The sequence below is a fragment of the Enterobacter sp. KBR-315C3_2022 genome, from assembly GCF_041399425.1.
Classification (GTDB): domain Bacteria; phylum Pseudomonadota; class Gammaproteobacteria; order Enterobacterales; family Enterobacteriaceae; genus Enterobacter.
In genome coordinates, this window is the sequence record NZ_JBGKEB010000021.1 from 1 (window position 1) to 55319 (window position 55319).

The 55319-nt window shown below is 51.5% G+C and carries 68 protein-coding genes and 2 pseudogenes (1 of these 70 running past the window's edge); 60 read left to right on the forward strand and 10 right to left on the reverse strand.

Features of this window, described 5'->3' with window-relative positions; all coding sequences use genetic code 11:
- The 33 genes and pseudogenes from AB8804_RS18500 to AB8804_RS18660 all read left to right on the forward strand — a co-directional run.
- Positions 1 to 158, forward strand: a pseudogene (locus AB8804_RS18500) (IS6 family transposase); the annotation flags it as partial.
- Between the two features lie 51 nt (positions 159 to 209).
- Positions 210 to 2780: pseudogene (locus AB8804_RS18505) on the forward strand (Tn3 family transposase); the annotation flags it as partial.
- A 157-nt stretch (positions 2781 to 2937) separates the two neighbouring features.
- On the forward strand, positions 2938 to 3399 hold the full coding sequence (locus AB8804_RS18510; RefSeq protein ID WP_011091042.1) for a hypothetical protein: 462 nt from the start codon (positions 2938 to 2940) through the stop codon (positions 3397 to 3399).
- Complete coding sequence (locus AB8804_RS18515; RefSeq protein WP_004187394.1) at positions 3396 to 3644, forward strand: helix-turn-helix transcriptional regulator; 249 nt, start codon at positions 3396 to 3398, stop codon at positions 3642 to 3644. Before AB8804_RS18510 ends, AB8804_RS18515 begins: the two co-directional genes overlap by 4 nt.
- A gap of 115 nt (positions 3645 to 3759) precedes the next feature.
- Positions 3760 to 4224 (forward strand): restriction endonuclease, encoded by a 465-nt coding sequence (locus AB8804_RS18520; RefSeq protein ID WP_371188780.1) that lies wholly within the window; start codon positions 3760 to 3762, stop codon positions 4222 to 4224.
- Entirely contained in the window at positions 4221 to 4706 is a 486-nt protein-coding gene (locus AB8804_RS18525; protein WP_011091044.1) for a hypothetical protein, read from the forward strand. The genes AB8804_RS18520 and AB8804_RS18525 overlap by 4 nt, the downstream gene beginning before the upstream one ends.
- Positions 4703 to 4951, forward strand: coding sequence for a hypothetical protein (locus AB8804_RS18530; protein WP_011091045.1), 249 nt, complete (start codon positions 4703 to 4705; stop codon positions 4949 to 4951). Before AB8804_RS18525 ends, AB8804_RS18530 begins: the two co-directional genes overlap by 4 nt.
- Positions 4952 to 4969: 18 nt before the next feature.
- Positions 4970 to 5698 (forward strand): tyrosine-type recombinase/integrase, encoded by a 729-nt coding sequence (locus AB8804_RS18535; RefSeq protein ID WP_011091046.1) that lies wholly within the window; start codon positions 4970 to 4972, stop codon positions 5696 to 5698.
- 240 nt (positions 5699 to 5938) lie between these two features.
- Positions 5939 to 6913 carry a plasmid segregation protein ParM gene (locus tag AB8804_RS18540; RefSeq protein ID WP_011091047.1) on the forward strand — a complete coding sequence of 325 codons (975 nt, stop codon included), beginning with the start codon at positions 5939 to 5941 and terminating at the stop codon, positions 6911 to 6913.
- A 2-nt stretch (positions 6914 to 6915) separates the two neighbouring features.
- On the forward strand, positions 6916 to 7359 hold the full coding sequence (locus AB8804_RS18545; RefSeq protein ID WP_011091048.1) for a plasmid partitioning/stability family protein: 444 nt from the start codon (positions 6916 to 6918) through the stop codon (positions 7357 to 7359).
- A gap of 9 nt (positions 7360 to 7368) precedes the next feature.
- Positions 7369 to 7920 (forward strand): phospholipase D family protein, encoded by a 552-nt coding sequence (locus AB8804_RS18550; RefSeq protein ID WP_011091049.1) that lies wholly within the window; start codon positions 7369 to 7371, stop codon positions 7918 to 7920.
- A 378-nt stretch (positions 7921 to 8298) separates the two neighbouring features.
- The gene (locus AB8804_RS18555; protein WP_019725064.1) at positions 8299 to 8544 is read left to right on the forward strand and encodes a hypothetical protein; all 246 of its coding nucleotides are present in this window, start codon (positions 8299 to 8301) and stop codon (positions 8542 to 8544) included.
- A complete protein-coding gene (locus AB8804_RS18560) occupies positions 8537 to 9016 on the forward strand; it encodes a hypothetical protein (RefSeq protein WP_011091051.1) in 480 nt (159 codons plus the stop codon). The genes AB8804_RS18555 and AB8804_RS18560 overlap by 8 nt, the downstream gene beginning before the upstream one ends.
- A gap of 28 nt (positions 9017 to 9044) precedes the next feature.
- Positions 9045 to 9455 (forward strand): hypothetical protein, encoded by a 411-nt coding sequence (locus tag AB8804_RS18565; protein WP_063107137.1) that lies wholly within the window; start codon positions 9045 to 9047, stop codon positions 9453 to 9455.
- 117 nt (positions 9456 to 9572) lie between these two features.
- Positions 9573 to 9836 carry a hypothetical protein gene (locus AB8804_RS18570; RefSeq protein ID WP_004206908.1) on the forward strand — a complete coding sequence of 88 codons (264 nt, stop codon included), beginning with the start codon at positions 9573 to 9575 and terminating at the stop codon, positions 9834 to 9836.
- A gap of 21 nt (positions 9837 to 9857) precedes the next feature.
- Entirely contained in the window at positions 9858 to 10220 is a 363-nt protein-coding gene (locus AB8804_RS18575; protein WP_004206909.1) for a DUF3085 domain-containing protein, read from the forward strand.
- A gap of 121 nt (positions 10221 to 10341) precedes the next feature.
- Positions 10342 to 10791, forward strand: coding sequence for a RadC family protein (locus tag AB8804_RS18580; RefSeq protein WP_011091053.1), 450 nt, complete (start codon positions 10342 to 10344; stop codon positions 10789 to 10791).
- A 44-nt stretch (positions 10792 to 10835) separates the two neighbouring features.
- Complete coding sequence (locus AB8804_RS18585; protein ID WP_004187367.1) at positions 10836 to 11102, forward strand: DNA-binding transcriptional regulator; 267 nt, start codon at positions 10836 to 10838, stop codon at positions 11100 to 11102.
- Positions 11103 to 11165: 63 nt separating this feature from the next.
- Positions 11166 to 12449: a DGQHR domain-containing protein gene (locus AB8804_RS18590; protein WP_011091054.1), complete on the forward strand. Its 1284-nt coding sequence runs from the start codon at positions 11166 to 11168 to the stop codon at positions 12447 to 12449.
- Between the two features lie 606 nt (positions 12450 to 13055).
- Positions 13056 to 13235: a hypothetical protein gene (locus AB8804_RS18595; RefSeq protein WP_015063360.1), complete on the forward strand. Its 180-nt coding sequence runs from the start codon at positions 13056 to 13058 to the stop codon at positions 13233 to 13235.
- A 72-nt stretch (positions 13236 to 13307) separates the two neighbouring features.
- Entirely contained in the window at positions 13308 to 14168 is an 861-nt protein-coding gene (locus AB8804_RS18600) for a DUF4942 domain-containing protein (RefSeq protein ID WP_011091055.1), read from the forward strand.
- Between the two features lie 189 nt (positions 14169 to 14357).
- Entirely contained in the window at positions 14358 to 14696 is a 339-nt protein-coding gene (locus tag AB8804_RS18605) for a hypothetical protein (protein ID WP_011091056.1), read from the forward strand.
- Positions 14697 to 14793: 97 nt separating this feature from the next.
- Positions 14794 to 15024 carry an Hha/YmoA family nucleoid-associated regulatory protein gene (locus tag AB8804_RS18610; RefSeq protein WP_011091057.1) on the forward strand — a complete coding sequence of 77 codons (231 nt, stop codon included), beginning with the start codon at positions 14794 to 14796 and terminating at the stop codon, positions 15022 to 15024.
- 297 nt (positions 15025 to 15321) lie between these two features.
- Positions 15322 to 15558 (forward strand): hypothetical protein, encoded by a 237-nt coding sequence (locus AB8804_RS18615; RefSeq protein ID WP_011091058.1) that lies wholly within the window; start codon positions 15322 to 15324, stop codon positions 15556 to 15558.
- An 84-nt stretch (positions 15559 to 15642) separates the two neighbouring features.
- Entirely contained in the window at positions 15643 to 16053 is a 411-nt protein-coding gene (locus AB8804_RS18620; protein WP_011154458.1) for a DUF1380 family protein, read from the forward strand.
- A gap of 61 nt (positions 16054 to 16114) precedes the next feature.
- Positions 16115 to 16420, forward strand: coding sequence for a hypothetical protein (locus AB8804_RS18625; RefSeq protein ID WP_065519305.1), 306 nt, complete (start codon positions 16115 to 16117; stop codon positions 16418 to 16420).
- A gap of 200 nt (positions 16421 to 16620) precedes the next feature.
- Positions 16621 to 17061: an antirestriction protein gene (locus tag AB8804_RS18630; RefSeq protein ID WP_040027871.1), complete on the forward strand. Its 441-nt coding sequence runs from the start codon at positions 16621 to 16623 to the stop codon at positions 17059 to 17061.
- 43 nt (positions 17062 to 17104) lie between these two features.
- Positions 17105 to 17389, forward strand: coding sequence for a hypothetical protein (locus AB8804_RS18635; RefSeq protein WP_011091062.1), 285 nt, complete (start codon positions 17105 to 17107; stop codon positions 17387 to 17389).
- A 153-nt stretch (positions 17390 to 17542) separates the two neighbouring features.
- Positions 17543 to 17764, forward strand: coding sequence for a hypothetical protein (locus tag AB8804_RS18640; RefSeq protein ID WP_011091063.1), 222 nt, complete (start codon positions 17543 to 17545; stop codon positions 17762 to 17764).
- Between the two features lie 71 nt (positions 17765 to 17835).
- Positions 17836 to 18270 (forward strand): single-stranded DNA-binding protein, encoded by a 435-nt coding sequence (locus AB8804_RS18645; protein ID WP_011091064.1) that lies wholly within the window; start codon positions 17836 to 17838, stop codon positions 18268 to 18270.
- A gap of 57 nt (positions 18271 to 18327) precedes the next feature.
- Entirely contained in the window at positions 18328 to 18639 is a 312-nt protein-coding gene (locus tag AB8804_RS18650; RefSeq protein ID WP_011091065.1) for a hypothetical protein, read from the forward strand.
- Positions 18640 to 18771: 132 nt separating this feature from the next.
- Entirely contained in the window at positions 18772 to 19029 is a 258-nt protein-coding gene (locus tag AB8804_RS18655) for a hypothetical protein (protein ID WP_371188796.1), read from the forward strand.
- A gap of 123 nt (positions 19030 to 19152) precedes the next feature.
- Entirely contained in the window at positions 19153 to 19308 is a 156-nt protein-coding gene (locus AB8804_RS18660) for a hypothetical protein (protein WP_227520852.1), read from the forward strand.
- Between the two features lie 500 nt (positions 19309 to 19808).
- Here the strand turns inward: AB8804_RS18660 and AB8804_RS18665 are convergent, their stop codons facing one another.
- A complete protein-coding gene (locus AB8804_RS18665; protein WP_039592107.1) occupies positions 19809 to 20174 on the reverse strand; it encodes a hypothetical protein in 366 nt (121 codons plus the stop codon).
- 65 nt (positions 20175 to 20239) lie between these two features.
- On the opposite strand from AB8804_RS18665, the gene mobA reads away from it, so the two are divergent.
- Genes mobA through AB8804_RS18705 form a run of 8 tightly spaced genes read left to right on the forward strand, consistent with a single transcriptional unit; the run spans position 20240 to position 29117 of the window.
- Positions 20240 to 20767, forward strand: a complete 528-nt coding sequence (mobA, locus tag AB8804_RS18670) for a plasmid mobilization protein MobA (protein ID WP_225986328.1) — start codon at positions 20240 to 20242, stop codon at positions 20765 to 20767.
- A complete protein-coding gene (traI, locus tag AB8804_RS18675) occupies positions 20754 to 22733 on the forward strand; it encodes a TraI/MobA(P) family conjugative relaxase (protein ID WP_004187323.1) in 1980 nt (659 codons plus the stop codon). The genes mobA and traI overlap by 14 nt, the downstream gene beginning before the upstream one ends.
- Positions 22734 to 22746: 13 nt before the next feature.
- Positions 22747 to 23247, forward strand: coding sequence for a DotD/TraH family lipoprotein (locus AB8804_RS18680; RefSeq protein WP_004187320.1), 501 nt, complete (start codon positions 22747 to 22749; stop codon positions 23245 to 23247).
- The gene (locus AB8804_RS18685) at positions 23244 to 24023 is read left to right on the forward strand and encodes a type IV secretory system conjugative DNA transfer family protein (RefSeq protein ID WP_004187315.1); all 780 of its coding nucleotides are present in this window, start codon (positions 23244 to 23246) and stop codon (positions 24021 to 24023) included. The genes AB8804_RS18680 and AB8804_RS18685 overlap by 4 nt, the downstream gene beginning before the upstream one ends.
- 10 nt (positions 24024 to 24033) lie before the next feature.
- Positions 24034 to 25197: a plasmid transfer ATPase TraJ gene (gene traJ / locus AB8804_RS18690; protein WP_004187313.1), complete on the forward strand. Its 1164-nt coding sequence runs from the start codon at positions 24034 to 24036 to the stop codon at positions 25195 to 25197.
- Complete coding sequence (gene icmT, locus AB8804_RS18695; protein WP_004187310.1) at positions 25187 to 25447, forward strand: IcmT/TraK family protein; 261 nt, start codon at positions 25187 to 25189, stop codon at positions 25445 to 25447. Before traJ ends, icmT begins: the two co-directional genes overlap by 11 nt.
- Before the next feature lie 24 nt (positions 25448 to 25471).
- Entirely contained in the window at positions 25472 to 28639 is a 3168-nt protein-coding gene (locus tag AB8804_RS18700) for an LPD7 domain-containing protein (protein ID WP_233145097.1), read from the forward strand.
- A complete protein-coding gene (locus AB8804_RS18705; RefSeq protein WP_011091071.1) occupies positions 28605 to 29117 on the forward strand; it encodes a hypothetical protein in 513 nt (170 codons plus the stop codon). The genes AB8804_RS18700 and AB8804_RS18705 overlap by 35 nt, the downstream gene beginning before the upstream one ends.
- Here the strand turns inward: AB8804_RS18705 and AB8804_RS18710 are convergent, their stop codons facing one another.
- A complete protein-coding gene (locus AB8804_RS18710; protein WP_305953721.1) occupies positions 29118 to 29330 on the reverse strand; it encodes an Hha/YmoA family nucleoid-associated regulatory protein in 213 nt (70 codons plus the stop codon). It abuts the gene before it with no gap.
- Positions 29302 to 29712 carry an H-NS family nucleoid-associated regulatory protein gene (locus AB8804_RS18715; RefSeq protein ID WP_004187465.1) on the reverse strand — a complete coding sequence of 137 codons (411 nt, stop codon included), beginning with the start codon at positions 29710 to 29712 and terminating at the stop codon, positions 29302 to 29304. The genes AB8804_RS18710 and AB8804_RS18715 overlap by 29 nt, the downstream gene beginning before the upstream one ends.
- A gap of 67 nt (positions 29713 to 29779) precedes the next feature.
- Between AB8804_RS18715 and AB8804_RS18720 the strand changes: the two genes are divergently transcribed.
- From AB8804_RS18720 to dqlB, 16 genes are all read left to right on the forward strand, one after another.
- Complete coding sequence (locus tag AB8804_RS18720; protein WP_004187467.1) at positions 29780 to 30493, forward strand: DotI/IcmL family type IV secretion protein; 714 nt, start codon at positions 29780 to 29782, stop codon at positions 30491 to 30493.
- Positions 30494 to 30501: 8 nt separating this feature from the next.
- Positions 30502 to 31653 (forward strand): DotH/IcmK family type IV secretion protein, encoded by a 1152-nt coding sequence (locus AB8804_RS18725; RefSeq protein WP_004187471.1) that lies wholly within the window; start codon positions 30502 to 30504, stop codon positions 31651 to 31653.
- An 11-nt stretch (positions 31654 to 31664) separates the two neighbouring features.
- Positions 31665 to 33014: a conjugal transfer protein TraO gene (gene traO / locus AB8804_RS18730; protein WP_004187474.1), complete on the forward strand. Its 1350-nt coding sequence runs from the start codon at positions 31665 to 31667 to the stop codon at positions 33012 to 33014.
- An 11-nt stretch (positions 33015 to 33025) separates the two neighbouring features.
- Positions 33026 to 33730, forward strand: coding sequence for a conjugal transfer protein TraP (gene traP, locus AB8804_RS18735; protein WP_015060002.1), 705 nt, complete (start codon positions 33026 to 33028; stop codon positions 33728 to 33730).
- Between the two features lie 23 nt (positions 33731 to 33753).
- Positions 33754 to 34284: a conjugal transfer protein TraQ gene (traQ, locus tag AB8804_RS18740; protein ID WP_004187478.1), complete on the forward strand. Its 531-nt coding sequence runs from the start codon at positions 33754 to 33756 to the stop codon at positions 34282 to 34284.
- A gap of 16 nt (positions 34285 to 34300) precedes the next feature.
- Positions 34301 to 34690 (forward strand): DUF6750 family protein, encoded by a 390-nt coding sequence (locus tag AB8804_RS18745; RefSeq protein WP_004187479.1) that lies wholly within the window; start codon positions 34301 to 34303, stop codon positions 34688 to 34690.
- Positions 34691 to 34735: 45 nt separating this feature from the next.
- Positions 34736 to 35230, forward strand: coding sequence for a hypothetical protein (locus tag AB8804_RS18750; protein WP_065519304.1), 495 nt, complete (start codon positions 34736 to 34738; stop codon positions 35228 to 35230).
- Complete coding sequence (locus tag AB8804_RS18755; RefSeq protein ID WP_004187482.1) at positions 35227 to 38277, forward strand: hypothetical protein; 3051 nt, start codon at positions 35227 to 35229, stop codon at positions 38275 to 38277. Before AB8804_RS18750 ends, AB8804_RS18755 begins: the two co-directional genes overlap by 4 nt.
- Positions 38274 to 39482 (forward strand): conjugal transfer protein TraW, encoded by a 1209-nt coding sequence (gene traW, locus AB8804_RS18760; RefSeq protein WP_011091082.1) that lies wholly within the window; start codon positions 38274 to 38276, stop codon positions 39480 to 39482. The genes AB8804_RS18755 and traW overlap by 4 nt, the downstream gene beginning before the upstream one ends.
- Complete coding sequence (locus AB8804_RS18765; protein ID WP_015060003.1) at positions 39479 to 40075, forward strand: hypothetical protein; 597 nt, start codon at positions 39479 to 39481, stop codon at positions 40073 to 40075. The genes traW and AB8804_RS18765 overlap by 4 nt, the downstream gene beginning before the upstream one ends.
- Positions 40068 to 42263 carry a DotA/TraY family protein gene (locus AB8804_RS18770; protein WP_015062834.1) on the forward strand — a complete coding sequence of 732 codons (2196 nt, stop codon included), beginning with the start codon at positions 40068 to 40070 and terminating at the stop codon, positions 42261 to 42263. Before AB8804_RS18765 ends, AB8804_RS18770 begins: the two co-directional genes overlap by 8 nt.
- A 1-nt stretch (position 42264) precedes the next feature.
- A complete protein-coding gene (locus tag AB8804_RS18775; RefSeq protein ID WP_065519303.1) occupies positions 42265 to 42918 on the forward strand; it encodes a hypothetical protein in 654 nt (217 codons plus the stop codon).
- Between the two features lie 68 nt (positions 42919 to 42986).
- Complete coding sequence (gene repC, locus AB8804_RS18780) at positions 42987 to 43229, forward strand: IncL/M type plasmid replication protein RepC (RefSeq protein WP_023893611.1); 243 nt, start codon at positions 42987 to 42989, stop codon at positions 43227 to 43229.
- 248 nt (positions 43230 to 43477) lie between these two features.
- A complete protein-coding gene (gene repB / locus AB8804_RS18785) occupies positions 43478 to 43528 on the forward strand; it encodes an IncL/M-type plasmid replication leader peptide RepB (RefSeq protein WP_011154478.1) in 51 nt (16 codons plus the stop codon).
- Positions 43525 to 44580: a plasmid replication initiator RepA gene (repA, locus tag AB8804_RS18790; protein ID WP_015060006.1), complete on the forward strand. Its 1056-nt coding sequence runs from the start codon at positions 43525 to 43527 to the stop codon at positions 44578 to 44580. The genes repB and repA overlap by 4 nt, the downstream gene beginning before the upstream one ends.
- Positions 44581 to 45803: 1223 nt before the next feature.
- Positions 45804 to 45899 carry a DinQ-like type I toxin DqlB gene (gene dqlB / locus AB8804_RS18795; RefSeq protein ID WP_004206884.1) on the forward strand — a complete coding sequence of 32 codons (96 nt, stop codon included), beginning with the start codon at positions 45804 to 45806 and terminating at the stop codon, positions 45897 to 45899.
- Between the two features lie 50 nt (positions 45900 to 45949).
- Here the strand turns inward: dqlB and AB8804_RS18800 are convergent, their stop codons facing one another.
- From AB8804_RS18800 to AB8804_RS18820, 5 genes are all read right to left on the reverse strand, one after another.
- Positions 45950 to 48037 carry a hypothetical protein gene (locus AB8804_RS18800; protein WP_004187443.1) on the reverse strand — a complete coding sequence of 696 codons (2088 nt, stop codon included), beginning with the start codon at positions 48035 to 48037 and terminating at the stop codon, positions 45950 to 45952.
- Positions 48038 to 48049: 12 nt separating this feature from the next.
- Positions 48050 to 49000, reverse strand: coding sequence for a DsbC family protein (locus tag AB8804_RS18805; protein WP_004187441.1), 951 nt, complete (start codon positions 48998 to 49000; stop codon positions 48050 to 48052).
- Between the two features lie 10 nt (positions 49001 to 49010).
- Entirely contained in the window at positions 49011 to 50249 is a 1239-nt protein-coding gene (locus AB8804_RS18810) for a conjugal transfer protein TrbA (protein WP_371188820.1), read from the reverse strand.
- Between the two features lie 68 nt (positions 50250 to 50317).
- Positions 50318 to 50674, reverse strand: coding sequence for a lytic transglycosylase domain-containing protein (locus tag AB8804_RS18815; protein WP_015586032.1), 357 nt, complete (start codon positions 50672 to 50674; stop codon positions 50318 to 50320).
- 143 nt (positions 50675 to 50817) lie between these two features.
- A complete protein-coding gene (locus AB8804_RS18820) occupies positions 50818 to 51213 on the reverse strand; it encodes a DUF1496 domain-containing protein (RefSeq protein ID WP_015062797.1) in 396 nt (131 codons plus the stop codon).
- Positions 51214 to 51280: 67 nt separating this feature from the next.
- On the opposite strand from AB8804_RS18820, the gene AB8804_RS18825 reads away from it, so the two are divergent.
- Positions 51281 to 51934: a CPBP family intramembrane glutamic endopeptidase gene (locus AB8804_RS18825; RefSeq protein WP_039592068.1), complete on the forward strand. Its 654-nt coding sequence runs from the start codon at positions 51281 to 51283 to the stop codon at positions 51932 to 51934.
- A gap of 159 nt (positions 51935 to 52093) precedes the next feature.
- On the opposite strand, the gene AB8804_RS18830 is transcribed toward AB8804_RS18825, so the two are convergent.
- Positions 52094 to 53314 (reverse strand): ISL3-like element ISKox3 family transposase, encoded by a 1221-nt coding sequence (locus tag AB8804_RS18830; protein WP_000343760.1) that lies wholly within the window; start codon positions 53312 to 53314, stop codon positions 52094 to 52096.
- A 96-nt stretch (positions 53315 to 53410) separates the two neighbouring features.
- Here AB8804_RS18830 and AB8804_RS18835 point away from each other — a divergent pair, with 96 nt between their 5' ends.
- Together AB8804_RS18835 and umuC are read left to right on the forward strand one after the other, a co-directional pair.
- The gene (locus AB8804_RS18835) at positions 53411 to 53845 is read left to right on the forward strand and encodes a LexA family transcriptional regulator (protein ID WP_015062799.1); all 435 of its coding nucleotides are present in this window, start codon (positions 53411 to 53413) and stop codon (positions 53843 to 53845) included.
- Positions 53833 to 55098 (forward strand): translesion error-prone DNA polymerase V subunit UmuC, encoded by a 1266-nt coding sequence (gene umuC, locus AB8804_RS18840; RefSeq protein ID WP_040224115.1) that lies wholly within the window; start codon positions 53833 to 53835, stop codon positions 55096 to 55098. Before AB8804_RS18835 ends, umuC begins: the two co-directional genes overlap by 13 nt.
- Before the next feature lie 22 nt (positions 55099 to 55120).
- On the opposite strand, the gene AB8804_RS18845 is transcribed toward umuC, so the two are convergent.
- Positions 55121 to 55319, reverse strand: the end of a protein-coding gene (locus tag AB8804_RS18845; RefSeq protein ID WP_021561452.1) for a 3'-5' exonuclease. It continues 650 nt past the right edge of the window; the window shows 199 of its 849 coding nt (coding positions 651–849); the start codon falls outside the window, past its right edge; it ends in the stop codon at positions 55121 to 55123.

The following is a 55319-nucleotide window of genomic DNA, read 5'->3' on the forward strand; positions in this document are numbered from 1 at the left end:
TCGGCGCCACGCTGGGATTTAAATCCATGAAGACGGCTTACGCCACCATCAAAGGTATTGAGGTGATGCGTGCACTACGCAAAGGCCAGGCCTCAGCATTTTATTATGGTGATCCCCTGGGCGAAATGCGCCTGGTAAGCAGAGTTTTTGAAATGTAAGGCCTTTGAATAAGACAAAAGGCTGCCTCATCGCTAACTTTGCAACAGTGCCAGTTACGGGGGCTCTACGGCTTCCGCACCTTCTCCGGACGTGGTGCGAGCGAGCTGAAGGAATGGTTGTTCCGAGAAGCCGAGATGGCGGTGTCGAACGAGGATATCGCCCGTCGCTTCGTAGCCGAGTGCCGACGCACCCGCACTGTCCTTCCCGCGACATCCACGATCGAGCGGCTTTGTGCCGCGGCTCTCGTCGATGCCGAGCGACGCATCGAGACGAGGATCGCCAGTCGGCTGCCTATGTCGATCCGAGAACAGTTGCTGGCATTGCTCGAGGAGACGGCTGATGATCGGGTGACCCGTTTTGTGTGGCTGCGCCAGTTCGAGCCTGGCTCGAACTCTTCGTCGGCCAACCGGCTGCTCGACCGGCTCGAATATCTGCAACGCATCGATCTCCCCGAGGATCTGCTTGCCGGCGTTCCTGCCCATCGGGTGACTCGTCTGCGCAGGCAGGGTGAACGGTATTATGCCGACGGCATGCGCGATCTCCCGGAGGACAGGCGGCTTGCGATCTTGGCTGTTTGCGTCTCGGAATGGCAGGCGATGTTGGCCGACGCAGTGGTCGAAACCCACGACCGGATCGTCGGCCGTCTCTACCGTGCTTCGGAGCGTATTTGCCATGCAAAGGTCGCAGACGAAGCGGGGGTGGTGCGTGACACCCTGAAATCCTTCGCCGAGATCGGGGGCGCCCTGGTCGATGCACAGGATGATGGCCAGCCGCTGGGCGATGTCATCGCGAGTGGGTCAGGGTGGGACGGCTTAAAAACCCTTGTTGCAATGGCAACCAGGCTGACCGCCACCATGGCCGACGATCCGCTCAATCATGTGCTCGACGGTTATCACCGCTTCCGCCGATACGCTCCACGCATGTTGCGCCTGCTCGATCTGCGAGCTGCGCCCGTTGCACTGCCGCTTCTGGAAGCGGTGACGGCCCTTCGTACCGGTTTGAACGATGCCGCGATGACCAGCTTCTTGCGGCCCAGCTCGAAATGGCATCGCCACCTTCGGGCCCAGAGGGCTGGCGACGCTCGCCTATGGGAGATCGCGGTGCTGTTCCATCTGCGCGATGCGTTCCGCTCCGGAGATGTCTGGCTTACTAGGTCCCGGCGCTATGGCGATCTGAAACACGCACTCGTTCCGGCACAATCCATCGCGGAAGGCGGTCGTCTCGCTGTGCCATTGCGGCCGGAGGAATGGCTGGCAGACCGGCAAGCTCGCCTCGACATGCGGTTGCGCGAGCTTGGCCGTGCCGCTCGCGCAGGCACGATCCCGGGCGGGTCGATTGAAAACGGCGTTCTGCATATCGAGAAACTCGAAGCCGCCGCGCCGACAGGCGCCGAAGATCTGGTGCTCGATCTCTACAAGCAGATCCCGCCCACGCGCATCACCGATCTCCTGCTGGAGGTGGATGCGGCGACCGGCTTCACCGAAGCGTTCACCCATCTGCGCACAGGAGCACCCTGCGCTGACCGGATCGGGCTAATGAACGTTATCTTGGCGGAAGGGATCAACCTCGGCTTGCGCAAAATGGCGGATGCGACAAACACCCACACCTTCTGGGAATTGATCCGCATTGGACGGTGGCATGTCGAGGGCGAAGCCTATGACCGGGCGCTGGCCATGGTGGTCGAGGCACAGGCAGCGTTACCCATGGCCCGGTTCTGGGGCATGGGCACGTCGGCTTCGAGCGACGGACAGTTCTTCGTCGCTACAGAGCAAGGTGAGGCCATGAACCTGGTCAACGCGAAATATGGCAATACCCCGGGCCTGAAAGCCTATAGCCACGTCTCCGACCAATATGCGCCGTTCGCAACCCAGGTGATTCCTGCAACGGCAAGCGAAGCGCCTTACATCCTCGATGGCCTGCTGATGAACGATGCTGGACGCCATATCCGCGAGCAGTTCACCGACACGGGCGGCTTCACCGATCACGTCTTTGCCGCATGTGCCATTCTCGGCTACCGGTTCGCTCCGCGCATCCGCGACCTGCCATCCAAACGGCTCTACGCGTTCAATCCGTCGGCCGCCCCGGCGCACCTGCGAGCGTTGATCGGCGGAAAGGTCAACCAAGCCATGATCGAGCGCAATTGGCCCGACATCCTGCGCATCGCCGCCACCATTGCTGCCGGGACCGTCGCGCCAAGCCAGATTCTGCGGAAACTCGCCTCCTATCCGCGGCAGAACGAGCTCGCGACAGCCCTGCGGGAAGTCGGTCGCGTCGAGCGCACCCTGTTCATGATCGACTGGATTCTGGATGCCGAACTCCAACGGCGTGCCCAGATCGGGCTCAACAAAGGCGAAGCTCATCATGCGCTGAAGCGGGCAATCAGCTTCCACCGCCGCGGTGAAATCCGCGACCGTTCCGCCGAAGGCCAGCATTACCGCATCGCCGGCATGAATCTGCTCGCCGCCATCATCATCTTCTGGAACACCATGAAGCTCGGCGAGGTCGTTGCAAACCAGAAACGCGATGGAAAGCTGCTATCGCCCGATCTCTTGGCCCATGTTTCGCCGCTCGGATGGGAACACATCAATCTCACCGGAGAATATCGCTGGCCAAAGCCTTAGCGTAGGATTCCGCCCCCTCCCGCAAACGACCCCTTTATGGCGAATTTGCGGAATTAATATACATAAAAAATGTTCAAATATGAACATTTTCAGGCTATAAATACAGGCAGATTATAACAGGCCAGTCCACCAGGATTCGGCCAGGAGCTGAGTAGGCATGATAAAGAAACCACTTATTGCCGGCATCATGCTGGCTGTGGCGCACACCGCCGGCGCTGCGCAGGGTGATGATACCGATCTGCAGCAGATTTATACCGAGGCGGGCATTCAGGGGATATGCAGCGCCGGGATGCTGGCTGTGCCGGAAGGGGCCAGGGATGAAGCTGTCCCGCAGAACGTCAGACACCTCCTGGTTCAGTGTGCCTATTTCGACGAGCAGCAGTTGCGCCGGCGTGCCGGCCTGCCGGCTCAGACATTTAGCCACTGGCGTGACCGCAATGCGGTCCTTAATCTGTCGTCTGACCAGGCATCTGATGCGCTCTGGCTGTCAGCGTGGCGTGATTTCCGGGCACAACTGGCCTCGGCCTACCCGGCCCCGGCGGAAAAAAAGGCACAGGGGAAAGAGGCCGTACCCGCCGGCACGAAGCCCGGCACTGAGCATGGGAGTGCGGCGGATTGACCGGTTTTGACTTGATCCTGTGGCGACGGGGCCTGAACTGGACCCAGGAGCGCGCCGCGGCTGAGCTCGGTATCAGCCGTACCAGCCTGGTAAAATATGAGGACGGTGAGACAGTACCCCGGACCATACAACTTGCCACCGTCGCGCTGACGCTGAAAGCGGAATGGCCCACCCTGAAAACCATGAGCAAAGACAGGCTGCTGCGGCAGCTGAAGTATGAAGTGCTGAGGATCGATAATGAATGAGTTTATCCATGTTGTCGGCTCATTTATCCTTGCGGGTATCCTGCTGTATGGCCTCTGGCAGGGTACACGGCGACGCCGGCGCCGGCATGAACGGAAACAGGCCAGTGCGGTGCGTGTGATCGATAAAATTAATACGTTCCCGCATTTCGGGCAGAAAATTGCCTATCTGCGCAAGATTGACCCGTTTGTGTTCGAAGAGCTGCTGCTTGAAGGCTTTGAACGCCGGGGCTTTGAAGTGATCCGTAACCGCCGGTATACCGGTGACGGCGGGATTGATGGCCGCGTGAAGATTGATGGCCAGACCTGGCTTATCCAGGCCAAACGCTATACCAGCTATATTGCCGTTGGCCACGTCCGTGACTTCAGCGACCTGCTGAACGCCACCGGTGCCCGCGGTTTTTTCTGCCATACCGGCAAAACGCGCGAAGGCACCAAATCGCTCATTCGCGGAGACAGCCGCATGATCCTGGTCAGTGGCCAGAAGCTGCTAGACCTTATTGCCACCGATGCGCCGTTTATCCCGTATCCGGGATACCGGCCACCGGCCGAAATGGTTCATCCTGAACAGGAGACAACATGAAACTGAAAGGATACGTCGCCGCCCTGCCGGCACTGCTGCTGACAGGGTGCGCCATGCTCCCCGGACAGCCCACCGATTATGACCGCTTCTGTAACGTCTCAGGCATCGCCAGCCACGGCGAAACCTACCGTGTCAGTGACAGTCAGGATTTCTGGTTAACCCCGAACGGCCGCTATCTCAGCCAGGCTGAGTACAGCAGTCCGGCAGATACGCTTCAGAAACTGACGGGCGTGGTCAGTGGTGAAGATCCTGACCAGGTGCGGAAGAACGCCGTCAGGGTAAGGGTGTTCCGTGTTGAAAGTGAGAGCGCCAGTAAAGGGGCGTGCCTGCCCGTGCGTTATGACGATAAAAACGCGCGGCGGAAAATGGATTCGCTGACTAACGGCCGCCGTATGATGGTGTACAGTGAAGATGAAGGCCAGTCTGGCCAGCAGATTTACAATAACAGCCGCGGTGCCGGCTTCAGTTACAGGTTGCTATGAGTGGATTGAAAGGCCGCCGTATCAGTGCGGATATGTTTGCCATAATGCTGAAGATATCTGCCGGGCAGCTGGTTTTTGCAGCACGGCATGACAAGCCGTTACGCGGACTGACCCTACCCCCTTACAGAATCGAAGGCGGAAAAAGCTGGAGCTCGACCACCTCCACCCGCAGTATGACGTTTGATATGCAGGATGCGGTCGATTTCAGCGAGAAATTTCATAAAATTCAGTCGCCTGACGGCTGATTAGCGGATTTTAAAAAATTGAACACTTTCCCCCTGCAAATTTCTCAGAATTCACGTAGCGACGCCATCGGGACATATGCCTACTTCGATTATGCCGATGCGCTGGCGCTGCGGGAGATGGCCAGCCAGGCTGATTTACCCAAATACCTGCTGGCCCCGGAGGTGTCGGTGTTTCTGCGGTATGTGCCAGACCTGCGCCAGCAGGTCCTTTTCGATACCCTCTGGAACACGGGCGCGCGTATTAATGAGGCGCTGGCGCTGACCGGCGCCAGCTTTCAGCTTGACGGTTCCCGGCCGTTTGTCCGGCTGAAGACGCTTAAACAGCGTCAGCGTGGCCGCGGCAGGCCGGGCAAGGATGAAGAGGTGTTCCGTCTTGTTCCTCTGACCGATCCTCAATATGTCAGGAAGGTGCGTGAATTTCTGACCACCCTGCGTATTGGTAAACAGCAGCTGCTCTGGCCGGTGCAGAGTGATAACACGCCGCGTAACTGGATCAGGAAGGCACTGGACCTCGCAAAACGTGACTCTGTCACTTTTAGTATCCCTGTTACCTGCCACACGTTCCGGCACAGCTTCTGTATGCACCTGATCCAGCATGGGGTTCCGCTGAAAGTTGTACAGGCTTATGCCGGGCATTCCCGGCTGGAAACCACAGAAACCTACACGCGCGTGTTTGCGCTCGATGTTGGTCGTCAGTATGGCGTCCGGTTCAGCCTGCCAGACAGTCATTTAACGCTCCCGGAATAATCTGTATCCCTCCCTGATATTTCCATATAAATCTAAATAAATCCATTTTCTTTCTAGGTCAGACCGTTTTCAGGGCGGCCTGGCCGTCTTTTGTTGGTTTTTATTCTCTATTTTTCTGTATTTTTCTATATTGGTGCGTCTTTTTGTCTTTACACGTCAGCAGGGATGCGTAATAATCCATTTGAAAGCTGTATTTTTCCTGATTTCTACGGTTTTTTTCTAAATAATGTGAGGTTCAAAATGCGTATTTTTGTTGACGACGGTTCCACCAACATCAAACTGGCATGGATGGAAGACGGTGCGGTCAAAACGTTGATCAGTCCGAACAGCTTCAAGCCCGAATGGTCCATGACGTTGCTGACAGATTCATCAGTGCCGGCTTCCGCCAACTATGAAATTGACGGGGAAAAGTACAGCTTTGACCAGCTGAGCCCGGATGCCGTGCGCACCACGGAAACCCGCTATCAGTACAGTGATGTGAATGTCGTCGCTATCCACCATGCCCTGATGCAGTCCGGCATTGAACCGCAGCCGGTTGATGTTGTGGTGACGCTGCCGCTGGGCGAGTACCTGGATGAAAACGATCAGCCTAATATGGCCAACATCGAGCGGAAAAAAGCGAACGTGAAGCGCGCGGTGGCCGTTCAGGGGCGTGAGAGCTTTACCGTGCGTAAAGTCAGCGTACTGCCAGAGTCGGTCCCTGCAGGCTTCAGTGTGCTGAAGGATCTGGACGATCTGGACTCCCTGCTGATTGTGGATATCGGTGGAACCACGCTGGATATCGCGCACGTTCGCAGCAAAATGTCCGGCTTCACCAAGACACATTGCGATCCTAAAACCGGCGTATCCATCATCACCGAAGCCGTAAAACATGCACTGGATACCAGCGTGAGCACCCGTACCAGTTCGTATTTTGCCGACCGTCTGATCCAGGCGCGAAATGACGAAACGTTTCTTTCCCGTTACCTCCAGAACGCTGACCAGCGGGCCCAGGTGATGAAGGTACTGCATGAGCGTGAAAAAGCCCTGACGCACCGTGTCACCGATTCAGTTGGCCGCTTTGCCGGCTTCACGCACGTCATGGTGGTCGGTGGCGGTGCCAGCCTGGTCGCCGGCGCAGTGAAGCAGGCAACGGGGGTGAGTGACGATCGTTTCTTCGTCAGTGATAACCCGCAATTCGATCTGGTTCTGGGTATGGTGGCAATGAAGGGCTGAGTATGACTGATAACCGTAAGTGCTCGTTTTATATCTACCCGGAGCGCAATGCGGCGGACCGGGTAGCCGACGGCTTTCTTGAGAAACTGCCTCAGAAAGAGCGTGGCCGCGCGATGCGCGCCATGATGCTCTGTGGTGCCGCGTTGATGAAGCAGGACGAACGCCTGCCGTTCCTGATCGCTGAATTCCTGACGGAGAGCACCTCGATGCAGGATATTCAGCGGATCATCAGCAGTACGCTGCCGCAGCAGGATACAGGAGAAATGGCGCGTCTGGTTGAGGCGTTTCTGCAGGCCACCGGCGGTGGCAGCAATACGGTGTCGCCGGCAGGCGGCGCTGCGCCGGAAAACAGTCCCGCCGTGACTCCCGAACCGGCCGCACCGGAGGATAAGAATCTGGAAGAAACCCGTAAGAACGTCCAGCATCTGTTCCCGGATGATGATTAAGGGGGCAGCGTGAAAAAATATGTGCTGTTAACCCTGACCCTCATCGCCGGCGCCGTGGCAGCAAACCCGGTAACAGCGGCCGGCAATGTTCAGGCGCAAACTGCGACTGAAGTGAAAACCGGGTTTTCACCCGGCGGGACCGCATTAAATCTGGTTCTGGATTCAATCGACCACGCGCAGCATGAGATTCTGGTTGCCGCGTACAGCCTGACCAGTCGTCCTGTTGCCGGCGCGTTGCGTGCCGCAAAAAAACGGGGCGTATCGGTGGTGGTGGTGGCCGATCGCAAAGCGAACGACAACCGGTACACCGAAGTGAACTTTCTGGCCAATAACCGCGTGGCGGTGCGGATCAACGATAACTACGAGGCCATGCATGATAAATTCATGGTCTTTGACCGCCGCGCCGTCTTGACCGGATCGTTTAACTTCAGCGCCAGTGCAGACAGTCGTAATGCGGAAAATGTGGTGCTGATCAGCGGCGCGCCTGCAGTAACTGAAGCCTACGTGAACGAGTTTTCCCGTTTATGGGGCGAAGGAAAGGACGTGGCCCCACGGTACTGACCTACAGCAGCGGCAGAAACTCTGCCGCCTGATTTTTAACTTGATTTATATGGCTCATTCGTCGTATTATCAAGGCTCATTTTTCGGTAGCGCCCCGACTGGCGAAGGAGTAAAACCATGCAATCATTCCCCCTGTTCGTTTCCCGTGTCGTACCTGTGATCACCCTGAGCCATTGCCTTCGGCAGCGGCGCTGGTCCCTGCACAACACGTCATGCCAGATTGACCTGAGATCAGGTTGTCACCTGCGCTCACAGCCTTTCGGCACGCTATCCAGACGGGAAATAAGCGACCGGCCACCGGCTATGCCCCGCGGTTACTGGTTCAGGCAATGCAGCCGGGATGTCATGTTTACGGGGCGCATCGATCAGGCAGATCCTATGAAACAGGTCTATTACAACGAAGGCTGGAGCGGTCCGAACAAGTATACGTTTGAAGTTTATCAGCTGGAGAACGGGAGTTACCGGGCGCTGGCCCGCAAATGGAATGGCAAAATCAACAAGGTGCAGCAGGAAACGCAGTACCTGTCTGACACGCGGGAGGGGCTGAAGCACCAGGACTATCCCCGCACGCGCCAGGTGAAAATTTTTCTGAATTCAGACTTCTGGGAGAAAGGTAATGATTAAGATGGTTAGCGTCGTTCCGCAGCCGGAAACAGTGAAGACGCTCCGGGAAAAAATGGGCATGACTGAAACCGCATTAGGGGCTGTCATGGGGTACGAACTGCGCGCCTGGCAGCGTAAGGAAGCTATCAGCGACGATCTCAGCCAGTACAACAAGACCAGTCTTCGCCCAGGCGAATATAACATGCTGATGCTGATCGCCGGCGTGCATCCTGATTACCGCCTGAACAGGGCATTCAGTCCGGATGATATGGTCAAAGATCCCGCCACGGCCGAAGACGTTCGCCGCCTGCGTCTGGCGCTGGGGCTGAAGCACGCTGAAATTGCAGCGCTGTTTGGCTATAAACCGGCGTCATGGCAGACCAAAGAAAAGGCTGCTCAGCGCGGCGTAAAGCTCAAAACCGGGGAATTCAATTTCCTGTTACTTCTGGCCGGTGAGCATCCTTCACTGCAGCTGGTTGAGAAGGTGAAATAAGGCCCGCGGCGACCAGAGAGGACCCTTTATGATCACCACACGCCGAATGTTAATGCTGTATGCCTGCCTTGTGCCCGTAGCCCTGACAGGGTGTGATCTGGCTGATTATTTCCCGAATGTGCCACAGCCCGTGCCCGTGATTTCGCCCGGCTATCAGGTTGATATCGATGGCCACCCGGTCCGAATATCAGGATTTGATGACTGCCCGCGGGATAAAGATGAAGCCCGGCACGCAGCTGCACAAGATGAGAAAGGCTGCATTGTGCTGTCTGCAGAGCGTTCCGAGGTGAAGGTCAGACTGTATCAGCCAGCCGGCGCCGTCACCGAAACCTGGCGGATCATCCGGGAAAAAGACGCTCGCCAGAACGATATTATTCGCATGCAGCGCCCGAACGGTGCGCTTGTGATGCAAAATTTACAGGGGAAAGAGTCTCCTTAAACCAGGAAAATAACAAAATTAACTTGATTTATATGGCTCATTAGACGTATAATAATTACATCGAAAGGCAATCCGGTCTTTCGACGGTAGCGCCCCGACCGGCGCAGGAGTCACCTTATGACTGCTCTCAATTCTCAGCAACAGGCTGATGTTGCCCGCTATATCCGGGAACATGGCAATAAAACCGTTATTTCCCCTGAATGGTCACTTATTTATTTCTCGCTGTGTCAGTGTGAATTACATCAATCGCATGAAGCCATTATTTTTCATAATGGCCGACCTGCAGGGCTATTTCTTCTGAATGAAACAGGCGAGCTCACCGAATTATATCTGCTGGGGTCGCTTTCTGACATTCTCACCGCCGCTGCGGTCAACAAATAGCTTTCAGGGAGTAAATACACTATGACCATGCAATCAGAACTTGTTTTTACTGATCCTATGCTCAACGTCGTTATTGCTGAAGTTAAGCGTTTTAATTGCCCGCTTCTTTTTGTCAAAGATCATGGCGTGTATGTGATGGCGGCGAAAGGTGAGAAAAACAGTAATGGGATGCACAATGTCTGTTACGCCAATGGTTTCAATCCGGATACAACGGATTTTGACGAGCTCTGGGACCGGATGCGTGATGCCTGTGGCGGGGATGATTTTTGCGAATCCCTGGACCTCGATCCGAGGTCGATTGAGCTTCTCAGCCGTACCAAACCCTGCCTGAAAATTATGCTTTCAGAGACGGAACTGGAAGTTATTGCAGGGGGACAGAAATAAACCATAAAAGCCCGTTAAATCGGGCTTTTTTATATTTAACTGTATTTGCATCTAGGACAAATTGACCTAATATATATTTGTGGCCGGGCATGGTGCTCAGGTCCCCTAACGAGGGAAATATATGAAATTTTCAGCAGAAGAACTCAACATTATCCGCCAGGCGGACGCCATTATTGCCGGTAAAATTACCACAACGGATTTTATCACCGGCGCCGATGCCGCGCGTTCCTTACTGCGGTTTCGTCTTGTTGCAGAACCACGCGAATCATTCTGCGCGTTCTTTCTTAACTGCCACAACGGCGTGATTGCGTTTGAAGAACTGTTTAAGGGCACTATCAGCAGCGTCACCGTTCATCCGCGTATCGTCCTGCAACGCGCCCTGCATCATAATGCCGCCGCCGTGGTACTGGCGCATAACCATCCTTCCGCTAACACTGCACCCAGCCAGGCTGACAAGCTGATCACCGAGCGTCTGGCGCAGGTGCTGGGGATGGTTGATGTCAAAGTCCTCGATCACCTGATTGTGGGCGGCAGCGATATTTACTCTTTTGCTGAACATGGTCTGATTTGACAACTGCGGCCGCACAGTGGTGCGGCCGGCTCTGGAGGCTTGCTATGGGCAATAAATATACCGTGCCGCTTAACGTGGGCGCGATCCGCGAAAGTTGTTTCCGTCCCGCTGATAAATGGACCCCGCCGACGGGGGATGAACTCCGCTATCTGCTGGAAAATGTGCTCAACCTCAGTCAGGAGGGGCTGGCGCGACATGTTGGCGTGAACGGCAGAACGGTGCGCCGCTGGGTGAACGGAGAAAGTGACATCGCGTATTCCGTCTGGTGTGTCCTTTGCATCGATGCCGGCTTACCGCCGATCTGGAAATAGCCGCGCAAAACACCGACGCGCAAACGTGCTTCCTGAACGTATCGGATATACGAAGGAAATATTATGAATACTGATAACTATTTTTTCAGAGTCCCGGCCACACGCGGAATACAGGGCGGCATAGAACAATACATGCTGACGGTTCCTATGGTCGTGTTACGTCGTATTCTTGCAATGGACAATGATGGCGATGTTATGGATCGCAGCCAGCGAGAAGCGAACAAAACGCGGGCCAAAAAAATACGGAATTATGTTGCCGGCGCAACATCAAAACGAGCTCCCTATATTTTGCCGTCAATTACCGGAAATATTGATAGTCATGTTGAATTCCTTCCCAGCGAACTCTCGCCGGCAGTCGGTATTCTTAAAATTCCGATGGACGCTGATTTAAAATTATTCGATGGCCAGCACCGTGCGCTGGGTATTTTTGAATTTGTACGCGATTATTCCAACACGGAAGATACGATCAGCTTATTGCTTACCGTTGGCCTGCCACTTGAGTTACGCCAGCAGTTTTTCGCTGATATTAATAACAACGCGAGCAAACCGGCAGCGGCGATCAGTATGGCATATAACAACAATGATCCGGTCAACCAGCTGGCAATGCATCTGGCCCGAACCGTCACCGGGCTGGCGGGCACAGTGGATTTTGAACACAACGTGGTCCCGGCAAAAAGCTCACGGCTTATCAGCTTTAAAGCGCTGAACGATGCGACGAAAAAAATGCTCAACCTGCGGGCCAACAGCATTCCCTCGCCGCAACAGCGTGACATGGCAGAAAGACTCTGGACTGCCTGGGCGCAGGCGATGCGCTGGAATGATATTGCCCAGGATGATATCGCCGCGGAGTACCGTCAGGAGGCGCTGGGACTGCATGGCATCATGATTAATGCGATCGGTATGGCAACGGCCAGGATGTTACGGCACAGAACCCCTGAAAGCATCGAGAACCTACTGGCCTGTGCTGAAAACGGTGACAACGGTTTTCATTACCGGGAGTCGTTTGTACCTGAGTGCTGGGAAGGGAAGTGTGTTGATCCGGAAACAGGCACCATCAAAACCGACAGGCGGTCGCTCGAAGCAACGGCTGAAGCGTTGCAAAAGCTGATAGATCCGTTCGCAGATGCGCTATGGTTGCGTGATTACCTGCCAGCTGAGGAGGCGACTGATATGGCATTACTGAAATATGCAGCCGACATCGAGAATTATAAGCAGCGTACTGCCGCGCCGATGATCAATATCGTGGAGAAGCTGAAGGCGCTGGGTGACGGCGAACCGCAGTTCAGAGCGTCGGTGCTGGCTTCCAGTGAAGGACTGAGCCACTATCTGGCCGGGGCTGAAGGCTGACCAGGTGTCCGCCGCCTGCAGGGCAATACGGGCATCGAACCCGTATTGCCCTGAAACGCGCTGAGCAGCTCTCTGAGCGCTTGTTTCAAAAACCTGTACCCCACATCGCCTCTATTGATTTGACGTGTCCAGCCGGCCATTCTGGCCTTATCTGATGTTATTCCGACATGGCATCTGCCAGTTAACCAACTTCTGACATCCGTACCGTGTGTCTTCCCTGTTCATTTCTGCTCAGTTGCCGGCGTTTTCTGGCAGGCCTGTCGTACTAAAACACCTCTGGGCCCCTTCGGCTCCTGCCCGTCGGGCAGTCGTCAGCCACACTCCGCTAGCCAGGCAAAGCCTGGCAGCTCCGCCGAACCCCCTGCGGGGTTTCGGGCTATCGCTAGTGTCTGATGCCTGAACCCCTGCACCATGCCGGTAAAGTGCTGCCAGCTGGCTGATGGGGATCTGAAAGCAAAATTTACAGGGAAAGGAGTCCGGGAAAAAACAAAGGAAATTAATCAGATAACGCTTGATTGTTATGGCTCATTAGACGTATAATGATCACATCGAAAGGCAATGAGGCTTTTCGCGGTAGCGCCCCGACTGGCGCAGGAGTTACAAATTATGAGTAAAGCACTGACCCCTTCCCAGCTTAAAGCTGAACTGGACACGCAGAAAGATGCGCTGCTGAAGGCGTGCCTGTATGCCCTCAACGAAATCCCTAACCGCCGTTTAAGTGGTCCGTATTCGTCCACGTATGCGCTGGCCGCGCAGATTAGTAAACTGCTTCAGAGCTGCAAATAATCATTGATGGGCTGGCATTGCCAGCCCTGTTCAACGCTAACGGTAGCGCCCCGCATGGCGCAGGAGTCTGAAATGTCATCTAAAAATACTCTCCCGTCGGTCGATCTGATGTCCTGCCAGCATGGCGGTGACGTGATCCCGTCCATTGCTATTGAGCGCATTATCTCGTTGCGGGATGAAGGTATCCGCGTCTATCTCGACGGCATAGACAAGCTGCGAAAAGCGCGCGATCTGATGCAGCAGGCCGGAGGCTGTCAGTACCTGTATGACTACGACAAAGCAGTAGAGAGCGCCATCAAATGGAGCGACACCACGCCAGACCAGGCCGAAACGGCTATTTCCCGCGTTATCGACGGAAAAATCTGGGATCGGCTGATGACGGAAACCGGCATGTATACGCTGATGAGCAACAAGCAACGTCAGGAATGGGATCGGCAGGTGGCAGGCAAAGAAATGCCGCCGATAACGCTGGATAACGTTATGAGCACGTTCCGGCACCTGAACGCAAGCAAGGCGGATACTTTCACGCAAGGGCTGATAGATATCTTTAAATCCCTGTCGTGGGATTATAAAACCAATAACCCCTGCATGTTTGGCAAGCGTATCATCATCGCGCCGTTGCTCGATGTCTGGCGCAGTGGCTGGGTGCGCTTCAGCTCAGACGGGCACACCAAAATTGACGATCTGGCGCGTCCGTTCTACGTGCTGGACGGGCGTAACGTGCCTGATTACCGTGTTTCTGACGGCGCCAAACTGGATGCTTTTTTCAGTGAAAACCAGTTCAACGGTAAGGTGTTCGAGTGTGATTACTTCAGCGTGCGATATTACAAAAAGGGCAGCGCGCACATTACGTTTAAACGCCCGGATCTGGTTGAGAAGATCAATAATCTGGTCGCCAGTCACTATCCTGGGATGTTACCCCCTCGCGTGTAATCCAGACGGCAGGCCGCATTTGCGGCCTGAAATATAAACAGGGAAAGGAAGTATTCCCCGGCCTGAGAAAATCATGCCGGGCATGTATTTATTGCTTGAATAGTGTGGCTCATTAGACGTATAATAATCACATCGAAAGGCAATGATGCTTTTCGCGGTAGCGCCCCGACTGGCGCAGGAGTAATAAACATGGCTATTCAATCCCTTCAGTTCCGTAACGGCTCCGTTTCTCTTGGTGATGTTTTTGTTTCCAGCTGGGGTTATGAGCAGACAAATACCTGTTTCTATCAGGTTATCGCCCTGCGCGGTAAGAAAACCGCCGTACTGCGCCGCATCGCTGCGCAGCAGGTGAAAGCAGACAGTGCGATGTCAGGCGAGTTAAAGCCGGTTTTGAACGAGTTTAAAGGCGAACCCGTGACCCGTCGCATTCGTGAAAACCATGAGCATCCCTCTGTCAGCATTGACGAGTACGAACAGGCTTATAAGACCGATCCTAACGAAAGCCATTTTTACAGCACCTGGGGCTGACCGCCTGCTACGCCCCGCAAGGGGCGTATAGTCAAAGACTTATTCAACCAAAACGTGAATACTATGCGAAATAACAAGGCGCTCAGGACGCAGATACATGGCGGAAACAGTTTATCAGGCGCGGAGGCGTTTTTACCTTCTCCGTTTTCGGCGCAGCCGTAACCCGGACACACTGGAAAAAATGTACGAATCCATGCGGGATCGTGGACAGGTGCCGCCGGAGGACTCCGAGGCTTTTGAGGCTGCCGCCGACCATCGCCGCGCAGAGCTGGCATCGGGACGCATCTGGGATAAGATCCCGCCGCATGTCTGGCAGTATGTAAAATAATCACAGCGCCCCCACGAGGGGCGTTTTTTTGCTTGCATGTATGGCTCATTAGACGTATAATGTTTTTACTGATTCAAATCAGTACCTTCCTAAACAGCCTTACAGGTGCATTATGACCTCTTCTGAAATCCTCCATAACCTCCCTCAGATTATCACGGCCGTGGCCGCCCTCATTACAGCCATTACCGGGCTGATTAAAGTCATGAAGGATAAGGGTAAGGACTGAACCGCCGCAGGGGGCGACAGCCCCCTGCATCGCTAACCGGCAGCGCCCCGATTGGCGCAGGAGTAAAAAAAGTGACAACGCTGCATATTCGAGAAATTCCCACTGATGGCGCACCGCCTATCTGTGCAGGCCGCTCAATCTCAGATGATGACCTTTGCGCCTCATGCCAGCATCTCGACTATCGCCCTGGGCACCTCAGCGCCTGCCTGCTGTCAGGTTGCGGGCGTGACGACTGGCCTTCAGAACTGGATGAAAACGGCTACAGCGTTGCCTGTAGCCGCTATGAGCGTGAAAAATTGCTTGATTAATATGGCTCATTAGACGTATAATAATCTCATCGAAAGGCATCCGGTCTTTCGCGGCAGCGCCCCGACTGGCGCAGGAGTTTTACAATGCACGGTAACGTAAATGAAATTTGCGCAAGGCTTCTCGATAGTTTTGAACCACAGCAGCGGATCAGCCTTCTGATCTGGACTGCTGAAGATGTCCATGACTGCACCAGTGATATGAACCTCACTGACGATGAGGCCGAAGCCGTTCTGGCAGAAATCGCGGAATGCAGTTCACACAGCCGTTATGGCGTCGGAAAAGATACCGTCTGGAGCCTGGCAAAGCAGGTGCGCGAAGATGCCGCCCGCGATCGAAAAATCGAGGTCAATGCCGAGGCGCTGCAAAAAGTCGTGGCGCTGGCGGCGCAGTTTATCCGGCTGGAAGAGATCCAGTCTGGTGAAGGAGCTGCACGCCGACTTTATCCGCAGGAGTCTGAGGCGCTGGAGTGCATCACGAAGGTGATTAACGGCTAATTCACGCAGTAACGCAGCGAACTTTCACGGCAGCGCCCCGACTGGCGCAGGAGGAAAAAATATGTCCCAGAATGAAGCCTATTACGACACGCTGGCCCTGATTGAAAAGGGGCAATGGTGTTTCGGCAGTATGGACGAAGAAAACGAAGAGCGGGCAATCATGGCCGCTAAGGCGCTGGCGCTGTTTGCGCGCCTGAATGAGCAGGACTGCGACGGACACCCGGTTTCCGAAATCATCGTTGATTTTATCGCTAACCTGATGCACCTGGGGGAAGCGATAAATTTTCGTGTGCTCGATGAGGAAAGCGCGGTGATCCCGTTGGTCAGGATGGCAGCCGTACACTTTAACGCTGAAACAAAGTCATAGTAATCATGTGAATCAGAGGGGGGCAGGCGTGATCCTGCCCCCAAAAATGGACAGGGGAAAGAGTTGTCCCGCCTGAAAATATTCAGGCAGGCGGGGATATTTTGCTTGATTAATATGGCTCATTAGACGTATAATAAACACATCGAAAGGCAATCCGGTCTTTCGTCGGTAGCGCCCCGACTGGCGCAGGAGTACAGAAAATGTCTACTGAACTGAATCAACCCGCCATCACTGCACGCATTATCCCCAATAACCGCCGCATGGCCTTTCTGCCACGCCTGTTCGGCGCCTGGTATCTCACAGGTGAGGCCGGTGTCTACAACCACGCACGCTCTCTCTGCGCCGATTATCAAGGCGGTTCCTGGGAGTTCGTCGAACTGTCTTGCGGTAGCGGCTTCATGTACCCACTGAGCGCAGAGCGCTTCACGGTATCGGTTAGCGGTAACTGGTTCGAAGGGGAACTGTCCGCAGAAGCTACCGGTATCGTGCTGACCCTGTTCACCCTGAACCACATGATCTGGCACGCACATGAAGAAGGCTATCAGCACATCTGCGACATGCTGATCACCCAGCAGGAAAAGCTCAAATTATATGCCGACCAGCACGCCGAAGCCGGTTTGATTTACCGCGCGATTGACTGAAACGGCGGCCCCCGCGAGGGGGCCAATACTGACAGGGGGAAAAATGTTAACACTAACTGATATTCGCGCCAGCAATACGGTGCTGGTTACGGAATTTGGCGGCGTGCGTGCTGTGCATTTCTGTCTGCATGAAAAATTAAGCGGTAGCGACAACGATCTGTGGTTTCCGCTGGCCAATGGGGCCGACCTGTTCGAGGCGCTGGAAAGCATTATGTGCATCAATTTTGCCGCTGCTAACGTTGTCTCGCTGGAGTTCCTGCGGCAGAACGGGAAGTGCAAAGACTACCGGATCACCTACAACAAGGCCAAATTCAAGCCATTATGTTAGATTTCTGGTAGTATTAAATGTTCATATTTGAACAAATTTAATTAAAAAAATACGTCTGATGAGTTGATAAAATGGCTCATTAGACGTATAATTATTACATCGAAAGGCAATGAGGCTTTTCGCGGTAGCGCCCCGACTGGCGAAGGAGTTGAAATGAAAGAAGCAGACCAAAAAAAAGTGAATGCCGTAATGGCAATTGCTGATTATCTCGGTGTAAAAAATCAAATCGAGGTGATCGAATACTCAGCCGAATCAGTGCAGGTTGAGTGGCGAAATCCTAAAACAAAACAGCTTATTCATCGTGATTACACTTTTGCAATTTCCTTTGTAAAAGACTTTGAAAAAGCCCTGAAATCGAACGTGAAGTTTTACTGATAAAGAGGGGGAGAAATCCCCCTTAATCCTCCCATTTTTTACTGATAAACATCAAATATATGAGGTGTATTATGTGGAAACGTGGCGAAAACAAAGTGATTCTGATGGGGCGTGCTGGCAAAGATGCAGAAGTGCGTTACACCCCAAACGGAACGGCCATTGCGAGCCTGACGCTGGCTACTGAAATCAGCTACAGCGACAACGAAGGGAAGGAGCAAAAAGAAACGGAATGGCATGATATTGTCATTTTTGGAAAGAAAGCTGAAGCAGCTGGGAAGTACTTCAAAAAGGGTATGATGCTGTATTTTGTCGGGCGCATTCGTAATAACAAATGGCAAGGGACAGACGGCAAAATGCGCAGCAATAAGGAAATTGTGATCGATAATAACGGCGAAATGCAGATGCTGCCGGGAGCTGGGCCACGTAACACCAGTGCTGAAGGTCTGGGAGGTACTGAAAATCATGATGAACCGCCGTTCCCGGATATGAATGATTACCCGCAGTGAGTATTTGAGTGAGAACGGCCCGCAGGACGTGGGCCGCCAACCCAGAAGGGGGGAAGTATGAATATTAGTGAACAATATCGGGTGGCTGTCGTCAGTACCGGCCATGTAAAAAAAGAAGACGCGGAGCTACTGGATAAGGTCTGTAACGATGACTTGTCCGGTGAAGGTTTATTCTGGATCGAGAAAAATCGCTATGGGTGGATATTGCGTATTTCTGCTACTGAACAATGGCGTGTGGAATTAACCAGGGCGGGGATCAGTGCAAGTGCTTTGGATAATATAGCCGCGTTAAATGGTGCCGGGTTCGACTGGATTTGGTTTGACCGGGATGCAGAACAGGTGCCAGAACTGACCGTTTGGGAGTGGTAAACCGGTTAAAAATATGCCTCGAAAAGGGGCATTTTTTTCTTGCCTAAAATGGCTCGTTAGACGTATAATAAGCATGAAGTTTAAAAGTGGATATTGATTAAAACGCTCTGTAAATAACGTGGAGAGAATATTATGGCGACCTTATACCCTTATGAGGTTTATACCCTTATTGTGTCAGAATTAATCGTAAGCCATTTTAATGATGTCGCTATGGTATATCCGGGAAGCGAAGAAATTAAAAAGAACTACGACAGTGAATTAAGTGCTGTACAGGTAGTTAATGGCATCAGAGAAAAACTGATTGAAGATGGTGTTATACAGTGCGAACAGTGCCCACTGCTATCCGAGTGGGATGAGAACAAGGTTATCAACCAGCTAATTAAAGATTAGCGCCTGATTCTCAATCGTGACTATGAACTAAACCGTGTTCGTCAGCAGCTGGCCCCGGAGCTGATCGCACAGATAGAAAACTGGAAAGAGCAGAAGTATTCCGATTCTGCGAAGGAATACGAGGTGCTCTATGAAACCATCAACATCAACGGAAAGGAGGTTACAGGAAAACTAAACGTAGTTGCAGTAAGTCGCTTTGATGCTGTTTTCATCGTAGGACAGCGTCACGCTAACGATAACTTTTTGGTTCTGGATGTAAAGGAGGTGATGAATCATTGAAGTCCAGAAAAGGTGCCGGATTGCGCCAACAATCCGGCTGGGTAGGCAATTTAAATTGTGAGGTTCAAAATGCCGTTGTGGATTATACACTATGCTGAAGATGTCGCAAACGGAGTGCAAACAAAGTCGCATCCGATGAACGCAGCGCAATGGGATCACTTCCGTTTCTGGTTGGCAGTGTTCCGGCGGATTAAAGAAGCCGCGATGTAATCTGTAACTGTCTCAGGGGCGCTGTATGCGCCCCTTTTTAATATCCGTGCCCGGACTCCTTTCCCTGTAAATTTATCGGGATCAAGGGCGGATCGTGGCCCTGAACGTGCGCACCATTGAGCGCTGCATCGCAGCGGAACCGGAAAATTTTTTCCGGCCAATGAGTGCCCTTGTCACCGGAACGGTGACAAGTATGCACGCACTATTACACGAACAGGCAGCTCCCATGCCCGGCCTGACAGGCCGGGAGCTATATCATAATGTGGGATGCTATATGCGAAAGGTGAAGGTTAATACTGCGGACCTGAAGCATCAGGATTCTGACCTGTAGAGCCATTTTGCGTGCGCTGCTCTTCGTCAACTCCAGTAATTTTTTTTCGGCTGTTGCTGGTTCGTTTTTTTCCAACTCGTCCGGCAGTAATGTCCTTGATATCACGTAATGTAACATCTGAAAAACCCGCATCGTTGAGGAATTTCAGTATCTCTTTATCTTCATACCCTTTCGAATCTTTCAGCTTCTTAATGTCAGACTTAAGTTCATCGAGTACGTGCTTTTTCTCAAGCCTTTCTGACGTCACATCAGGCAAGTCGTCGAGAATGCTTTTGAATTTTCCGATGTCCTCACTGCTATAGAATGCTTTCTTTTTTGCAGGCATATGCCCTCCCAATAATGTCAAAATCGACCATGCCTAACCGGAGAAAATCGGACAAGGCTATTCAGGTGATTTTACATGATGCCCGGCATGATTCAATTGCTCTGCCTGCCAGGCCCTTCGCTGCTGGTATTCAAACAGCGCCGATGGTAGAATTCAATGAGGTATTTAAGTACGGGACAAGATGTGTTTTTGGAGTACCGCCGACACGCGGCGGCCGTCCAAAAACGTCTTGGTCAGGGCAAGCCCCGACACCCCCTAACGAGGTTAGCTATCTGATGAGCCGTAGCGAGAGCAGAAAAACAGACGATCGAATCCAGGTGAGATGTTCCACAGAAGTGAAAGCTAAACTCACCGAAAAGGCCCATGAAGCAGGGCTTAGTCTTAGTCAATATCTTATCAAATCTGGGCTTGGAAAGCGCATTCAATCGAAAGGCAATTACAATGCACTTGCCGCTCTTGTAAAGATAACAGCCCTTCAAAAACATCTGTTTAACGAAGGTGCCGGAGTTCATAGCAAGGAGTATTCAGAGATTCTGATCGAGGTCAAAAAGGCCGCACAGAAACTGCAACAGGAGATGGATGGTGATACCTAAAATCATTGAGGGCCGAAGGGACAAAAAGTCCAGCTTTGGTCAGCTGATTAAGTACATGGCAGACAAGCCGTCTCAGGAGTTGACTGATACAGTTCAGCCTACTCCTGAGACGGCTTTGGCTGTTAAATCAGATATGTTCGAAGGGTTAAACAATTACCTGACCCGTAAGCAGAAAGTGATCAGCACACCGGTGGATGTTGAGCCAGGTGTACAGCGTGTTGTGGTTGGTGATGTTACCTGCCAGTACAATACCTTCTCGCTCGATGGTGCAGCACAGGAAATGAATTCAGTTTCTCAGCAAAGCACACGCTGTAAAGATCCAGTTATGCACTATGTTCTCTCATGGCCTGACTATGAAAAGCCGAATGATGATCAGGTTTTCGATTCGGTGAAGTTTACACTGGCATCGATGGGCATGTCCGATCACCAGTATGTTGCTGCCATCCACCGGGATACAGATAACCTGCATGTGCATGTTGCTGTTAACCGCATCAATCCCCAGACATATAAAGCAGCCTCATCGAGCTTTACCAAAGACACTCTTCATCAGGCGTGCCGCTTACTGGAATTGAAGAATGGTTGGTCCCATTCAAACGGTGCATATGTGGTTAATGACCGTCAACAGATTGTCCGGAACCCTCACAGCAAGAAAGAGCGGGGCAACTGGCGCTCACTCGATCGCATCAACAAGATGGAGAATAAAGAGGGGGTTGAAACGCTCTATCGCTATATCGTTGGTGATGAACAGGTAGGCGGTAGTCGTCAAAACTTGATCCATGTTTCAGCTGGGCTTCGTGAAGCCAAAAGCTGGGATGATGTGCATAAGACATTTGCAGACATCGGTCTTCGTGTCGAAAAAGCACAGGGGAAAAAGGGCTACGTCATTACCCACGAACATCAAAACCAGAAGACGGCTGTTAAGGCGAGTCTGGTATTTAACAAGGCGCAATATACCCTGAAGTCGATGGAAGAGCGCTTTGGTGAATACCAGCCTTCACATATTGAACCGGCCAAAGTATCGGTATTTAAAACCGCATATACCCCTGGTGCTTATCGTCGAGATGCCAATAAACGTCTGCAGCGTAAAATTGAGCGCGCAGAAGAAAGAATGCTGCTCAAGGGTCGCTATCGCGCCTACCGAAACAATTTACCGATATATTCTCCGGATAAGGATCGCATCGCCGATGAATACCGGAAAATTGCCCAACATACCCGGTTGGTGAAAAATAACGTCCGGCATTCTGTTTCAGATCCTCATACCAGAAAGCTGATGTACAACCTGGCTGAGTTCAAACGCCTGCAGGCGGTTGCCAATCTGCGTCTTAGCTTGCGTGAAGAACGCAACGGCTTCAGGGCGGCTAACCCACGGCTTTCTTACCGGGAGTGGGTCGAACAGGAAGCACTGAAGGGTGATAAGGCAGCGCTCAGCCAAATGAGGGGCTTTGCCTATTCCTCCAGGAAGAAGGAGAAGTATAAACAGCAACTGGTTGAGCAGATCGGGTTCAACCGTACCTTTAACGCCATCACCAGTCATGATCGTGATGATGTGGCCGTAATGGCCTCAGCACGTCATGGTGTCAAGCCACGGCTTTTGAAAGACGGTACTGTTATCTTTGAGCGCGACGGTAAACCGGTAGCGGCTGATCGTGGTCATATTGTGCTGACAGAAAGTAATGGAATCGACAAAGAGAAAACGGCTGACCTTGCAATTGCATTAACGATTGCTGGTAAAGCCAAATCTGTTCGTGTTGATGGTGACGGCGAGTTTAAGGAACTGTGCTGTAATCGTATCGTCGATGCAGCTGTGAACCACAATCACCCTGTCGCGCAGGGCATTACCTTCACAGATGCCGCTCAGCAGGCGTATGCTCAAAACGAGAAACATCGTTTGATTCGTGAGCAAAATAATAGTAAAAATGAAATGCAATTCAGAAGTGAAAGCGACGACAAATTCAATCCGAAGTAAAATGGAGTAAGAAATGAAAATCAAAATGCAAACGGTCCTCGCGGCCGTTTCTGTGTTAGCTCTTGCCGGGTGTGCCTCTCAAAGCGAAAAGGAAAAACAAATCTCTGCACAGCAGCTGGTAGATCAGGAATTGCGTGAGCAAGCCATTAAGATAAAACTCGCACAGGATGAGCTTTACCAGGCTGGAGCCATTAACAGGACCCGTTACAAATTCCCTACCATTATCAATGCAAACAGTCAGTATGTTCGTGTGAGCTGGCAGGGTGATGCTTACGAATTACTGGAGCAACTGGCTAAACAGCGTGGCCTTCAATTCACCAGTCAGGGGATCAAGTTACCGCTTCCACTCAATATCGATGTTGGTGGTTCGAAGGTTACGTTTGAACAGTTGCTGACCCTGATCCGACAACAAACGCAGTACCGTGCCACCATCAACCAGAAACCCGGTGAACTGCAGCTGCTTTACCTCACACCATCGAAGAAAGGTTCATTCCTCAGAGGGACCCGCCCATGAAACTTAAACTGATCGTGCTTCTGACGTTACCGCTGCTTGCTGCGAACGTTGCACGCGCGGACGACTCCGATGTTAAAGGCCTGGATTACTACATGGACCCGCCAAGCCAAAGTGACGATGAGGCCGATGTTACTGGCAGTATGCTAAACGACGCAGCGCACACCATTGGATTTCGCGGCGGAAAGGCAGAACGCGCTAAAGAAATTCGCGCCGCGCTGGAAAATCAGCGCAGCAACCTTGATTACATGTATTCGTTCCAGCCGCTGATCTCTTCTGAAGGCTACCTGCCTCCGGTCATTGCTGAAGCTAAAGACGTTGCACACATTACCAATGAGCAAATCCGAACGGCCAACCGTGCCTATGACATTGTGGTGCCGGCGCGCTTTGTCAGTAACCCACCGACCTGGAAAAGCTATCTTCTGACCGGGCTGATGGCGCAGCGGATCGAATTGCCTGAACCGGCTGCAATGCCGAAGGACGGGAAACAACGTGATATCTGGAAAAAAGCTGTCGCGCTGGGCTGGTCTGACGGTCGCCAAAAAGCTGATGAGATATTCACTGCTAATTTCAATCGCCTCACACGGGATTACACCGGCATGTTGCGCTACAGCACGCTACTGCAGCAGGGCATGATTAAGGCTCCAGTCATCACACAGCAGCAGCAAACAGTTACAGGGGATAAAAACCGCCTCATGCTGGGCGATAAAACGAAACGTATGAAGCAGCAAGCTGAGTTTGACATCAACAAACGCAGCTGGAAACCGACCATACGTTAAGGGGCAGTAGATGGAAGCATTCAATTTTGGTCCAACGCTGACGCCCCAGACGCTGGAACGTTTTCTCGTACACTGCTCAAACAATGAAGTGTCCGATATTCTGTTGCAGGGCGGAGATAAAATCTGGGTAGAACGTCATGGGCGCCAGTTGCCCATGACATCTTACCCGCTCGACAACCTGGAGCTGGAACGTACCGTTGATAAGGTGTTCGGTCAGGAGATCAAAGGGACGCTGAAAAGTGCTGCGGTCGTTAATACCGCTATCCAGCTAAGAGGTGATGAAGCGGGCACGATTGGACTCGGCCGCGGCGAAACCCGCCGGTTCCGCGCGAACTTTACTCAGGCCGATATTTATAAAACAGAAGCGGCAATGTCTCTGACACTCCGTGTTCTGAATGAGGTTATTCCTCAGCTTAAACAAATGGGTATTGAGCCGGACCTGTTTAATTCTCTGTTGCCGGCTGCCGGCCTCGGACTGATATGCGGCGAGACGGGATCGGGCAAGTCAACCCTGATGGCCAGCATCTTCCAGTATTGCGGTGAAACGTACCAGGACCGGAAAATCATCACGGTTGAAGATCCCATCGAGTATCGCCTGGGAAGTCGAGACTGGATTGCGCCGGCGCCGGCACAGTCACAGATTGGGCGCGATATTGATTCCTTCCACAATTTTATCACTCTCTCCGGGCTCCGTCGTTCTCCGAAGATTATGGGGGTTGGTGAGCTCCTTAACCGCCTGTCATTTGAAGCTGCTGTACTGGCAGGTAAATCCGGCCACTTTTGTCTTGGCACACTGCACGTCAAAACGGTCGGAGAAGCCATTTCCCGATCATTGCAGAACTATCCGCCGGAAATGCGTGAAGCTGCCGCCTTTGACCTGCTGAGTATCCTTTCTTACATCATCGTGCAACGCTTGCTTAAAACAAAAGACGGCCGGCGCAAGGCTGTCCGTGAATATCTCGTCATTGATAACAGCCTGCGCCGCAAACTCTATGACGTTGATTACAGCAAGTGGGGCCGCTACATCGACGACCTGTTGATCGCTGAAAACCGCAGTCTGATTCAGAACGCCTGGGCAATGCACCAGGAAGGTTTGATCGACGAAGCGGAAGTCATCGAGGTCGCAGGATATATGGACTATCTGGCGTTAAAAGAGGGCAAGTATGGACATTAACAAATGGCGTTATGCCGGCCGGCCACTGACGGTTTTTGGTGTGCCTGTTATCTCGTTTCTTGTGTACTTCATCTGGTTTCCGTTCCCGTCAGTAAAAACCTTTGTTATCTGCACCTGTGTGGTTCTCTTTTACTTTCTGCTGGCCATGATGGGCTACACGTTACCGGTGCTGTACCAGGTCATTCTCCGGGTTATCCGCGGGAAAAAACTTACCGGGCGGCCGTGGTGGTACCGGCGCTCTCAGCGATAACACATAACTACAGGGGTAGACAGTATGGCGAAACCTGAAATTGCAACTGAAAGAACCCGTCTGAGTATTCCCTTTGACGATCGCCAACGTGCAATACGTGCGGCCGGCAAACTGGCTGATGGCAGTAATGCTCTGGACTACGTGAAGGAAGAAAAGGTGTGGTATGCACAGCCGGGGGCCAACCTGAGCCGGCTGAAAGAGTGGATTTTTGACCCCAATAAAGTGATCGAAGAACCGCCCCTGGATATTCAGGCCATTGAAGATGAATTTACGGCGTGGCTTGAAGAGCGCGGTGCCATTATCAAAGACCCCATAGAGTTCGATGGCCAGAAGCATTATGTCGATACCGTGGACGGTAAAGCTGGTTCAAGAAAGGGGGTGTATGCCGCCTTTCTGGATGGCCGACCTGCAGGGTGGTACAGGGACTATAAGAACGGTGGTGAAATTCAGAAATGGGTATCTACCGGCGCAGCCCCTAACCCTGAACAAATGGCCATGCTCCGTGCTGATGCTGCGGCAAGGCGTGAACAAAGAGCTGCAGCGCAAGCGGATAAGTTTGATCAGACCGCTAACCGGTTGATGGAAGAATATAACCGGCTTCCGGATGCCACGGGAGATCTGGCATACCTGAAAAACAAACAGGTCATTGCCGCTAACGGCCTTAAAGCTGATGAGCGGGGCAACGTTGTGATCCCTCTGTTTAATGCTGATGGCGAGTTCAGGACCCTTGAGCGCATCTGGTCCGACGGTAGTAAACACCTTGAAAAAGACGGCCAGGCATGGGGGAGTTTTTTCGTTGTGGGTGGTCAACTGAAGGATGGTGACAACCTGCTTTATGCCGAGGGATATGCGACAGCAGCCAGTATCAGCGAAGCCATCAATCAGCCTGTGATCATGACGGTTAATGCCGGCAACATGGTGGAAGTTGCTGGCCGCCTGAAAGACACCTTTCCAAACAGCACTCATTACTTCCTTGCTGACAATGACATTTATAAAGACGAGAACGTTGGGCTAGAAAAAGCGACAGAAGCTGCAGAGCTGACTGCCGGCCATGTTCTGGTCCCTGCCTTTAGCAACCCGAAAGAAGGGCTTACTGACTACAACGATTTGCATGTCTCTGAAGGGCTGGAGCAAGTCAGATTGCAGGTAGAAGGAGCCATTAATCAAATGAACAGGGTAGACACTATGCCGACTGATAACCCGAACATTACTGACGTTAATCACAGCTCGACTGACAGCGCTGCCGTTGCAGATCCTGAAAAAGCCGCGCCGGTGGCCAGCGCCCCTGCAGCTGCCGAACCGGAGGAAACCGCGCCGGTGGCCAGCGCCCCTGCAGCTGCTGAACCGGAGGAAACCGCGCCGGTGGCCAGCGCCCCTGCAGCTGCCGAACCGGAGGAAGCTGTGCCGGTGTCCAGCACCCCTGCAGCTGCTGAACCGGAATACACCGCACCAACAGATCGAGACGGCGATGATGAAGAGAGTAATAGCGCCAGTGATCTTGAGGCGTATGCCGCTATGATGGCCTTTGGCGGTGAAACAACTGACTCCGCTCAGCAAAAGCCTGAAAGGATAGCGCCCAGCGAATCTGTAGCTAATACCGCCCCGGCTGAAAATGAAACCGAGGAGAAGAAAAAAACAAACGAAGAACTGGAAAACGGCATACGCTGGGCAACCAACGATAATGCAGAAACGCCCCCAAAAGAACGTATAGACCTGGAAGGGTTAATTGCCCGGTTTGGGTACAGAGCAGAGAAAGACTATACGGCGTATACGCTTGATGGACAGGATGCGTTTTACGATTACGGCTCACATCTGCGTATGGCTACCCCTGAAGCCAGCCAGAGTGACGAGATGATCCTGGCGGCCGTTCTAACCGCGGATAAGCAACATCATCGTGGTATTGAAATCACCGGCAGTGACGAATTTAAAGAGCGAGTGTTTAACCTTATCAGTGAATACAACATTGAGGTGAAACTGACTAACCCAGAACAAAGGGTTAAATTGCTCGAACTCAAAAAAGCAAATGAAACAGCAAAAGAAACGGCAAAAGAAAATGTTGCTGATTCAAATGCGAATAAGCAGGAAGGGGCAAACGAAAAGACAAATTCATCAGTTCAGCAGAATGGAATGCGCTGGGAAGAATCGGCCTCTGTGCAGCCGAAGAAGCAGAATGCATCTGATACTCAAAAGGAAGATAAAGCTGCAGGTGAACCCTGGGAGAAAGGCGTTATCGTCGCGCATGGACGTGCTAAGTATGAGTGGAAAGAAGATGAATCCATGAACTACTTTGTCACCCTCAAAAATGAACATGGAGAGAAGACACTCTGGGGGAAAGACCTTGAGAGAGCGGTTAAAGATGCTGGTGTAGACACAGAACGTCTTGTTACAGTCAGAAAGCTGGGATTTGTGGATGTTGAGGTGAATGCACCTGTCCGTGATGAAAGCAACAAGATCGTTCGTTATGAAACTATCCAGACCAAACGTAATGAGTGGGAAGTAAAGCCTGTATACCCACAGCCAACAGCAGGGAATGAACAGGCCTATAAGCCTTCTGAACTGGTTCCGTATGATGCTGCAACCTTCCAGAAGCTCCGCACAACAATTCAGCAGATTACCGGTGTTGATCTCAGCCGTGAGGCCGTGCCTGAAAAAGAACTGTACTGGTTCTTGCCTAATGGTAAGCCAGCTCCAGAAAGCATGACAAAGCCCACAGGCTATAAACTCCCTCAAGAGTCAAAAACCGCGGGTACACCTTTGCTGATCGCACCGCATAAAAAAGGCGAACGCCCAGATTATTTCCTTGTTGAGTCGCGTAAAGGATTCATGCAGGGGATCGCAAAGGATAAGGAGTCCGGTGAGTACCATAGCGTGATTGGAAAAGTGAACAAGCGTATTGATAAAGACGGAAACTGGAAAACGTATATGACTCTTTCAGCAATCAATAAAAATGCCGAAAGTGGAATTGTTTTGCATGGTTATGGACATGTAGATCAGGGGGGTAAAAATTTGCTTTACAAAAACACAATTGCAAATGAAAAACAGCCTCAGCATTTACAAGCGGCCTCAGATGAGGTAAAAAACAAAACAGTAATGAAGCAGCTTTTTCATCCTTCAAATGCTGCAAAAAGAAAAGATGATGAAAGGAGAGAACAGACTCATGCACCAGTCGCAAAGTCAGCGCCTCGGCCATAAAACAAAAACCCTACTCGTTGCAGTAGGGTTTTCCTGCATTTCTGTGAGCTCATTTGCGGCAACACAGACCTGTGCAGCATACGAACTGGCAAAAGCTGGTGCAGATGCTGCCTATAAGCAGGAAGTGGAAAGGATTAACAACGCCGCAAAAAGCGAATCCAGTACGTCTGATTCTCTCGGACAGTGCCTGGGGTCGCTATCGGTATCACTTAAAATCCCACAGTTTCCGTCTATCAGCGACATTATTGATAAGGTGAAGGATGAGGTATGCAATACGGTTAAATCGAAGATTAATGAGAAGTGGGGGAGCCTGACTAATACGACGCTGGACCCGTGGTCAACGATTTCATCCCGACTGCCAGATACGTCAGGTATCCTGCCCAACGCATCTTCTAAAAATGTGCAATTAAACAATCCGGCAGCTGCGAGTGGAAGTGGTGAGGATGCAAACAGTGATGCATTCCCGTTCCATTTGTAACTACCGGAAGAGTCCTTTCGGGATTTTATCGAATAGCTTGCCGGTTCGTATTTCAACGCGGCGGTGTTCCGCCGCGGTTAGTAAACGCATAAATTCTGTGGCAGGTAGAACATCACGTTTTGAGTCTACATACGTATCAAGCGAATCTTCATTCATGAAACGTCTGACAGTATGCAGCCAGTCTTCAGCTGATTTCATATTTTTTGAGCTCATCGTCGCTCATCTCGGCAAACGCTGCAGGTCGGCGACCTTTTCCTGTCCAGGTTATGGACTTTCCATCAACTTCGATCCGGTACTTCACTTTTCCAAAAGTGGATTTACTTTTCGTGGACGGACCAAAGAGATTTTCGAAGATCTGGAGAGCTTCATCAGCCGTAATATTGTGTTCTTCCATGAACCGCTTTGTGGCTGCGGCTTTCTCTTCAGTGGCCTTCTGTTCTTCCTTAAATTTCTCGATCATTCCCTGTGCAATGTCGGACCACATATTAATGAGTTGTTCAAGGTTTTCTGGCGGGATTTTGCGCAAAACGGCGGTGGCTTTTCGTCGTTCGCACATGATAACTGCACAGGATTCGTAATCATTATGTTCGCTCATGTATACCTCATTGTTCATTAACGATCTGCGTGATTTTCTAACACAAACTTTTGAAAAGAGAAACTCTATGAAAACACAAAATGGTGAAAATATTATGGATCAAACTGACTCGGATCAAAACTCAGTCGTTGATGATGACAGCAACGCCCTTGCTCCAGCTCTGGCTGAAGAGAGTAACCGAACGGTACAAGAAATCGTATCGAAACATGGTTTAAAAGTAATTTTGATTCAAACGCTAATCATATTAGTCGCAATCATTATCATTGGTCTTCAGGGTTACTGGCTTCACCAGAAAAAAACCAAATATATTGCAACGAATGGGGGCATGATCACAGAAGTTCATCCAACCGATGAACCCGCTTACACGGCGGAAGAGGTGATGGACTTTGCCAACCGTACAATGATCAAATCGCTTTCACTGAACTTTGTGAATTACGAAAACCAATTAACCAGCGTCCGCGGCGATTTTAGCGCTGAAGGGTACGTTAGTTTCCGTAAAGCGCTGTCCGATAGTGGGCTGCTGAAAGATATCAGTGAAAAACGTCTGAACGTAAAACTTTCCACAACTCCTGGAACCCTGATCACGGAAGGTCTTATCCGTGGCACCAAAACCTATGCCTGGCAATACCGCATTCCGGTGACTGTTCAGCTTGTTGGGCAGGCTCAGGACTACAGACCGCAACCTTACGATTTGATGGTTCAGGTACGCCGCGTAAAAGAAGACGAAGATCCACGGGGTATTCAAGTAGCACAGGCCATTCTCAAACCCCGGAACTACTGAGGTCAATCATGAAGATTAAACTGTTAACTGTACTTATGGCCGCACTGTTTTCGGCAAATTCTGTATCTGCAGCTGATGCGCCGACTGGTAATGGAGCGCCGCAGCAAACGGCGCCAGCTGTGCCTGGTGGTGATATTGCTCAATGGCAGCAGGCCAGTTCCGGGTTGCCCGTAAATCAGCAGTCACAGGTGCAACAGCCTCCACAGCAAACAGCACAGGAACAAGGTCAGCAGCAGGCGCAAGGCCAACAACCACAGGCACAGGCCCAACAGCAGCCAACTACTGCACTGCCTCCTGCACCCATGCCGCAGATTCCTCCACCACAGCAGCAGGTTACTCATGTTAATCCGCAGACACTGGAAGAGTTACCTGCACCTGTTCTGCAGCAGATCCAGCCTATTACCCCTGGTCAGGTGCGGTCTGCCCGCAGCGCAATGGAAGATATGAGCGCGGCGGCCAAAACCTCACCATTAACGCCGATCCCACGAATTTCAAGCCAGACGGTATCACTGTCAGCTGGTGCATCCATTCCGCAGGTACGGGTATTTCCAAACCAGGCAACCACAGTGACGTTTTCAGATGCAACCGGACACCCCTGGGTATTAGGCGCCCCTCCATATAATTCGAGTCCCTGTGCATCTGGTGGTGAACTGTGTGTTGGCTATATTCCAGGATCGGCGGTATTCACAATCCAGCCGACCAATGCCTATGCCAGCGGGAACATCACAGTGCTTCTGAAGGGGCTGGCTACGCCGGTCATTATTAACGTGAAGGGGGCAGAACCCTCCGTTAAATCAAAAACCGTTGATGTTGATTATCGTCTGGATCTCCGTATCCCGAAGCGCAGTCCTGACACACCGGTTTATACCGCTACTCCTGAGAAAAAAATCTCACTGTATGACAAGCAGCTGCAGAGCGTGCTCGATGGCATCCCGCCTGAAGATGCTCAGCGGTTGAAACTTAAAAACGCGCCAGGGAGTACCAAAGTCTGGCAGATCGGTGATGAGCTCTACGTCAGAAGTAACATGCAGCTGCAGGATGAGTTTGAAAAAACGCTTTCCGCTATCGATGGCACACATGTTTACGTGCTGCCGGCAACACCAGTGCTGACTTTTTCGGTTAACGGTCAGGCGCGTGACGTTGAAGTTGAGCTGAATTAAGGGGAACGACGATGGCTACAGATAAAGGTAAAGAAACCAGAAAAATGATGCTCTACGTCGGTGGCGCCGCTGCAGTTGTGGCGCTTCTGGGAGGGTACTGGTTGTTTGGCTCATCAGATGAGCCGGCAACGGGCGGGTCGCAGGTGAAGGCCCAGGGGCTGGAAGGGAAAACTGGCAGGGAAAAAGCTAATGATCCCCAATACAACAAGCTGCTGAATGAGTGGAATGCTGATAACTCAGAAAAAGCGGCTCTCACGGGGGATAGTTTCATATCCACGTTGTCAGCCAGTAACCCGGTGGCCGTTGATTACGGCACCAAAGCACCGCCACCAAAATATTCGTGGGAATCGTCAGCAAAACAGTCGGGCGATAACAGTAAGGCTAATGATGCTGAGCAGAAAGAGCGTGAGCGTCAGGCTAAAGCTGTGGCTACGTTACTGCAGAAAATAGACCAGGCCAGAACACCGGTTGTCACGGGTGTTGCTCTTGCAACCCCTCTGGGAGCAGAGGGTAATGACAAGAACGGCGGCACCTTCTCAGGGTGGACCGATTCGGTCTATCCGCAGAACAAAAAGCCGGATGCTGAAAAACAACAGGGGGCGAAGAATAAGGTCAAAGATAAAGGAGCCCGGCTTGTATCGGCTTACACGCTTGTGCCGGCAGTAATGGATACGGCGATGGACAGTGACGATCAGAACAGTATTGCTATTGCCCATGTTCCAACTGGAGCGCAGGCCGGCGCCAAATTCTATTCTGGCCAAAACCGTCTTGCCGGCGATGGTATTCGAATTCACTTCACCGGCATGGAGCTGAACGGAGTGCAGTGTAAGGTCGATGCGTATGGCGTGGCTTCCGACTCGTTGCGCGCGGCCGTTTCCTCAAATGTAAATAACCGCTGGTTCAGCCGTATTATTCTGCCGGCTGTTGCTAACGGATTAGGCCGAACTGGTCAGCTGTATGCGGACAGCAATTCGCAGATGATTATCACTGACGGCGGGAATGCATATCGTTCAACTGGTACACCTGATGGCAAAGCGGTTGCCGGTACCATTATTGGCGGGATGGGTGAGCAAGCAGGGCGTGTCCTGGCCGACGATGCAGCCCGCCTGCCGATTAAGCAGGTTACGGTTGACCGTAACCAACTCATAGGCATCCAGTTTGTCGCGCCTGTGTATGAAAGCGACTGTGGCGAGAATATGGAAAATGCTTCTGCAGAGCAGGTGCAGCAGCAAGCAACTCCCACACTATCTAGTGTGCAACCTCAGCAGATGCCTCAGCCTCCGGCTCCTAATTACCCTCAGCAAAACTTTCCAAGCTACCCCGGCTACGGGTATGGCACCAATAACCCGTATTACCGTTAAGGAGATTGATAATGAATCTGTTTGAAGATGACAATAAAAACGAAGCAGCTCCTGCCCAGGAACCGGTGTCTGCTAAGCCTGCTGAAAAGCCAAAACCGACAGTGACGCCAGCAGCAAAAGCGAGCAAAAAGCCGCTTAATATCAGTGACTATGCATGGATTGGTGGTATCGCTGTCATCGCTATCCTGCTTTTAGTCTGGTTGTTTGGGGGCTCCGATAGTGATACTGCGCCAGCGACGGGGAATGGGGCGATCCAGTCTTCAGCGCAACGTCCGCGCGTACAGTCTGCCCCTGCAGGGCAGGATTCTGGTGACTTCCGCGAGCAGATTTCCGGGATTCTGCTGCAGCAAAAGGAACGGCTGGACGCGATAGAATCAACTTCTAAAAATGGAATGATGATCCTTTCCAGTCAGTTACAAAGCGCTAATGAACAAATTAAAAATCTGAACAATCAGGTTCAGGAACTGAAAATGAAAGCCGCTGGTTATGGGCCTTCATTTGGTAATCAGAGTGGAACAATTTCCGGTGCAACGTCACAGGCATTACCTTTGTTGAGAGGTTTTTCAATTAATGATTTATCTGGCGATCTTGCTTGGGTAAAATACAAAAACCAGACGTATGCTGTGAAGGTCGGAAGTCAACTTGGCGGAGTCACCATTACAGGTATCGATACTGAAAATAGAATCGTTACAACAAGTAAAGGCCTTATCCGCTAATCAGGACCTAAAAAGGCGAAACTATGGATTTAGAATCGGTATTAATTCAGGTTGCTAACGGTGGTCAGGAACCGCTGACAAGGCTAATCATAGGTGTCGCTGCAATCGTTGGGATCATTGGTGTTATTGGATATCTGATGAGCCTGCGGAAGCAGGCCAGGCATTCTACCAAAGGTGTTGAAGTTGGCAGAATTTTTGCCGGGATCATCTTCTGTGTATGCCTCATCACGCTGAAAGCACAGATGAACTCAGGCGGTGCCACTTTAGGATTTGGCGATGTCAGTTTCGGACCCGTCAGTTATGCGAGCGAATCTACGTTTGGCATGGGAGCCGCAGCAGTCAACGCAGTGCTGGGGATTGTTAGAATTCTCGGTGCATACTTTTTTTACAGGGGTATTAAGGGGTTGAAAGACTCTTACCTTGAGGGCCATACGGAGCTGTCAGCTTCGGGCACGAGAGGGGCATCCATTGTGAAAATTGTATGTGGACTACTTCTGATGTTCGATACACAAACGCTCGATGCGTTGCAGAGCACATTAAACATTCACTGGTAATCAAAAAGGATACTTTATGAAAATTGTTAAATTTATCAAAGACAAGGCGTTATCTGCATCCATCGCAGCGTATCAGCTGCGCGGAACGGTAGCAAAATCGTTAGTGGTATTGCCGCTGGCATTGCTGAGCAAAGAGGCTGCAGCTGAAACGACTATCTGGGAAAAGATCAATACCTTCACGGAAGGTATGGCCAGTACCCAGCCTGGTCTGATTACCGCTGGTAAAGTGGTTGGTGTTGTCTGCTTCATCGTAGGTCTTGTTGCTCTGTGGCTCAAAAACAAACGCGGGAAAGATATCAGTGGCGGCTTCATCTTCTGGTCAATGGTTGTTGGAGCCTGTCTGGTCGGCCTGACCGCATGGATCTCTTCTGTTGGTTCAACTGTTGGTGTTGACGCAACCCTGTAATGTCCTTTCGGCCCCGCCTTGCGGGGCCAATACCGGAGTTCCCCCATGAAAGATTTTAAGCTCACCAGGAATGAACAACCTGCCAGATGCCATGTGTGCGGGATAAAGAGCAAAGATGTTTTCTCCCTCGCAGAAGATGGACAGAAAGAGAGAATGCTTTGCTCTGTATGCCTGTCGCTCGAACACCCGGAGAAAATGAAACTAGAGAATCAAACCGGACTTCTGCTGAAGAGAAATACAAACCGAAAACTCTACAGCCTGTTGTTTCGTTCAATTGCAAAGGCGGAAAAGTCAACGGACGATTCTTACCGTGAAAAGGCACAGAAACTTAAACAGATATTGCTCAGTACAACTGACGTAGTTCTAAACGAAACCGGCAGTGATGATGGATACGATTTACTGCACCTGATAAAAAAACACCATCAGTTACTTCCCATGAATTTTGACGATGAGTTTGTCACTTCTGTCGCAGAGTCAGACGAATTGCCGGATGTAAGTGACTGGAATGAAATTTACAAGGGTAAGAGAGGTTTTAAATGATTTCTTTCTTTGAGGATGTGATCGAAGGTATCTCACGCAATCTTACGTCAAATGACTCGTTAAAATACTGTGATTTGACAACGGTTGTAGGGCTTACGTCGCAGGATCGCGTTGAGCATCCTGAAATCAGGGCTCCGTACATACTGACCACGAAGAACAACGATTTTCTTACCGTTATTGAGATTCAGGGCGCTAAATCATCGTTTGACGAGAAGTCGTTTAATGACTTCATCATGCACCTTTCAAACTCGTTGTCGAATTCCTTTATTAACAGTGGCCATAAGCTGTCTGTGGTGTTTGAGCGCGACTTTACCAAGAACCAGGAAGAGCTGAATAATGTTTATAAACCGCAGGTAGCAGCAATAGAGCGCCTGCAGATAGACATTAAAGACCTGATCGCCGATGACGCAAAAAAAATCGCTGCCCATTACAGCCGTGAACGCGCTTACATCGTGCTGTATACCTCGAAGGGGATGATTGCGAAGGATGAACTTAAAAACGAGCAGGCAAAAGCTGCCGGCGTTATGAAGGATATCCCGCAGACTCGCTTCAGTCAGAACCCAATCGAATTTCAGCTTGAAGGTTTGAAGATCACGCATGACGCGATGCTTTGGCGGCTGATTGGTATGCTTCAGGGGGATGATGAGTCGGGGATGGGGCTTCTGGTTGATGTCCTCGATGTCAAACACGCCGGCGCAATGATGCGTCAGATGCTGTTCCGGAACTCAACATCAGAAAACTGGTACCCTCGCACGCCGTTTGACCAAAATCTGCGAGTCTATGGCGCTCCACGGAAAGGCAATATCGACTCAGTGCTGCCGCCGCGGCTGAATATCCAGATCATGGAAGGGGAACTGGAAGAAGATGGTGGCCTGATTTACTGCGATGGCAAGTATTACGGTTCTGTTGCCCTTGAGTTGCCACCACTTCACCCTGTCAAATTTAAGCAGTTATTCAACGCGATTAACCGGAAAATCCCGTACCGGATAAAATATGACTTTATGGGCGGGGGCAAAAAAGCATTGTTCTGGCCATCAGTGATCGTCTCTTTCCTTCGTTTCATTCCCTCACTCGGTACTATCGCGCGTGATATGGATTATGTCGGGGCCCAGAGCGAAACCGATCCAACGGCTATCATGGCCATCAACTTTGCCACCTGGGGTGACACTAAGGATGAAGCCAAACGCAACCTGGCGGCTTTAACTAAGGCGATTGAAGGCTGGGGTGTATCAGGTGTGTCCAAGACATATGGCAATCCAGGTAGCGCACTGATTGCATCCGTTCCGGGGCTGACGACGGCCACACCTGGCTCATTGCATTATCCGCCGTTGAGTGAAGGCTTGCGGATGTTACCTTTTGAACGTCCGGCCAGTCCCTGGCATGGTAAAGGCAATATCAACTTCATCACGCTCGATGGCAAGCTGTTCCCCTATCAAATCGCCAGTCCCCTGCAGGAGAAATTTACCGATGTCATCACCGGTGTTCCAGGTTCCGGTAAAAGCGTGCTGGCCAACCGCCTTAACCTGAGTTCGATTTACCGGGCTGATAAAAAACTGCCTTATCTGACTATCATTGATAAGGGCTACAGTGCAAAAGGTATCGCCGATCTGATTAGCGCTGAGCTGCCGTCAGAGAAACGTCACCAGATTGCCAGTATCACCCTGAACAATGACGAATCGCACTGTATTAACATCTGCGATACGCAGTTAGGTTCAAGGTATCTGACGCAGTTTGAGGAAGTATTCTTAAAGCAGATGCTTAACGCATTCTGTATTGATCCGGCAATTGGCCAGCCGCCAGATGCAATGAGCGTTGGCCAAATCGTCAGTAAGGTTGTATCAAACGTATACAAAGCAAAAGCGCATTCAAGTGCTAACTTGTTTAAGTATAACGACCCGGTGATTAATGAAGCTCTGAAAGAATCAGGTCTGGATAAAGAGCTCGGTGAAGACTGGTTTGAAAGAGCTACATGGTGGGAAGTCGTTGATAAGCTGTTTGCCAAAAAATATCTTCATGCTGCGACGGTTGCTCAGCGTTATGCTGTGCCAACTATTCACGATTTTATTGCTGAACTACAAACTGAATCATTTAAAAACCAATACGCTGACGTAAAAGTTAATGGGAGTGAGCCTGTAGTAGGCTTCGTTGCACGTTGTTTCCAGGCTGCAGCAGCTGAGTATGCCATTTTCTCTGGGATCACGGTTTATGATTTCAGCCCGGAGACTCGCATTGCGATCCTGGATATGCAAAACGTCCTCGGTGACAGAACGACACCTGCAGGTAAGCTCAAGTCCGGCATTATGTATCTTTTTGCGCGCCAGATGGCTGTGCGTAACTACTACCTGCCTCAGTCCGCAGAAACCTTCATTCCTGCTTTACCGGAGCAGTACAGGGCATATCACCAGGCGCGCATCAGGGAGCTTTCAGAAGAAGTTAAACATACCTTTTATGATGAGTGTCATAACTTTGCCGGCATCGACTTTATCCAAAATGCGCTGAATACCGCTGACCTTGAAGATCGTAAATTCAACGTCCGTACTGCGTTCTCGTCTCAGTATCTGAGCCATATGCCTTCGAGTGTGCTTAAAACCATGAACAGCCTGTTTATGATGCGCCTGACGGAAGGGGATGAAGAGTATCTGAAGCAATTAGAGATCAACATCCCGGCCGATATCCTGCGTCGTTTCAGACAGCTTCCGCAAGGGGTTTATCCGGACGGAAGTGGTACTGCATTCCTCGGTATTTTTAAAACAAAACGTGGTCTTATTTGCCACATTCTGAAAAACACATTAGGTCCAAAACTGCTTTGGGCTTTGAACTCATCTGCAAAAGACAGAGCGCTCAGAGATGTGCTTTATGAAGAGCTTGGAACGAAAAAAGCAAGGGAAGAATTAGCAAATAGATTCCCTATGGGAAGTGCATCAAGTATCATTGATGAAATGGTGGTCAATCAGGGTGGTGAGCGTGATTCTGAAGAAGAATCACAAACTATGGCGATGAAGCTCGCTAAAGAAATCATTTCTGATGTGAGAAGGGGATTCAGATGATAAAAATCGGAAAAGCAAAACGGTCAGTGATGGCCGTTTCAATTCTGGCCTTCAGCGTACAGTCAGCATTTGCCTATACGGTCAACGTTAACAGCAGCATTCCCATCTCAACGCAGGTTATGCCGGCGTTGAGCACAGCTAATGGCCTATTAGGTAATATCCAGGCCACGCTGATTAACATTGGTACGGCAATCAGCCAGCAGGGCGATCGCCAGGCAGCATTAATGCAGCAGGTGGCTGAAACTAACCGACAGTTCGAAGTCGAGCAAAAACGTAATGACCGGCTGCTGCAGGCACAGGATAAGTACCGTGTTCCGGATGATATATGTGCGCAGTCTATTGGCGGTGGCGCCGCGGGGGTATCCTCTGCGGCCGCTGGCGGTCAGCGAACGCTGGGAAGCGCCAGTTCTGCGAAAGATGTTAAGGCTATTTTTGAAGTGCCGGCACGCGCAACCGACGTGGATGCATCTTCAACGGCCGAAGTTCACAGCCAGTACTGCGACAGTTCGGATTATGCTGCATTTGGCGGGACTTCATTCTGCCCAAGTGTATCTGACATGCCGCGGGCAGATACGTCGCTGAGCTCGTTGCTTTATGGCGCCGGCAAAGAAGGCAAGGCACCTGATCTGACGTTTACAGATGAGCAGACAGATGCGGCGCTGCGCTATATGAAAAATACCGCGTTGCGCAGTGCTGGTCGTCAGCTGAGTCGTGGGGAAGTTAAAGGCGCCAGCGGGCGAATTTACCTGGGCATGATTCAGCAATACCAGGCGCTCACCGACGCGGCCGCACAACCTCAGATGGAAATGATCGCCAACTCTAAACCGAACCCGGCCACTGATGCCGCGCTTGCAGATGCGCGCAAAGTGCCGGAAGTCGAATCCTATTTCCAGGCGACGGCCAGTAACAGGGCGAAACAGCTTAACCGTATGTCTGCCAGAGAGTTTGAGGAATTCGAAGTAGGTCGCCGTTACAGCAACCCTGCTTACCAGGCGACGTTGACCAACAAGAACACCGAAGATTTGATGCGTGAGCAAATCAATATCGCCAATCTGAACAACTGGTTAGTGTTGAAAACCAAACAGCAGCTGGAGAAACAAAATGTGCTGCTTGGCCAGATCCTGGCGAACGACGCATATCAAACATACAAACCGATGCTGGCAGCACAGCTGGAGAGTGTGAACGCGGGAGTATCCAGAAAATGACAGACGAAAATAAAACAGGGGAAGAAGTTACAAAATCCCCCGGCCGCATGAAAAAAGCGGTTTATCATATTACCGGAATTAGTGATATTCAGTTTATGTGGAAATCACTAAGGGAATCTATCAGCCTGCTCAATGAGCGGGCTTCTTTCGTTAAGAAGCAAATCAAAAATTTGGAAGCTCCGGACGAAAAATCAGCTTCGAATCAGTCGTTTGAGGATGTTGTTAAAAAGAGTTCTATCCCCTTAGAACAGCATCTAGCTAAAGCCGGTAAGTATAAAAAATATTGGTTATGTTGCTTCTTTATAGCTGTTTTTGTTGCCCTGTTTTTAATCGCTGGCTGTGTAAAATTGATTGTTAATACTGAATACAATGTAAGCCTTCTGAAGGTGACATTAACACTTGGTTTAATGTTTGCTGTTTGTATCTACTCGTTCGTAAAAGCAATGACTTATGAATTTTTAGGTTGGCAATTACGCAATGAGGCCCATTCTGAAGAAGAATTCGGTACATTGAGACATTTTATTAACGATAACGGTGTGCGCAATACATTTAATTTTGAACAAGCTGGCCAGATTCGGGGGGCGCATGAATAAGTCAAGAAACTCATTGGTCGCATTGTTGCCGCTATCGCTTTTCATTACCCCGGCATATTCTGCAGATCTGGGAATTGATAGTATTACAGAGGCTGCTAAACGGTCTGGTGATTTGTCACGTCAGATGCTGCATACCGTTTTTGGTGAAGTGGTAAATAATCCTTTCAGTCCGTCAGGTGATGGGTTGTTAAATAACGTATTTTTCACAGTGAATGAGGTTATCGCCATATTGGCGCTGATTTATATGGCGATAATCAGTATTAAAAAACTACATCAGGCAGGGCAACTTGGGAAGTTTATAGAGGGTGATGGGAATAATGCCTTCAATTTTGTTAAAACAACATTCGGCTGGCTCCTTTTGGTTCCAACTGTTGTTGGATGGTCCGTTGCACAACTGCTCTTCCTGTGGTGTGGGTCAATCATAGGTGTAGGTTCTGCCAATGTTATTGCAGATAAAACAGCGTCGGAACTAGCGAGTGGCAAAGCTGTTTATATAACGCCAGTTATGCCAGAAATGGCTTCTGTGGCTAAAGGAATGTTCGAAATGAACTTGTGCGCTCTTGGTGTCAATCAAGGGTTAGCTCAGATGGAGGCTTCAGGCCAACATTATGAAAGTAATAGCCAGATGAAGTTTAATACTGGTGATTCTAGTTACTCAATTTCAGTTGACAATGGTTCTGCTGTTTGTGGGACTGTTAAATTACCACAAAAACCTACAGGTTGGACTTCGGTATTCTCCAGTGGTTACGCTGATTCTGTTTATGCAGTTCAACAGCAGGCTACAGACTCGCTTTGGAGTAAGATGAAGAATACAGCAGAGCAATTTAACTCTGCTTATATGTCTAAAATGCGTTCCGGAGATGGGCAGCTGCCTGACGTTGAAACTGCAATTCAGACAGCAGCAAGAGATTACCAACAACAAGTACAGCAAGCTGCAGACAATGCTGCCGGAAGCAATGATATGCTCCAGAAAATGGAGTCGGATATAAAGGAAAAAGGCTGGCTATATCTTGGTATTTATTATCATACCCTGGCAACTGCTAACACTGAGCTGAAGGACGTTGCTAATCTGAAACCTATTGTATCAGGGATAAGTGGTGATGGTGATGTAGGTTCTACGGACTATTATAAAGGTCTGTTCCAGGCATATCATTCACAACTGAAAAACAGTACCTACACTCCCCCTTTAGGTACTGCTGATAATGCTTTAGCTCAGAACATTGACAATAAAGGCATCGAAGAAGCGGCAAAAAGTGGTGATGCAGATTCGTTGATTACCAAAATTTTCAACTTTAATGTTACTTCATGGCTTGCCACTAGAAACTACGGCACTGGCGATGGATACAGCGATGTAACGAATCCCTTGTTGAAAATGAAAGCCATTGGTGATTACACGATGTTTACTGCTGAGAGTGGTCTAGCTGCTTGGGGAGCTGTTAATGTCGCAATGAGTGTTGCAGATGGTAATAACGCTGCTGGAATGGGGGCGGGATTACTTAATTTCTTCACTTCAGGTAAGGATATTATTAAGGGTGTAATTAAAACTGCGGCTCCGATCGTATACATGATTTTAGTCGCTCTGTTCTGTATAGGGTTAACGCTTTCAATTTGGCTTCCATTTGTGCCATTTATCTATTGGTTTGTCGCAATGGCGGATTGGTTAGTTACTTTGCTGACTGGTATCGTTGCATCTTCATTGTGGGCCGCTACCCATATTAACATTGGCCAAACTAATGAGGACCGGTCAACGTATGGATATATTTTCCTGATAGATGTGATGATTCGACCACTGTTGATGGTAATGGGGTTCATTTTTGCATCATTGGCCATTGTGGCTCTTGGCACCGCGCTTAACTATATTTTCAAAACAGCAATGGAAAATGTACAGGCAGATTCAACAACTGGCCTTTGGTCAATGATAGGTATCCTTTTTGTCTATGCAAGGATGTGTACAGGTATGGTCGCTAGGGTATTTGCATTACCTGCAAGGATGCCTAACTACGTCATCAGCTGGATTGGTAACAAGCATAACGATTCAATTCTTGGTGATATGCAGAATCATGTTCACGACCTGTTTGCTGCATTTGGTCGTGGAGCTAAAAATACAGGTGGACGTCCTTCTGGGCCGAAGAACTTCAACCCAACCAATACGGTTGATAAAGACAAAGATGGTATAGCGGGGGCGTGATATGAAAGGATATTCGTATACTGTTGTCGATAACAACATGGCTAAATCAAAAGGTGTTGGCTACTATCTGTCACGTCTGTCTGTAGCCATAAGTATAGTTATTTTAACAATAAGTCTTCCGTTGACTGTATATTCTGGCTTTCTTACTTTAGGTGGAAGCCTGGCATTGGCGTGGTTTGTTGCTCTACTTGTTTTCGATGCCATGCTGATCACATATGTTGTACGCCAGGTAAAAAATAAGGGAGTCAAAAAGGTCGTTGCAGGCATGAGAGTTTATGGATGCTTTAATCCATCGGCTAAAGAGGAACAATACATGCCGGCTCAGAAAACATATTTTGGTATAGATATGGACTCCGGTGTTGTTGGGATTGCTGCCCTTTATGCTGTACAGGCCTCTATTAAGCAAAAGAGAATTTTGTTTGAGGCCGAGACAATTGAGTCTTGGGAGTATACTGATAGTAAACTTGTCGTAAATCTTCGGAACCGACATGTGCCTACTGTTGAAATAATCTTGCTCAATGCCGGCCTAGCATATCGCCAGCTGGAAATGTTAACCAGGATGCATGAGCAACATAAAAAATACAGGGGTGAAAAATATCTCCAGTGGCGAAAGACTATGCTTGATGAAGGTTGGATGCTACCACGAACGTATTGATGTTTACTTCCAAACCGCCTGAAAAGGCGGTTTTTTCATGTATACTCAGGTGGTTATAGTCGTATGCTGTGGGAGGAAGAGTGAACAGAGTTACTGAGCGCCAGGAACAGAAGAGTAACCCGGAGTTCCAGAGAGAGTACCGGAACCGTATCCGGGAAACACACGACCAGTTAAACCTTTATCTCCCCAAAGATGCAAAAAGAATGTTGATAGAGATCACAAAAGTTAAAAAACTCACTCAGGCTGAAGTCATTGAATTTCTTGTCAAAAGCTATTACGACGGATTGAAATTTGACGATTCTGAAGAGTGATCTTACTATGTAAAAGCGGGTTCGCAGGTATTGCCCCGCTTAGAAACGCATGATATGTTAAGCGGCGTTTACATAACCTTACGGGGTTATTACTGAATTTAGCACGGGAAGAGCGGCCCGGAGATGTACCGCTTAGGAGTGGCAGGAGCCACAAAAAGTAAAACCCCCTGATCCCTGTTGGAAACTTTGGCCGGTCTCTCAGGAATCAGGGGGTGCAAACTGCCCACTGGCAGAAAGGATTATAGCAAATGCGTAACCTATTGCAATACAGCCCGGCCAATATGTGCAGGGGCTGGTGAATCAAAAGAATCCATACCTACAGCTTTCTGACATTGAGTCAGTAGAAGGTCTTTCGCCGGAGTTCATCTCCTGGCTTGAAAGCCAGTCCCCTAAAGAATCGCCCCTGCAGCTGCTTCTCGATGAAGGCACCAAGCCCGTGCGCAAAACCCGCCGTCGTCGCGGTACGCACTCAACGGCGTGTCTCTGCCCGGAGCCCAGCTGGTACCGACCGGACAATTTCAAAAAGCTCCCTGGCCAGCTTGGCCATGCCTACAACCGCCTTGTTCGCCGCGATCGCAAAACGGGCGCGTTAAGTCTGCGTATGCGGATCAGCCGCCACCCGTACTTCGTGCAGCTGCGCGAGCAGGCTGGCCGGAAGCGCGACTTCCGCCCGGAGCGGGAGAAATTACTCGATGCGATTGTGCCGCTCCTGGTCAGCACCGTTGACCGGGCTACCCATATCGACACTATCAACCTCAGTAAAATGGCGTGGCAGCTCAGCGAAAAGGACAGCGAAGGGAACGTGATCCGGAAAGTGACGGTACCGCGGGTTTGCCGGCTGCTGCAGCACATGATGGAATTCGGGTTACTGGCGCTGCCTGAAGGCGTCACATGGGACCCGTTTAACCGCAAGTGGTTCCCCAAGCATGTCGTGCTGACGGAACGCCTCTGGAAGATGATCGGTGTTGATCTCGATAAGCTGTATGCGGAGCAGGCCGAACAGGTGGCCGCTGAAGCTGCAGGCTGGATAACCCGTGATGAACATGGCCAGGCGGAAGAAATCTCTGTTAAAGCCGCGCGCCGGCGCTGGTATGAAAAAATGATGCACGCCACGCTGGTTCGCCGGCGTGAAGCCGCCCTGAAGGGTAAGCGCGAGAAGAAGCTGAAAGCGCTGGCAGAACAGCCCTATGACGACCGGGCTTACGCCATGTCCGTTCATCTGATACGGACGCTGCCGAAAGACGAACTGCACGCGCTGTCGCCTGAGCAGTTTACCCAGCGAGTACGCAGCCACCTGTATCAGCTCGATCTGGGGCTGGAGAGGGAATCCGGTCCCCCTGATTATCACTGATTTTCTCCCCCTGTAATTCTCTTACCGCCGCCTGGCGGTTTTCGTGCTGGCCAGCCGGCGCGACCTGCTCAAATTTCCTCCAGTTTTAACGTGTGGCCATCGTGATTTTTTGACGTTCTGGCGCCGCCGGTGGATAACCGGCAGCGAGATCACCACTATCCACAGTTATCCGCAAAGGAGGAAATAAAGTCACCTGCAATCGTGGTCAATGCAAGCTGCAATACACTCTTAACTTCTTTAAAAAGATCTTTATTCAATAAAGAGATCACTGTTATTCAGGCTCAATTTTCTGTGGATTATGGGAATATGCCTGGCCTTTCAGCGCCGCTTCGCGGCACGACGGCCAGAATGGTCGCTATGCTCCCAGGTTAGCACCCGGCAAATGCCGGGCAGGGTGGTCAGCAGAAACCTCCAGGGCGGATTCTTCTTTGCCCCACCGTGCTTTTTTCTGCCGAGCCAACGGCTCGGCAGAAAAAAGCATGATGGATGATGTAACTAAGAACACCCCCGTAAGACGTCAGGGCTGCGACACGCACCCCTGACGTCAACGCTACTACCCACGCGCCCGGTGTGCCGCAAACGTCACACCGCCCGCTCGCAGTAGCCAGGGGGTAATGTGGCCACAGCGTCACCTGCAGGGCAGGTCTGGCAGGAAAATCGTCTGCTATGGCGTGCAATGCCTTTCAGGCAATCGACGCCAGTGTCAGCTGTGAGTTTTAAAATTAACAGGGAAAAGAGGATCGATTTAGCCGCGGTTATCCACGTCAGCCGCTCGCAGGCGCGTTAAACAGGGTGAAGACAGGGGAATGTTGCTCTTTTTGCAGTGAAGGCCACAGAGAGCGTTTTAGGCGCTTATTTGAGGAAATGCGATTTCTGCCAGAATGGAGGCACAAAAAAACCCGACTGGTGAGATCGGGTTTTCATGTTTTGCCCCGGATGGAGGCGGGAACACCTAAACAATTGACGGTTAAATATTACGCCATGAGTGCAGTAAATGCAAACCACCCTGAATAGGGTATACTACGCGGGTCAATCTGTTGACGTTCTTCTCCAGCCCCCGCTTACGCGGCGTGAACGGTTTAAAGCCCTGGTTGAAAGACAGGTGGTGCTGTTTCAATGCCCTGGCTGGAGTGGGAACATCTAAACAATTGACGTGAGGTAGCCGCTGTGACAGGCAATGTAAGGGCGATCAGCGGTGTTCCTGCTCTGTATGGAGCAAACGGATGATTAACTTGTTAATCGTCGTTCTGCGGGCAGTTGTTGCAGTGTCTAACGCTGTGATAGCGGTCCTGGAGCTGATCCGGCAGTATTTTGACTGACCGGAAACGTAACTAAAGGCGGGGGGACCACTCCCCGCCTTTTAACAGGGTTACATCTCGATCATCGGGAACAGATCGTCTTCCTGGTGGTAAAGCACGTCGTCCGTTTCCGTTCCATCAAGCCATTCAGCGAACAGTTCAAACAGGCACACCGACATTTCCTCCGGTGAAATTGCGCCACACTGCAGCTCGTAGAAGACCTCAATTTTTTCCAGCAGGCTGTTGGCCGCTTTGTCGTACCCGAACAGCTTGATTGGCGGGAAGTGCATTGCATCCGGGTTCGTTTCCGCCAGTTCATCATCCTTGCGTTCCGGATAGATGCTGTACAGCGTCGCCGGCGATGGCGGTAATACCTCGATAAAGCGGTTTATCCGCATCGGCAGCTCGCTGGAAAACTTCTCATTGTCCGGAATGTAAAACGCGGCGCTGCGTACCAGGGCATCCTGGAAAGAAATTACCCCCTGACCTTCGGTCTGCTTACGCAGCTCACGAATGTTCACGCGGTCCTTTTCACGGATTTGGTACAGATCCCCTTCCCGGACCGTTTTGGAAAACGTGCCGTGTTCCGCTTCCTGCCCGGAGAGCTCTGAATAATAGTCCTGGCCGACGGTTTCGCGCAGTATTTCAAAGGTTTTCCGGTCTTCAATCGACTCAAAATATTTCACGCGGGTGTTGGCGATCAGCGAATCCACCTCGCCGTTCGCGCCGCGGGCGAGTGACGGGTGATCCTGGGAGGAAAATACGCCCATTTTTTCCAGTGAACGCATCTGCGCACTCAGCGTATCCATACCGCTGGTGAAATACTGGCCCAGCTCGTCATAAATAAGCCCGTATGGCGCCTGATTATTCAGCGCGTGAGTGAGCAGGACTTCCTCTTTTTTCCCTTCCAGCTGGTAGCCCAGGTCCTTACTGATGGTCATTCGCTGCAGCGTCACATATAAACGGCCAAGCGTGGCCGCTTCACCGCGTGACAGCTCCAGCGACGGGATCATGACGATGAGAATGCGGTCATTGTGGAAAATATCGTCCATCCGGATATCGCCGCTGTCTTCCGGAAAAACATGGCCATAAGTTTCATTGAACAGGGAGAGCGTCTTCAGGAACTGACGGCTCATGTAGTTATGCTGTTCGAAGGCGCGGGCTTCCCACGTTTCCGGGTATTCCGCGTTGGCCAGCAGGAAGCCTGGTGTATTTTCCAGATAACTTTCCAGCGCGGCGTAACCCTCGCTGTGCCAGCCGTTTTTCTTTGCCTCAACGTACAGCGCGGCCATTGCCGGCAGCGACATGTTTTTCTGAATAGTGCGCTGTGACAAAAGCAGTTCGCCGCGGGCGCGCTTATAACACAGGGCATTGATCAGCGCCGACATCATGGCTTTTGCCGTATCCTGCCACTGTGCCGAATCCCCGCCCACCTGGGGGAGCATGGATTCCATCAACTGGATGATGAAGGTCGGCGGGGCAACGCTGAAGAGGTTGACTGAGTTGGATTGCGCGGGGATGCTTTCCTGCTTCACCAGGTTCACGAACCTGTCAATACTGCCGGTCAGCAGGTTGAGGACGTAATAATCATCCTCACGGCCGAAACGGCGCGCCAGCGACCAGGTGGCGAAGGCCAGCTTGTTATCTGCTTTACCGTCTGAGAGGCAGTAGCCACGGCACCACAGCAGGAAGTTAACGATAAACCCATAGAAGGTTTCGGTTTTACCCGACCCGGTGGTACCAAAAAATACCATGTGGCGCAGCAGGTCCGTCATGTTCAGCCACAGCTCGCGGCCGAACAGGCGTCCCCGCTCATACCCGACATATAAAATTCCCTTCGCTTTCTTTCGCTCCCGGACCTTATGCGGGATGCGAATGGGCCCCAGACGGTATTCCGCCTGGGTTTCCGTGGTCAGGGTGTCGTCGAACATTTCGCAGTCTTTCGGCATTCGCAGCGGTGGCCGGAATTTACGATCCGTGAATGCCACCATCAGCGGCGGTAGGATGAGGATGCTCAGCAGCATGGTAAAGGGGAGAAACAGACCCAGCACGGTCAGTATGGCCAGCAGGCCAAACTGTACGTTCGGAGTGAGGAACCACTCCATGAACGAACCATCCGGGCGGATGACTTTTTTACTGTCTACAGATTCCTGTTGCATAGCGGCTCCGGGTTATTCTCCTATCGCCTGCTGCAGGCGGGCATCGTCTTTGACGACGGAAACCGGGATCACATCACCCGAATCGGCAACGATGGACGGGGTGCCGATAAACCCGAATTTCGCAAATGCCATATTGTTCGCGTCAACCAGGCGGGCGCCGGTGGTATCCGGGGCTGTTTTCGGATCGTCAATTTTCGGGTTCATGGTGGTGTATCCCATGTTAATCGTGTCTTCCCAGCTTTTCAGTCGGGTATCTTTCCCGGTATCAAGTACAGGAGCGGCGCGGACCATCGAGCGCAGGTCGCCATAAACGGACACGGGGAAAATCTCGACGTTATAGCGTTTGCTCAGTTCCTGCAGTCGGGGTTCCAGCGCGCGGCAGTGCGGGCACATCGGATCGGAAAACACATACAGGGTGTGTTTATGCCCGGTTGAAAGCGAGATCGTAAAGCGTCCGCTGGTGACGGCATCTTTCAGTGACAGCAAGTCGTTATCAGTCAGTTTTTTAGGGGCTTCAGGTGCTGCCTGAACCTGCAGCTGCTCCGGCGCAGTGGCCGGCTGCTGCAGACCCGGCGCGGGAGCATACGAGTTTGCCTGCAGTGGCTGTGCCGGCTGATGCATATTCATCAACGCGCCGTTGATGGAGACGATAAAGCCCAGCGCGGCAACTGGCCAGAAGATAAAGTTAGACAGCCGGCGCACGGCATTGAGTCCGCGCTGCTGTTTCAGCTTTTTACGGATATTGTTCAGCGCCTCGATGGCCTGATATTCGTTTTCAAAGCGGAACAGCTGCACCGCTTCACCAGAAAACGTATTGTGCGTCAGGATGTGGCCGCTGCCGGCATCATGGCCAAGTCCAAAATGACAGGCTGACAGGGGGAAGGAGTGCAGGGCTTGTTCCTGGTAGTTTCCGTCAGCGGAAAGATAAAGTGTGTTGCGATCGGTTTTTACGGTGAGTTTCATACTTCCTCGCTTAGAGTTCCAGGTGATCGGGACGGGTTGCCGGCTGAGGTTTAGCCGGCGTCGGTTCATCGTCTGTCAGTCGCAGACTGTTGTTCGGGGTGTCGTGCGGAGCTGCAGGCGGCGTAGCCGGCTCGTCTTCCGCTTCAGCGTCAGATTCAAATGCAAATGGCGGTATAACATCTTCCTGCCAGTGAGCGACCGGAATGGCGGGATCGCGGCGGTCAATATGGCGGTAATGGTGCAGATCCAGCTCAAGGCCCAGCACGGCCGCCCGCACGGTCGGCGGGAATTTCGCCGCCTTTTCTTCATCGAGCGTCAGCCGGTAACTTTCGCACTGACTCCAGGCAATAACGCCACCGCCCTCAATGAAGAACTTCCCGCGGCCGGCGCTTGAAAGTGCATACCATAACGTGCGGTCCACGCCTTTCAGCCACCGGAAATTTGCGGATGGCAGCTGCAGGTCATCATCGAACAGCGCGTAGAGTAGCGAACGGGAGCTGCGGCGCCCCTTTGCAAATTCTCTGAACGCTTCGCACTGGCTGGCGACGGTCCAGAGCCCGGCGGCCAGCGAATAATCAGGGAAGCCGTCTTTGGTCCGCAGGCAGGAACGGTTGAGATCGTCGAGAATGGATTTAGCCGTTGGCCGGTCGCCCATAAACCGCAGATGTACAAACGAGGCAGCGAGTGCTTTTTCCCAGGGCGCCAGGGAAAGGGCCGCCCCTTCGGGAGCCAGGTTTACCTGTGACAGGAAGACCTTATGTGCGGCTTTTTTACGGAGGCGGCGTTTAGCGGTATCAATCAGGTTATGTTCCTGGGCAAACTCAACAGGTGACTGCGCGCTGCGTGCTTCTTCCGGATCTTCATTCAGCAGCAGCTGATCGAGGTGGCCAAACCGGGCGAGGATATGGGCGATCCCCGGATAGTTTTTTACCATCACCCAGGGCAGGTTCCGGATGGTCAGTTTACGGGTCAGACGGTAGTAAGGATTGCGTGAGATAACCCAGACGAACAGCCCGATGATTAAAATGAACAGGGGAAAGAGCACGCTGGCCGTGTCGTTCATCACGCTGATAAAGTCCCACAGCGAAACCTGGTGGTTATACCGCGCCGCCGACAGCAGCATGTCCCGGCGCTCGGCCGCATTACCCGGTGTAATGGCGTCCGGCAGTACACCGTAGATCCAGTAAAGCAGGCGACAGGCTCCGTAAATCACATAATCACGAAAGCCAAACCACATCACTGTGATCATGATGAGAAGGGCCCCGATAATCATCAGGCCATCATCCCCTCCCCCTTTCCGTTGTGGCTGGTTTTGCATCAGAACCTCAGAGAATTTTGGTAAACCTTCCCGATATACCAGGCCTTACGCGCCGGCGTGTTGGAGTGATAGCGGCCGACACCCTGCCAGAAATCCCCCCCTTCGAGAATGATGTTGTATTTGAGGATGTAGGCACTGGCCATTGCAGAGGCGCAGAAGTCATGCTGCAGCTGCTCCGCTTTTACGCCAAAATCGGACGCCAGCTTATTCGCCCAGATGGTGTTTATCTGGAATGCGCCGTAATCGTAAGTGCCGTTTTTGTTTTTATTTTTCATTCCCGGTTTTCCGCCTTCAGTCAGCCACAAGGCGAGGAATCCACGGAGAGGAATGTGATAAATCTGTGCTGCTTCAACCATGCAGGTTGGCAGCGGGATTGAGGGCGGGGCATCAACCATAACAATCTCCTAATGATTTCTATTTCGAGTAAAAAATATACCATCAAAAGGAGATTTTTTTAAATCATTTTGGTACGGATAATTGAGAGGCTGTCAAAGGGATTTTATTTGCCTTCGACAGAGACAATATTGCCCTCGTTCGCATTTTCCCATGTCGGGATTTCGCCACTCAGCGTGCAGCGGAGTGTTTCTTTTCCGACGGTAAGTGGTGCGCCACTGCTGTAGTAATGACTTTCATACAGGCAAGAGGTTTTCTTTTGTTCCGGGGTCAGTGTAATACCGGCATCCTGATCCTTTGCCAGCAGTTGTACAAGATGTTGGTTTGTCTGTACCTGCTCACCCAGAATGCTGCTCAGTAAAGAATCGGTTTTCGGCGCGGATACGCTCTGAGCAAAGGCACTGCAACTGATTACGGATGCAGCCAGAATAAGAGCAATCTTCGTGTTGAATTTCATTTCACTTTCTCCATTAAAAAAATCGGCAATCATTTTCTGGATCATTTAAATTAAGTCTGAAAACCGGCCTGAGTGTCAAGCCGATTCTGTTTAAAAATTGACAGGGGATAAAATGATTCAGTCACGTAATAAATATCTGCAGTTTATGCTGGTTATGCTGGCAGCCTGGGCCATTGCCTGGGGGGCCCTGTTTGTCATGGGGCAGACCGTTCTGCTCTATGGGCTGGGGAAAAATACGCTGTTCTTCATTCATGGTGCTGTTCTGGTGTACCTGCTGTGTGTGTTCCTGGTTTACCGCCGCTGGGTTGCACCGCTACCGGTTGTTGGCCAACTGCGTAACGTTGGCGCACCGTGGCTGGTCGGTGCGATGGCCGTGGTGTATGTCGGAGAATTTCTGCTGGGTAAAGTGCTGGACCTGCCCGCTGAGCCGTTTATGACGAAACTTTTTGCTGATAAATCCATACCCGACGTGACCCTGACGTTGCTGGCCATCTTTATCCTTGCACCGCTGAATGAGGAAACGCTGTTCCGGGGGATCATGCTGAACGTCTTCCGTTCACGGTACAGCTGGACGATGTGGCTGGGGGCGCTGATAACGTCATTGCTGTTCGTCGCTGCGCACAGCCAGTATCAGAACCTGCTGACCCTGGCAGAACTGTTCCTGGTGGGGTTAATTACATCAGCTGCCCGGATCAGAAGCGGCGGCCTGCTGCTGCCGGTATTGCTGCATATGGAAGCAACCGCGCTGGGTTTACTGTTTGGCTGAAAGTGTAAATCTATCAAGGATGACGTTCCTGGCTGTCTGGCCATCATTCTGACCTGACCCCCTCCGCGTGCTGGCACGCAGTATGCCGGCATTGCCTGTTTCCTGAAGCCTGCAATATACTGTATGTATAAGGGTCTTCCCCGATCATGGTGGGAAGGCTCAGAACGCCATATTCAGCTTTCCGTAGTGGAACATCACCCCCAGTTTAAAGCGCTCCCGGTTTCGGTATCCCCTGGCTTTTATCCTCAGCAGCCTGATCTTGCTGTTAAGTGCCTCCGCATTTCCGTTTGAGACACTGTGTCGCATCGCATTCAGGATCCCGTACAGCCTTTTTCCTATCGTTTTCGCGGCATTTTTCATCATGGGAACGTCACTGTTAGCCGCCAGCGCCAACCATCTCTGCCAGTCACTCCGTCTTTCCTCGCTCCATGGCCTGTTCCAGATATCCTTTGCCAGCTCTTTCAGCGCCCAGCACTGGCTCGTCAGCTTCATCTGTGCACGCAGCCACATCAGCTTTTCCTGCCGGGATTCGGTCATCCACTTATCGCTGTACTGCCACAGGAAGCGGGTTCCTTTTGCCTGGTGTCGGCTTTCAACAGGGAGGTGCGGATGTTCATTCTGACGGGTTTTATCAACTACCTCGCCCAGTTGCTTCGCCACATGGAAGCGGTCAAAGGCGATTTTCTCAACCGCACTGGGTAAGTGGATACGCGCTGCTCTTATATAGCCCGCGTTCATGTCCATTGAGAGCGTTTTGATAGCCAGCAACTGCCCATCAGTGAGCGTGCGAAGATAGCCGGCAAGACTCTCTGTGCCGCGATCATCCGTTAAGGCCAGCGCCCGACCATCACGATCGGAGATCACCGTTATGTAACGATGTCCTTTTTTAAAGGCGACCTCATCCACATTCATATGACGGGCGGATAATGGCTTTTTTATCCGGGCAAGACCTCGCTTAACTGCCCGGGTCATAATGCCGTCAACCGCATTCCAACTGAGCTTAAGTTGCTTCCTGACAGCATCAACGGTGCTGATTTTCAGCCATGAGAGAACGAACGATTCGAATAGCAACGTATACCGGCTTCCGGGGCCAGCCCACGGAACAGGCAACGTCAGGCAGCCATGCTCCGGACACATAATTCGTGGAACATCGGCTTCAACAATAGTGGTGAACTGGCAGGTATCAAGATGGCGCCATTTACGATGACGGTGATCGTGAACAGAACAGGATTTACCGCAGGTCGGACAGGCTAGCCGGGTGTTTTCAGCGATCTCAATAGTGACAGTAACAGAACCGGCATTTTCATCGAGAGAAAGGGACTTTACCTGCCACGGATCGGACAGGTTGAGAATATGAGCGTAGAGGGACTTTTCGTCCATGGCGGTGACCTCTGGCGATTAAATACACCATTATCATGCCTTCAGCCACCACAACAAGGGAAGACCCATGTATAAACAGTTATTGGAGGCTAAATTATGGCGCTGGATCTCGTTTATCCCCGGCCTTCAGTGGAAGGCGACGCACTCCCTTTTTTTGCCGAACCCGTTGCGGCCGGCTTTCCCAGCCCGGCAGCAGGCTATGAGGCCAATGAACTTAACCTGCATGATTACTGTGTGCGGCACCCGGCCGCGACGTACTTCTTGCGTGTGTCCGGCGATTCCATGCGTGATGCGCGCATTCATGATGGCGATGTGCTGGTCGTCGATCGGGCAGAAGAACCCCGGCACGGCAGCATCGTGATTGCCAGCATCGATAATGAATTTACGGTCAAGCAGCTGCAGCTCCGCCCTTACCCCTGCCTGATGCCTCTGAATCCGGCTTTTCCGCCAATCAGGTTTGATCCGGAGGCGCTGCAGATATGGGGTGTGGTTACGTTCACTGTCATGAGACACCGCCCGTGTACGCCTTAATCGATGTCAATTCGATGTACTGCAGCTGCGAAGAAGCGTTCCGCCCTGATTTACGAGGTCGCCCTGTGGTCGTTCTCAGCAACAACGACGGGGCGCTTGTTGCGGTCAATCGCGCGGCGAAAGCGCTGGGCGTGCGCCGCGGGGAGCCCTATTTCCGCTGCCGCCGCCTGCTGGAACAGCATAACGTTGCCGTATTCAGTTCCAACTACACCCTTTACGCCTCATTCTCCGCCAGATTTGCAACCGTGGTGGAGAGTCTGGCGCCGCGGACATTTGTTTACTCAATTGATGAGCTCTTTGCGGATGCCTCTCATATGGAGGGAGTGATGACGCCGCAGGCGTTTGGCCAGCTTTTGCGGGCTGAAGTGCTGCGCCAGACAACGCTCACCTGTGGAGTCGGCGTCGCGCCAACTAAGACGCTGGCCAAGCTGTGCAACCACGCCGCAAAGACGTGGCCTGCCACCGGCGGGGTTGTAGCGCTCAGTGATCCTGCGCGACTGAAAAAGCTGATGAGCCTGGTGGCGGCCGGCGATGTGTGGGGCGTTGGCCATCGTACCGAAAAAGGGCTGGCGGCAATGGGGATCAAAACGGCGCTGGCGCTCGCAGAGATGGATATCCGTCTTGCACGCCGGCTGTACGGTGTGACGCTGGAACGGACCATTCGTGAGCTGCGTGGCGAGGCCTGCTTTGCCCTGGAGGAAGGAACCGGCGCGAAACAGCAGCTTGTTGTATCCCGTTCGTTTGGAGCGCGGGTCACGCAACTGGCGCAGATGCAGCAGGCGGTGACTAAATATGCCACACGAGCAGGGGAAAAGTTGCGCCAGGAAAACCGCCTGGCGAAGGTGGTAACGGTCTTTATCCGCAGCAGTGCTTATGACGCCGGCGGTGTGCCCTACAGTAACCAGGCTACGGAAGTGCTTCCCGTACCAAGCCAGGATACACGCGACATCATCGCCGCGGCGCAGCTGGGGCTGTCGCGTATCTGGCGTGAGGGCGTGCGGTATGCAAAAGCCGGCGTGATGCTCAGCGATCTGCAGGGATATGAAACCCAGCTGGATCTGTTTGCGCCGGCTGCAGTGCGGCCGGGGAGCGAAAAACTGATGGCCACCATCGACAAAATAAACAGGGAAGGAAGGTCAAGGGTCTTCTTCGCCGGAGAAGGTATTGATCCGGAATATGCCATGCGCCGTGAAATGTTGTCCCCGGCCTACACCACGCAGTGGAAGGATATTCCCGCGGCGTTTATGCGATAACAGCGATGTGCAGGCCAGTCTGTCAGGCCTGCAGCCGTTCCTGCTCCTGCAGCAATGCCAGATGGTATGCGGCAATGGCGTTCACCACCCCGGCCGTCATCCGTGCATCGGCTATCGGCGAGTGTGCCTCCCCTTCCCAGGTCAATGCTGCCTGACTGGCCGCGCTGGCCAGCGAAATGGTGCCATAGCGATTGGTGGCCCCAAAATACCCTGCTGCCAGC

Coding starts and splice junctions, on each gene's coding strand:
- AB8804_RS18510 (WP_011091042.1), top strand. CDS start 2,938: ATGATAAAGAAACCACTTATTGCCGGCATCATGCTGGCTGTGGCGCAC.
- AB8804_RS18525 (WP_011091044.1), top strand. CDS start 4,221: ATGAAACTGAAAGGATACGTCGCCGCCCTGCCGGCACTGCTGCTGACA.
- AB8804_RS18530 (WP_011091045.1), top strand. CDS start 4,703: ATGAGTGGATTGAAAGGCCGCCGTATCAGTGCGGATATGTTTGCCATA.
- AB8804_RS18540 (WP_011091047.1), top strand. CDS start 5,939: ATGCGTATTTTTGTTGACGACGGTTCCACCAACATCAAACTGGCATGG.
- AB8804_RS18545 (WP_011091048.1), top strand. CDS start 6,916: ATGACTGATAACCGTAAGTGCTCGTTTTATATCTACCCGGAGCGCAAT.
- AB8804_RS18555 (WP_019725064.1), top strand. CDS start 8,299: ATGAAACAGGTCTATTACAACGAAGGCTGGAGCGGTCCGAACAAGTAT.
- AB8804_RS18560 (WP_011091051.1), top strand. CDS start 8,537: ATGATTAAGATGGTTAGCGTCGTTCCGCAGCCGGAAACAGTGAAGACG.
- AB8804_RS18565 (WP_063107137.1), top strand. CDS start 9,045: ATGATCACCACACGCCGAATGTTAATGCTGTATGCCTGCCTTGTGCCC.
- AB8804_RS18570 (WP_004206908.1), top strand. CDS start 9,573: ATGACTGCTCTCAATTCTCAGCAACAGGCTGATGTTGCCCGCTATATC.
- AB8804_RS18575 (WP_004206909.1), top strand. CDS start 9,858: ATGACCATGCAATCAGAACTTGTTTTTACTGATCCTATGCTCAACGTC.
- AB8804_RS18580 (WP_011091053.1), top strand. CDS start 10,342: ATGAAATTTTCAGCAGAAGAACTCAACATTATCCGCCAGGCGGACGCC.
- AB8804_RS18585 (WP_004187367.1), top strand. CDS start 10,836: ATGGGCAATAAATATACCGTGCCGCTTAACGTGGGCGCGATCCGCGAA.
- AB8804_RS18590 (WP_011091054.1), top strand. CDS start 11,166: ATGAATACTGATAACTATTTTTTCAGAGTCCCGGCCACACGCGGAATA.
- AB8804_RS18595 (WP_015063360.1), top strand. CDS start 13,056: ATGAGTAAAGCACTGACCCCTTCCCAGCTTAAAGCTGAACTGGACACG.
- AB8804_RS18600 (WP_011091055.1), top strand. CDS start 13,308: ATGTCATCTAAAAATACTCTCCCGTCGGTCGATCTGATGTCCTGCCAG.
- AB8804_RS18605 (WP_011091056.1), top strand. CDS start 14,358: ATGGCTATTCAATCCCTTCAGTTCCGTAACGGCTCCGTTTCTCTTGGT.
- AB8804_RS18610 (WP_011091057.1), top strand. CDS start 14,794: ATGGCGGAAACAGTTTATCAGGCGCGGAGGCGTTTTTACCTTCTCCGT.
- AB8804_RS18620 (WP_011154458.1), top strand. CDS start 15,643: ATGCACGGTAACGTAAATGAAATTTGCGCAAGGCTTCTCGATAGTTTT.
- AB8804_RS18625 (WP_065519305.1), top strand. CDS start 16,115: ATGTCCCAGAATGAAGCCTATTACGACACGCTGGCCCTGATTGAAAAG.
- AB8804_RS18630 (WP_040027871.1), top strand. CDS start 16,621: ATGTCTACTGAACTGAATCAACCCGCCATCACTGCACGCATTATCCCC.
- AB8804_RS18635 (WP_011091062.1), top strand. CDS start 17,105: ATGTTAACACTAACTGATATTCGCGCCAGCAATACGGTGCTGGTTACG.
- AB8804_RS18640 (WP_011091063.1), top strand. CDS start 17,543: ATGAAAGAAGCAGACCAAAAAAAAGTGAATGCCGTAATGGCAATTGCT.
- AB8804_RS18645 (WP_011091064.1), top strand. CDS start 17,836: ATGTGGAAACGTGGCGAAAACAAAGTGATTCTGATGGGGCGTGCTGGC.
- AB8804_RS18650 (WP_011091065.1), top strand. CDS start 18,328: ATGAATATTAGTGAACAATATCGGGTGGCTGTCGTCAGTACCGGCCAT.
- AB8804_RS18655 (WP_371188796.1), top strand. CDS start 18,772: ATGGCGACCTTATACCCTTATGAGGTTTATACCCTTATTGTGTCAGAA.
- AB8804_RS18665 (WP_039592107.1), bottom strand. CDS start 20,174: ATGCCTGCAAAAAAGAAAGCATTCTATAGCAGTGAGGACATCGGAAAA.
- traI (WP_004187323.1), top strand. CDS start 20,754: ATGGTGATACCTAAAATCATTGAGGGCCGAAGGGACAAAAAGTCCAGC.
- AB8804_RS18680 (WP_004187320.1), top strand. CDS start 22,747: ATGAAAATCAAAATGCAAACGGTCCTCGCGGCCGTTTCTGTGTTAGCT.
- AB8804_RS18685 (WP_004187315.1), top strand. CDS start 23,244: ATGAAACTTAAACTGATCGTGCTTCTGACGTTACCGCTGCTTGCTGCG.
- traJ (WP_004187313.1), top strand. CDS start 24,034: ATGGAAGCATTCAATTTTGGTCCAACGCTGACGCCCCAGACGCTGGAA.
- icmT (WP_004187310.1), top strand. CDS start 25,187: ATGGACATTAACAAATGGCGTTATGCCGGCCGGCCACTGACGGTTTTT.
- AB8804_RS18700 (WP_233145097.1), top strand. CDS start 25,472: ATGGCGAAACCTGAAATTGCAACTGAAAGAACCCGTCTGAGTATTCCC.
- AB8804_RS18705 (WP_011091071.1), top strand. CDS start 28,605: ATGCACCAGTCGCAAAGTCAGCGCCTCGGCCATAAAACAAAAACCCTA.
- AB8804_RS18710 (WP_305953721.1), bottom strand. CDS start 29,330: ATGAGCTCAAAAAATATGAAATCAGCTGAAGACTGGCTGCATACTGTC.
- AB8804_RS18715 (WP_004187465.1), bottom strand. CDS start 29,712: ATGAGCGAACATAATGATTACGAATCCTGTGCAGTTATCATGTGCGAA.
- AB8804_RS18720 (WP_004187467.1), top strand. CDS start 29,780: ATGAAAACACAAAATGGTGAAAATATTATGGATCAAACTGACTCGGAT.
- AB8804_RS18725 (WP_004187471.1), top strand. CDS start 30,502: ATGAAGATTAAACTGTTAACTGTACTTATGGCCGCACTGTTTTCGGCA.
- traO (WP_004187474.1), top strand. CDS start 31,665: ATGGCTACAGATAAAGGTAAAGAAACCAGAAAAATGATGCTCTACGTC.
- traP (WP_015060002.1), top strand. CDS start 33,026: ATGAATCTGTTTGAAGATGACAATAAAAACGAAGCAGCTCCTGCCCAG.
- traQ (WP_004187478.1), top strand. CDS start 33,754: ATGGATTTAGAATCGGTATTAATTCAGGTTGCTAACGGTGGTCAGGAA.
- AB8804_RS18745 (WP_004187479.1), top strand. CDS start 34,301: ATGAAAATTGTTAAATTTATCAAAGACAAGGCGTTATCTGCATCCATC.
- AB8804_RS18750 (WP_065519304.1), top strand. CDS start 34,736: ATGAAAGATTTTAAGCTCACCAGGAATGAACAACCTGCCAGATGCCAT.
- AB8804_RS18755 (WP_004187482.1), top strand. CDS start 35,227: ATGATTTCTTTCTTTGAGGATGTGATCGAAGGTATCTCACGCAATCTT.
- traW (WP_011091082.1), top strand. CDS start 38,274: ATGATAAAAATCGGAAAAGCAAAACGGTCAGTGATGGCCGTTTCAATT.
- AB8804_RS18765 (WP_015060003.1), top strand. CDS start 39,479: ATGACAGACGAAAATAAAACAGGGGAAGAAGTTACAAAATCCCCCGGC.
- AB8804_RS18770 (WP_015062834.1), top strand. CDS start 40,068: ATGAATAAGTCAAGAAACTCATTGGTCGCATTGTTGCCGCTATCGCTT.
- AB8804_RS18775 (WP_065519303.1), top strand. CDS start 42,265: ATGAAAGGATATTCGTATACTGTTGTCGATAACAACATGGCTAAATCA.
- dqlB (WP_004206884.1), top strand. CDS start 45,804: ATGATTAACTTGTTAATCGTCGTTCTGCGGGCAGTTGTTGCAGTGTCT.
- AB8804_RS18800 (WP_004187443.1), bottom strand. CDS start 48,037: ATGCAACAGGAATCTGTAGACAGTAAAAAAGTCATCCGCCCGGATGGT.
- AB8804_RS18805 (WP_004187441.1), bottom strand. CDS start 49,000: ATGAAACTCACCGTAAAAACCGATCGCAACACACTTTATCTTTCCGCT.
- AB8804_RS18810 (WP_371188820.1), bottom strand. CDS start 50,249: ATGATCACAGTGATGTGGTTTGGCTTTCGTGATTATGTGATTTACGGA.
- AB8804_RS18815 (WP_015586032.1), bottom strand. CDS start 50,674: ATGGTTGAAGCAGCACAGATTTATCACATTCCTCTCCGTGGATTCCTC.
- AB8804_RS18820 (WP_015062797.1), bottom strand. CDS start 51,213: ATGATCCAGAAAATGATTGCCGATTTTTTTAATGGAGAAAGTGAAATG.
- AB8804_RS18825 (WP_039592068.1), top strand. CDS start 51,281: ATGATTCAGTCACGTAATAAATATCTGCAGTTTATGCTGGTTATGCTG.
- AB8804_RS18830 (WP_000343760.1), bottom strand. CDS start 53,314: ATGGACGAAAAGTCCCTCTACGCTCATATTCTCAACCTGTCCGATCCG.
- AB8804_RS18835 (WP_015062799.1), top strand. CDS start 53,411: ATGGCGCTGGATCTCGTTTATCCCCGGCCTTCAGTGGAAGGCGACGCA.